Source organism: Aeromonas sp. EERV15 (assembly GCF_900079845.1).
Taxonomy (GTDB): domain Bacteria; phylum Pseudomonadota; class Gammaproteobacteria; order Enterobacterales; family Aeromonadaceae; genus Aeromonas; species Aeromonas sobria.
Genome location: NZ_FKKY02000004.1, coordinates 170368 through 226769, shown reverse-complemented (window position 1 = coordinate 226769; position 56402 = coordinate 170368). Strand labels below are relative to the sequence as shown.

Genomic DNA, 56402 nt, shown 5'->3' with positions numbered 1-56402 from the left:
CGATATTCTGGGCGAGTTACAGGATACCTTCGTCGGCTTCATCAACCAGTTTCTGAAACAAAGAATCGAAGAATTACAGGCCAAAGTGGCTCAGGAAGGACTAAGCTCCGATGAAACCCAAGAGTTGATGATGCTGATCAGAGAGGTACAAATTGAGAAAAGAAATGAGGGTGGGGCTTGATATTTGAGTGGTTAGCCCCAATATGGATAACGTTGCCCGAAACGACGGGATGAAAAGCAAAATTTTTATAACCGCCTGGCCCCGACAATACTGCGGGCAGGGGTTTCTCACGACCGACGCCGCAACCAGACATAGCATGTCTGGCGGTTTTCTATTAGAATTGGCTATTTGCGCAGCAGTACACCGTACGCGTAACCTAGCATCACCAACCGGATGAGTTCTATGGAGCAAACCCCGCAGTCTCAGCTTAAACTCCTCGTTGCCAAAGGTAAAGAACAGGGCTACCTGACCTATGCCGAGGTGAACGATCACCTCCCGCAAGACATTGTCGATTCAGACCAGATCGAAGACATCATCCAGATGATCAACGATATGGGCATTCAAGTGGTTGAAAACGCTCCGGATGCCGATGACCTTATCATGGCTGAAGGTGGTACCGCCGATGAGGACGCTGCCGAAGCAGCGGCCCAGGCACTGGCATCTGTTGAATCTGAGATTGGTCGTACGACCGATCCCGTCCGCATGTATATGCGGGAAATGGGTACCGTCGAACTGCTGACCCGTGAAGGCGAAATCGACATCGCCAAACGGATCGAAGACGGTATCAATCAGGTACAAAGCTCTGTGGCAGAGTACCCTGAAGCAATTACCTATCTGCTCGAACAGTACGACAAGTACGAAGCCGAGCAGCTGCGTCTCTCTGACATCATCTCAGGCTTTATCGATCCTAACGAAACCGAAGATGTGGCGCCTACTGCCACCCATATCGGCTCTGAACTCAGCGAAGATGATCTGGCTGATGAGGACGAGGAAGAGGACGAAGATGAAGACGAGGATGGCGACAACTCGGATGATGAAGGTGACAGTGGCCCTGATCCGGAAGTCGCTCGCGAGAAGTTTGGCGAGCTGCGCGCCCAGTATGAGGTAACCCGCCTCTCCATTCAGAAGAATGGCCGTGCGCACGAAGATACCCAGGCTGCCATCGCTCAGCTGGCCGATGTATTCCGTCAATTCCGCCTGATGCCCAAGCAGTTCGATCGCTTGGTCAACAACATGCGCGAAATGATGGAGCGCGTCCGCGTGCAGGAACGTATCATCCTGAAACTCTGCGTTGAGCAGGCCAAGATGCCGAAGAAAACCTTCGTCGCTGCCTTCACCAACAACGAGTGTGATAGTGCCTGGTTTGAGTATCAGAAGCAGGCAGGTAAAGCCTGGTCTCCCCGTCTGGTCGAGATGGCTGAAGACGTGCTGCGCGCCATCGGCAAACTGCAGCAGATCGAAGAAGAGACCGGTCTGTCTATTGCCCAGATCAAGGATATCAACCGTCGCATGAGCATCGGTGAGGCAAAAGCCCGCCGAGCGAAGAAAGAGATGGTTGAAGCCAACTTGCGTCTGGTTATCTCTATCGCCAAGAAGTACACCAACCGTGGTCTGCAGTTCCTGGATCTGATCCAGGAGGGCAACATCGGTCTGATGAAGGCGGTAGACAAGTTTGAATACCGTCGTGGCTACAAGTTCTCGACCTATGCCACCTGGTGGATCCGTCAGGCCATTACCCGCTCCATCGCGGATCAGGCTCGTACCATCCGTATCCCGGTACACATGATCGAGACCATCAACAAGCTCAACCGTATCTCCCGTCAGATGCTGCAGGAGATGGGTCGTGAACCGAACCCGGAAGAGCTGGCTATGCGCATGGGTATGCCGGAAGACAAGATCCGCAAGGTTCTGAAAATCGCCAAGGAGCCCATCTCCATGGAGACGCCGATCGGTGATGATGAAGATTCCCACTTGGGTGACTTCATCGAAGATACCACTCTTGCTCTGCCAGCGGATGCGGCGACCAGCGAAAGCCTGCGTAACGCCACTCGCGACGTGCTGGCAGGTCTTACTGCCCGTGAGGCCAAGGTACTGCGGATGCGCTTTGGTATCGACATGAACACTGACCACACCCTTGAGGAAGTGGGCAAGCAGTTCGATGTCACGCGTGAGCGTATTCGTCAGATTGAAGCCAAGGCACTGCGTAAATTGCGCCACCCGAGCCGCTCGGAAGTGCTGCGCAGCTTCCTGGACGAATAGTCCTGACCTGCCCTGTCAAAGCCCCGCCATGCGGGGCTTTATTTTATCTGCTATCGGCTCCTCTACCGGTGCAACACCTTGTATCCAACTGCTTATTTAGTCGCCAAGTGGTTGATCTGCCTATAGACTGCCCTTTCCTCTTACCCTATAATCCTCGCCGCTAAATGCACAATTTGGCCCCTTAGCTCAGTTGGTCAGAGCAGTCGACTCATAATCGATTGGTCGTCGGTTCAAGTCCGCCAGGGGCCACCAAATTAGAAAAGGCCGCTCATCATGAGCGGCCTTTTTGCATCTGCCATCCGGGCAACTTCCATTGATGACACCATAGAAAAGACCCGCCATTGGCGGGTCTGGGCAGGGTCCGGATCAGGCGCCTCAATCAGAGGGATCGCAAGGAGCCTAATGCTGAGCCTCAGGTTTGCTCGTTGCTGCTCTGGATGGATGAGCGACGCCCGATGGCAGGCAGCATCCGGGTGACCAGATTGCTGCGCTGACGCCAGGAGGTGAACACAATGGCCAGCAGGTGCAGGCCAATCAGCCCCTGCAACACCAATACACACCACTCATGCCACTCGTCAGCCCCCAGTTCAAAACCCATCTCGGTATTTTGAAACCAGCCGCTGCCAGCGGTGGCCAGCACCACCAGCCAGAGCGCCCACACAGCCAGCTTGCCGCTGCCGTGATGACCCGGTGCCGGAGGTTGCCGCTCACGCATCTCGCGCGCCTGCTGGCGAAAATCATCGCCACCGGGAATGAGGGCACCCAGACGGGCATGGCCCTTGGCAAACGAGATTCCCCACAGCAGCCGCAGGGTGATCAGGGCAATGGCACCGTAACCCAGCCACTCGTGCCACTGCTCCCCCGCTTCGTTAACCCAGAGGTTGCCGATGCAAACCGCAGCCACCCCCCAGTGGGTCAGGCGAACCAGCGCATCCCAGCGAAAAGGCTCACCCTTTCTGCTTGGCATATTTGTGGTACTCCTTCTTCAGGTCGTTGACCTTGGCCAGATGTTCGCGCGCCTTCGCCTCATCACCCGCCTTGAGTGCGGCCAGGCTGGCGTCCAGCTCGGTCTGCACCTCGTTCATCCCTTCAAGGAACTTCTCTTTCTTGGCGGCCGGCATGTTCTTCTGCTTGGCTACGTCCAGCTGGGCCTTCATCTCGTTGATGTGCTTCTCCATGGTAGCCGCATCATCAGCCTTGACGGCCTGCTTGTAGTTGAAGCCAATCTTCTTCATCGGCTGCTCCAGATCTCCCGCCACGGCAGGCAGGGTCATCAGGCCAAACATCAGGGGCAGCAGCAGGGGGCGAACGGTTTTCAACATGGGATTTCCTTATTTATAACGACATGCTCGAATTGTTAGGGGTACTTATGAATCCAGACAGCAATTCATCAACAGCATAATGCCATGACTCATAGTGAAGAGTTTGTGAAAGATGCTGTTTTTTGTGGCAAATAGTGACAGGTATGCCGCGCTTGTTTGCACTTGGTAACTGATTGAACGCCGGTGATGCACGGCAAGATGATGGTTGATGCCGACTGACGGAGACAAAAAACCCCGCCGTAGCGGGGTCTGGGTCAGCTGGCCAATGGCTTGCGTCAGTTACTCCTGTTCGCGAGCAATGGCGCGCCAGCCGATATCCTTGCGGTAGAAGACGCCATCCCACTTGATACGACCAGCGAGCTGATAGGCACGCTGCTGGGCTTCTGCAACCGTGTGGCCGAGGGCGGTAGCGCACAGCACGCGGCCACCCTGGGTCAGGCTGGTATCGCCCTCCAGCCGGGTACCGGCATGGAACACCTTCTCGCCAGCCACCTCATCCACCGGCAAGCCGCTGATGGGGTGATTGGTGCTGTAATCGCCGGGATAACCACCCGCCGCCAGCACCACGCCGATGGCGGCACGGGGATCATAGATGGCCTCTTTCTGATCCAGCTTGCCCTCGCAAGCGGCCAGGCAGAGCTCCACCAGATCGGACTGCATCCGCAGCATGATGGGCTGGGTCTCGGGATCGCCAAAGCGGCAGTTGAACTCGATCACCTTGGGATTGCCTGCGCCGTCGATCATCAGACCGGCGTAGAGGAAGCCGGTGTAGACGTTGCCTTCGGCCGCCATGCCGCGCACGGTCGGCATGATCACCTGCTCCATTACCTTTTTATGCACATCGGCAGTCACTACCGGTGCTGGCGAGTAAGCCCCCATGCCACCAGTGTTGAGGCCGGTATCGCCGTCGCCAACCCGCTTGTGATCCTGACTGGTGGCCATCGGCAGCACGTGCTCGCCGTCAACCATGACGATGAAGCTCGCCTCTTCGCCGTCCAGAAACTCTTCTATCACCACTCGGGAGCCCGCTTCACCAAACGCATTGCCGGAGAGCATGTCGCGCACCGCGTCTTCTGCTTCCCGCAAGGTCATGGCGACAATCACCCCCTTGCCCGCCGCCAGACCATCGGCCTTGATGACGATGGGGGCACCCTTCTCGCGCAGATAGGCGAGCGCAGGCTCCACCTCGGTGAAGTTCTGGTAGTCGGCAGTCGGGATAGCGTGACGGGCCAGGAAGTCCTTGGTGAAGGCCTTGGAGCCTTCCAGCTGGGCGGCGGCAGCGGTCGGGCCGAAGATGGGCTGACCGGCGGCGCGGAAGGCATCTACCACCCCTTTGACCAGCGGTGCTTCCGGCCCGACGATGGTGAGGCCAATGCGCTTCTCTTTGGCAAAGGCCAGCAGCCCTTCGATATCAGTCGCCTCGATGGCAACGTTCTCGACACCCGGTTCAAGCTGGGTACCCGCATTGCCCGGTGCCACGAAGACGTGGCGTACCAGTGGGGAGTGTTTGGCCTTCCAGGCCAGGGCGTGTTCGCGGCCACCGTTGCCAATGATCAGTACTTTCATCGTATCGCTCGCTTCTATTTGTGGTCACCAGGCGGCCTCTCGGGCCGTCAGCCAGTGGCAATAGTCAGTTGAAAAGAGACAACAAAAGGGCCGCCATCGGCAGCCCCTGACCCATCAATGACGGAAATGACGCATGTTGGTGAACACCATGCACATGCCGTGCTCGTCGGCAGCGTCGATCACCTCCTGATCGCGCATCGAGCCACCCGGCTGGATCACGCAGGAGATACCGGCCTGCGCGGCAGCATCGATACCGTCGCGGAACGGGAAGAAAGCATCGGACGCCATCACGGAGCCCGCCACGGTCAGTCCTTCATCCGCCGCCTTGATACCGGCGATTTTGGCGGAGTAGACGCGGCTCATCTGGCCGGCGCCAACGCCGATGGTCTGGCCATCTTTGGCGTAGACAATGGCGTTGGACTTGACGAACTTGGCCACTTTCCAGCAGAACAGCAGATCTTGCAGCTCGGCCTCGGTCGGCTGACGCTTGCTGACCACGGTCAGGTCGCCCAGAGTCACCATGCCGAGATCCCGCTCCTGCACCAGCAGGCCGCCATTGACGCGTTTGAGGTCAAAACCTTGCGCCGGAGCAGTCCACTGACCGCACTCCAGCAGACGCACGTTTTGCTTGGCAGCGACCGCGTCGCGGGCCTCCTGGCTGACGGTCGGGGCGATGATCACTTCGACAAACTGGCGAGCCACGATGGCTGCCGCAGTAGCGCCATCCAGCTCACGGTTGAAGGCGATGATGCCACCAAAGGCAGAGGTGGGGTCGGTCTGGTAGGCGCGATCGTAAGCACTCAACAGATCGTCACCGATGGCCACACCGCAGGGGTTGGCATGCTTGACGATGACGCAGGCCGGTTCGCTGAACTCCTTCACGCACTCCAGCGCCGCGTCAGTGTCGGCGATGTTGTTGTAGGAGAGTGCCTTGCCCTGCAGCTGGGTGGCGCTGGAGACGGAACCCGGCGCGGCATGCTCTTCGGCGTAGAAGGCGGCAGCCTGATGGCTGTTTTCGCCGTAACGCATGTCCTGCTTCTTGATGAACTGGCTGTTGAAGGTGCGCGGGAAGCGGGACTCCTCGTCACCCTCCTTGTTGTCGCCATAGCTAGGAACCATGGTGCCGAAGTAATTGGCGATCATGCCGTCATAGGCGGCGGTGTGCTCGAAAGCAGCGATGGCCAGATCGAAACGGGTCGCCAGTTTCAGGCTGTTGCCGTTGGCATCCATTTCGCAAATAACCCGATCGTAGTCGGCAGCGTTGACGACGATGGCGACATCTTTGTGGTTTTTAGCCGCAGAGCGCACCATGGTCGGGCCGCCGATGTCGATGTTCTCGACCGCATCAGCCAGGGTGCAGCCCGCTTTGGCCACCGTTGCGGCGAAGGGGTAGAGGTTGACGACAACCATGTCGATAGGGGAGATAGCGTGCTGAGCCATGATGGCGTCATCCTGATCCCGACGGCCGAGGATGCCGCCATGAACCTTGGGATGCAGGGTCTTGACCCGGCCATCCATCATTTCAGGGAAACCCGTGTAGTCGGAGACCTCGGTCACCGGCAGACCCGCCTCGCCAAGCAGCTTGGCGGTACCGCCCGTGGAGAGCAGGGCAACACCACGCTCGTTGAGTGCCTTGGCAAATTCCAGAATGCCCGTTTTGTCAGACACACTCAGCAGTGCACGGCGAATGGGTCGAGCTTGTTCCATCACACTATCGTCCTCAACATAACGGGGACCGTTCCATGGGAGGCAAGCGCACTTGGGTCGCACCAAACACAGAGAGTCCCCAAATAAATGGAAGTGGGGGATTTCGCAAACCACTCTCACCCGGATAGTCATTCAAAGGCAAAGGTGTTTTAAGAAATGCCCGCTTGACGCAGCGCTCTGTTATGGGCGCGTATTCTACACAAAAAATGTGACCTGTGGTGGATTTTTTAAAACTGCAAACCCTTATTTGGCGCGGCGTTAAACGTTTTCCACTTGATTTCCTCGAAACGTTTGTACTTTCAGTGTTTTATGGGAAAAAGGGCAGAAAGGAGACGTTTATCTGCCCCTTTTATGCCCTTGGCTGGCAATCCATTGGCAAAGGGGCGATAGTAGATTCCGGTTTTTGTTGCGGCTATATCCAAGGGGAGAGAGAGCATGTATCGGATCGGTGAACTGGCCAAGGCGTGCGGGGTCAAAGCAGATACCCTGCGTTTTTACGAGAAGAACGGGCTTATCTCACCAGGGATCCGCAACCAATCCGGCTACCGCCTCTACAGCGAACAGGACAGGCGGCGGCTGGAGTTCATCATTCGCGCCAAGTCGGTGGGTTTCTCGCTGGCCGACATCGGCGAACTGCTCGATCTTGATACCAACAAAGCCAGGGTGACCTGTCAGGAGGTGAAAGCGGTGGCCGACACCAAGCTGGCCCAGGTGGAGCAGAAGATCATCGAACTGACCCGCTTTCGCGACAACCTGCGCCAGCTCTCCAACATCTGCTGCGGCGGCCCTCGCTCGGCCGAACACTGCGCCATCCTCGAGACGCTGGAATCTGGCGCCCCGGCCCATCACGAGCATCACAGCCACGACCAGCATGACCCGGCTCACGGCTGACACGGTATGCCTGACTCATTGATCCCGCGGCGATTTGGTGACAAAATCGCCGCGTTTTTAACCGATGCCAGTACATCCGGTTGCCGGGCGCTCAGCTAAACAGGCGCCCGCAGCGAAAACCGCCATCCAGTGACAAGAGTCAACACACCAAGAGCAAAGAAGAGGAGCCATCATGGCCAAGATTCGGGTCGACCAACCCGCCCTCCCCCGTGAGGAGCATGCGCAAGGGGGCAACTACGCCCATCAGCGCGGCGAGATAAAGGATAACCATCTGCACGCCCTGCTCTCCGATCCCCTGTTTCGCAGCCGGGTCGAACGCAACAAGAAGGGCAAGGGGAGTTACCAGCGCAAGGCCAAATTTGGCAAGCGGTGGGAGCCCGGCCAACAGCAGATGATCAGCGTCTGCTGCTGAGCGGGTTTCTACCGACCACAAACAATCAGGGCGCCATTGGCGCCCTGATTGTTATCTCGAAACACGGTTCGCCAAAACTGGCTCACGACCTGTCGCGAGAAGCTGTCAGCAAGGTGAAGAGCAGCGCAGGAACCGGAGCGTATAGACATACGTGAGGATTCCGAGCAGTGCATGAACCTTGATCACGGCTTCGCAGCAAGATCGTGAACCCGTTTTCACTCATCCATAAACAGCTCAAGCAACACATTGAGGTAGCGATGGCCGAGGGAGGTAAGCTGCCAGCTATCCCCCAAATCCTCGATCAGTTCCTTGCTCTGGGCGATGGCGAGCACCGTCTCCACCCGCTCCAGCTCCAGACCAGTGTATGCCTCGAACTCCGCCTTGGGGGCCGGTTCGAACAGCCGGAAGCGGTTCATAAAGTATTCGAGCGGCAGATCATCTGCCGTCACCTGCCACTGCTCATCCAGATAGGGGCGACTCTTATCCAGATACCCTTTCGGATGCTTCACCTTGGCGGTGCGCAGGATCTGTTGGTTCGCGAGATCAGTCATCTTGCCGTGGGCGCCACAGCCAATCCCCAGATAGTCGCCAAAGCGCCAGTAGTTAAGGTTGTGATGGCACTGGTAGCCCTCTTTGGCATAAGCCGAAATCTCGTACTGGCGATAACCGCTGGCGGTGAGTATGGCGTGGCCCTGTTCGTAGATATCCCACAGGGTGTCATCTTCCGGCAGCCGCGGCGGCTTGGAGGCAAACGCCGTGTTCGGCTCTATGGTGAGCTGATACCAGGAGAGATGCGGCGGCGCGCAGTCGATGGCCTGCTGCAGGTCATAAAGAGCGTCATCCAGACTCTGATCCGGCAGACCGTGCATCAGATCGAGATTGAAGGTCGGCAGTTGGATGGCATGGGCCAGTGCAGCGGCTTTGCGCGCCTCTTCCGGGCCGTGGATGCGGCCGAGACGGGTCAGCTTTTCCTGCTGGAAGCTCTGCACCCCGATGGAGATGCGGTTGATGCCAGCGCGCTTGAAACCGGCGAACTTGTCCGCTTCCACCGTGCCCGGGTTGGCCTCCATGGTGATCTCGCAATCTGCAGTGAGCGGTATGCGAGCCCGCACCCCATCCAGCAGGGTTTGCATCGCCTCTACCGTCAACAGGCTGGGGGTGCCACCGCCGATAAAGATCGAGGAGAGCGGCCGCCCCTGTGCCCACTTCAGATCCTGATCCAAATCTTCGAGCAGGGCGGCGACATATTCGAGGTGAGGCAGCTCCCCCTTCTGGGCGTGGGAGTTGAAGTCACAATAGGGGCACTTCTGGACGCACCAGGGCACATGAATATAGAGAGAGAGGGGCGGCAGTTGCAGCATGGGACTTCCAATAAAACGGGGGCTCAAGGCCCCCATTGTAGATGACAATACGCGATGGGCGAGGCTGGCAAAAACTCAGTGAGCGGCCAACGCCGCTTTCAGTTTGGCCAGCGCCTGACCGCGGTGGCTGAGCTGGTTTTTCAGCTCGGCGGGCATCTGGGCAGCGGTGCAGTCGTGATCCGGCACGAAGAACACGGGGTCATAACCAAAGCCGTGTTGACCGTGCGGTTCGTCGATGATCACCCCTTCCCAGCTTGCCTGACAGATGATGGGTGTGGGATCGTCGGCGTGGCGCATATAGACCAGCACACACCAGAAGCGGGCACTTTTGAGGTAATCCGGAGCACCCGCAAGCTCGCCCAGCAGCTTTTCAATATTATCCTTGTCGCTGGCATCCGGGCCGGCAAAACGGGCCGAGTAGACACCGGGACGACCGTGCAGCAGATCCACTTCCAGACCCGAGTCATCGGCAACGGCGGGCAGACCGGTAATGCGGGCGGCGTGGCGGGCCTTGATGATGGCATTCTCGACGAAGGTGGTGCCGGTCTCTTCGGCATCGGAGACTGCAAACTCGCTCTGCGGGATCACCTGGATCTTCATATCGGCCAGCATGGCGGCCAATTCCTTCACCTTTTTCTGGTTCCCTGTTGCCAGGACAAGCTTGTTCATCACGCACCTCCGCAAAAATAATCTGCGCATTCTATGCGGCGCAAGGGTTTAGTAAAAGCGCCAATTCGCGGCGCTCGCCTGACATGTGATGAAGGCCAAGCTCCTGTTAGCCGGTGCTGTTGCATGCATGTTTCCATAGCGGAATAACATAAGTGATAAAATACCATTTCAATTCATTACTGTGAGTCAGTAGACTCGCGCCCCAATCAAATTTCCCCCCACGCCCCGAGGTGACTGATGCCATTGATTCTTTTACTTGTGCTACTGGTGCTGTTCAGTCCGCTGGCCATCGACATTTATCTGCCCGCCATTCCGCAAATGGCCGAGCAGTTGGGCGCCGAAGTGACCCTGATGCAGGGCACCATCACCTGGTTCCTGTTCAGCATGGGGCTGGGTCAGCTATTGGTCGGGCCGCTGGCCGACCGCTATGGTCGCAAGCCCATCGCCCTGGGTGGCGTGCTGCTCTATGGTCTGAGCGCACTGGCGGCCGGTTTTGCCGCCAGTCTCGGCGAGCTGATGCTGGCCCGGGTGCTGCAGGGCTTCGGCGCCTGCGCCACCTCGGTGGCTGCTTTCTCGGTGGTGCGTGACAGCTACGGCCCGAAAAAGAGCGGCCAGATGATCTCCTACCTCAATGGTGCCATCTGCTTTATTCCAGCACTGGCGCCCCTGCTTGGTGGCTGGCTCACCGCCAAGGCGGGCTGGTCAGCCAACTTCTGGTTTATGGCCGGTTATGCGGTCATCGTCGGCAGCTGGCTGATGTGGCGGATGCCGGAGACTCGCCCGAATGCAACGCACAGCGAAGGGGCACTGATCAGCTGGTCCCGCTACAGCCCGGTACTGCGCTCCCCCAGCTTTCTGTTCAACGCAGCGCTCTGCATGCTGGCGATGGCGGTGATCCTCGCCTATGTCACTGCTGCACCGGTGCAGCTGATGGTGAAACTGGGGCTGGATATGAGTGGCTTTAGCTACTGGTTTACCGCCAACGCCGCGCTCAACATTCTGGCTTGCTTCATGGCCCCCCGTTTTATCGCCAAGGTGGGGCCAAGACGCACCCTGCGCATCGGCCTGCTGGTATTGCTCCTCTCCGCCATCATATTGACCCTGGCGATGCACATTGAACATCCGCTGGCGATGATGGGGCCGGTATTCCTCTCCAGCATCGGCTTTGCCATGATTTTGGGCTCTGCCGCCGGGATGGCGCTGGCACCGTTCGGCCACTGCGCCGGTACCGCCGCCGCCCTGCTCGGCCTGTTCCAGATGAGCGGATCCGGCGCGCTGGTTGGCCTGACCGGCTTACTAACAGCAGACCCGCTCAGCCAGCTGGCACTGCACATGTGGCTGCTGCTGCCGCCCCTGGTGATGCTGATGACCCGCCGCGGACGCAGCTTGTGTTTGCAATAAATCCTGTGCTCTGATGGGCACACTCAGGGGGCCAACGGCCCCCTTCTCTTTTGTATCGCCTATACAGCGTATGGCCATCCGGCAGCCAGCCGGTGATGGCAACCACACTCACTCGATATCAGCGGAGCACACCCGATGAGTCACTCTCTTAACGCAGCCCTGGTGGGCTACGGCTTTGCAGGCAAGACCTTCCACGCCCCCTTCCTCTCCACCACGCCAGGCTTGTCCCTGAGCTGGGTGGTGAGCCGCGATGCCACCAAGGTGCAGGCCGATCTGCCCGGCTGTCGGGTCGGTGCGCTGGAACAGGTGCTGGCCGATGACAGCGTCGATCTGGTGGTGATAGCTACCCCCAACGATACCCATGCCCCCCTCGCCCGCCAGGCACTGCTGGCTGGCAAACATGTGGTGATCGACAAGCCGTTTGCACTGGACTTGGCCGAGGCGCAAGCGCTGGTCGAGCTCGCCGAAAAACAGCAGCGACTGCTCAGCATCTTCCACAACCGGCGCTGGGACGGGGATTTTCTCACCGTGCGCCGTCTGCTGGCAGAGGGCGCGCTGGGGCAGATCGCCCAGTTCGAGTCACACTTCGATCGCTATCGTCCCGAGGTGCGTCAGCGCTGGCGCGAGGCGGGTGGTCCCGGTTCCGGCCTCTGGTTCGATCTCGGCCCCCACGTGCTGGATCAGGCGCTGCAGCTGTTCGGTCATCCGGACTGGCTGCAGGCCGATCTGGCCGAGCAGCGTTCCGGCGCGTTGGCGGACGACTACTTCCACGTGGTGCTGGGCTATGGTGCGCTGCGGGTCGTTTTACACGGCAGCTGTCTGGTCTCGGCCACCATGCCGCGCTTCGTGATCCACGGTAGTGAAGGGTCGTTTATCAAGTTCGGTATGGATGTGCAGGAAGATCAGCTCAAGCAGGGCAAGCGGCCACCGGCAGCGGATTGGGGCGTGGATGGAGAGCCCGGTCAGCTCAGCCGCATCGTGGATGATCAGGTGCAGCAGCAGAGCGTGGTGGGCGAGGCGGGAGATTATGGCGCTTACTATCGCGGCGTCTGCGCCGCCATCAAGGGTGAAGGGAGCAACCCGGTGCCAGCATGCGAAGCGCTGGCGGTAATGGCGCTGCTGGATCTGGCCCGCCAGAGCCACCGTGAGGGAAAACGGCTGCCCTGTCAGAAGCTGTCTGACTAAAGCCTGTTTTCTCACAACTCAGCTGGGGACAAAATTCAGCCAAAGTGCTAACCGGCAGCCATGAAATGGTGGTTTATTGGGCGTTTTTGCCGTATTGACGGCATCTTATATTGATATTCGTCGTTGCAGTGGTGCTTTTCATCCACGGCACGAAAAAATGTCATTGTGATATCCGTTTTCATTGGTCACTAATGGGGCTATATTTCGCGCGCTCTCTGCCACCCGGCCTCTTTTTTCAATACCGGGTCACAGCGGGCGCTGTGATGGTTGCACAGACCATCTCTCCATCTTTTTTTGAGGGTATGCACATGAACAAAGTACTGGTAGCCGGTATCCTGGGTCTGATGTTGACCGCTTGTGGTCAGAAAGAAGAGAAAGCTGCCGCTCCTGCTGCTGCTCCGGCCGCCGAAGTTGCTGCAACTGTAGAAAAAGCCGCTAGCGAAGCCACCTCTACCGTAGAGAAGGCCACCTCCGAAGCGACTGCAACCGTAGAAAAAGCTGCCGCTGACGTAGCTACCAAGGTTGAAGCTGCAGTGAGCGATGCCAAGGCTAAATAAGCCTGCACCTCATTCGAAGATGGGTCCGAAGGCAACTTCGGGCCCGTTTTTTTATCTGTTGATCAGGACTCGGGATTAATGAGGGAGGTGAGGATGTGATCCTCCCAGCGGCCATTGATCATCAGATACGCTCGTGCGAACCCTTCCCGCTCGAAACCGAGCCGCTCCAGCAGCGCGCCGCTGCGCTGGTTCACCGGCATATAGCAGGCCATGATCCGGTGCAGGCCATGCTCCCGAAACAGATAGTCGATACCCGCAGATAGCACTTCCCGCATTATCCCCTGCCCCTGCTGTTGCTGGTCGATGGCGTAGCCCAGATGACACGCCTTGAAGACGCCCATCAGAATATTGCTGAAATTGCAGGTGGCGATCACCTGCTCCCCTGTCGGATCAAGCGCCACCAGACTGACGCCAGTGCCGTTGAAGAACTGGCTGTAACTGTCCTGCAGCCGGGCATGCCAGTAAGAGAGGGTATAAAAGTGCTCGTCCCGCAATGGCTCCCAAGGGGCGAGATGAGCGCGGTTACGCCGGTAGAAGTCGAGCATCATGGGGGCCTGATCCGGCGACAGTATGGTCAGATGGGTACGGGCCGTCTTGATATGTGGCAGCACCATCATATCTCCCTCTGACTTAGCCACTCATCGCGCAACAGGCTGTAGTGAGCATGGTCCACAATCCGGTTGCCCAGCCGCTCTGCCCGCCGGGTCACCCCCTCCAGCTGCATCCCGAGCCGTTCACAGACGGCTCTGCTTGGCTCGTTATCGGTGGCGGCGCTGATCTCCACCTTCTCCATCCCCATCTCCTCAAAGGCGTGATGGATCAGGGCCTGGCAGGCTCGGGTGATGATGCCGTTGCCCTGCCAGCGTTCCGCCAGCCAGTAACCGATAACCACCTTGCCAAGATCATGATCGATGCTGTTGTAACCGATGACACCCACCACTTCCCCCTGATACTCGATGGCAGTGGTGAGCCCCTCGCCCCGGGCGAACTTCTCGATGGCACTGCGAATGAAGAGGGCGCTGTCGACGGGGCGCTGGATCAGTGGCGGCCAGGGCAACCACTGGGAGAGGTACTCCCGGTTGTTATTGCAGAGTGCAAACAGTTCGCTCGCCATATCGGGCTGCAAGAAGAGCAGTGCAAGCTCATCGTCCAACTGCCATGAAAACATGAAATTCTCCTTTCAAATCAGTTATCCAATAGCGAACCAGCCACCCAATGTAGCCAATTGCTACTGGTCGCGCCAACCACTTTTAGCGCGATCTTCCGGCAGATCCCGCAGAGGGTGGCAGCGCAAGTTTGCGCCTCCCTCAAAAGAGAAAGGGGAGTGGCTGAAACCGGATAAAGCTCTTCATATGACACCGAATGATACCCCCAAAAGGCACTTTGGCAGATCCTGCTCCCCCTTTGTGCTGCGCTGTCACATTTGACAGGGGGCACTTTCCCTCAGCGGCACTAGCTTCAAAGCGCCCGACCATGGGTCGGTTCATCAACCTCATCGATTTAAGGAAAGAAGAGATGAATAAAATTTATCTGGCCGTTGTGCTGGCCTGCTGGGGAGGTGCCGCACTGGCAGCGCAAGAAGTAGAGATCAACGTAACGGCAAACGGCATCCGGGCCATGACAGACCTCAGTGCCGCGAGTGGCACCTTGCAGCTGGAAGATGGCGAGTTTCGTCAGGTACGGGTGGTCAAACTGCCCAATGGACAGCAGCGGATCCGCTACGAGCAGGTCTGGAACGGCATCCCGGTGATGGGTCAGGTGGTTGTGGCTGACAAGAGCCTGAACGGCCAGCTGCAGCAGGCCAGCGGGCGCATGCTGCGCCAGATCGATCAGGATGTGGCAAGCCCGGCCACAACCCTCTCGCCACAGGATGCCGCCAGCAAGGCCAAGGCGGGCAGCAAGGGGAGCAACGAGCAGGTCAAACTCTACGTGATGCAGGACGAGAACGGGCTGGCCCGGCTGGTCTATCAGGTCTCGTTTATCGCCGAAAGTGACAAGCCCAGCCGCCCCTTCGTCATTCTCGATGCCCAGAGCGGCGAAGAGCTCAAACGCTGGGAGGGGATCAACCACAAGAATGCCAGCGGCCCCGGGGGCAACATCAAGACCGGCAAATACATCTACGGCACCGACTTTGGCCCGCTGATCGTCGATGACAACTGCCGGATGACCAGCACCAACGTCGATACAATCAACCTCAACCACGCCACTTCTGGCGGCACCATCCACCAGTTCACCTGCCCGGAGAACCGGGTCAAGGAGATCAACGGCGCCTACTCCCCCCTCAACGACGCCCACTACTTCGGCAACCTGGTGTTCGACATGTACCGCAACTGGTACAACACGGCACCATTGACCTTCAAACTGAAGATGCGGGTTCACTACAGCAAGAATTACGAGAACGCCTTCTGGGATGGCAGCCAGATGACCTTTGGTGATGGCGCCACCACCTTCCACCCGCTGGTGAGCCTGGATGTGGCAGCCCACGAGGTGAGCCACGGCTTCACCGAGCAAAACTCCGGGCTGGTTTACTCGGGGCAATCCGGTGGCATCAACGAGGCCTTCTCCGACATGGCAGGGGAAGCGGCCGAATTCTACATGAAGGGGAGCAACGACTGGCTGGTCGGCGCCCAGATCTTCAAGGGAAACGGCTCCCTGCGCTACTTCGAGGATCCGACCCGGGATGGCAGATCCATCGGCCATGCGGCGGATTATCAGGAGGGGATGGATGTACACCACAGCTCAGGGGTCTATAACCGCGCCTTCTACCTGCTCGCCACCAGCAGTGGCTGGAACACCCGCAAGGCATTTGAAGTGTTCTTGCTGGCCAACCGCCTCTACTGGGGCGCCAACACCAACTACCAGCAAGGGGCCTGCGGCGTCAGCCGGGCGACCGCCGATCTGGGTTACAGTCAGGCGGATGTGGCACGGACCTTCCAGACCGTCGGGGTCGATGCCAGCTGCGGAACCACACCGCCACCGAGTGACAATGTGCTGCAAAACGGCGTGCCGGTGAGCAACCTCGCCGCCAGCAAGGGTGGCAAGCTCAACTACACCCTGAACGTACCGGCTGGCACCAGGTCGCTGCAGATCAGCAGCAGCGGCGGTACCGGTGATGCCGACCTCTACGTCCGCTTTGGCAGCGCCCCCACCAGCAGCAGTTATGACTGCCGTCCCTACCAGGGTGGCAATAACGAAAGCTGCTCGTTCACCAATCCCAAGGCGGGCACCTGGCATGTGCAGCTGTCAGGGTTTGCAGCGTTCAGCGGTGTGACCCTCAAGGCCAGCTACTGATCCACCCGATGCGGGCCTTGTCCCGCATCGCTTTACTCATTGCGCCACCGTTTCGCCAGCGTGCGGGCGGTGGCCAACACGGTTTCCCTGGCCGGATTGGGCCGCTTGCCACCACGCCACGCCATCATCACATCCCAATGCTCTTGCGGCAGATTGCGCACATCTAGCCTGACCAGCCGTCCCACCTCCAGATCCCGCTTGATGGCCAGCTCCGGCATCAGGGTGATAAACCCGTGTTCCAGCGCCAGATCCCGCGCCGCACTGGCGGGCTGCACCGCATGCAGGGGGCTGGCGGCCCGCCGCAACCGCCGCAACTGCTGGATAAAGACGTCACACCCCGGCCCCCATACCTGAGGCGCCAGCCGCTGGTCGGCAATATCCTCCAGGGTGAGGCCGTGACAACCGGCCAGCGGATGCAATGGCGAGGCGATAGCGATAATGGGGGAGCAGCAGAGCAGCTCCATCTGCAGGCCCGCAACCGGCGGGCGCTTGAGCACAAAGCCGATATCGGCCTCGCCAGTCAGCAGCGACTGCATGATCTCGCCGGAGTGATCCGTGGTGCAGCGGATCTCGAACGCCTCGTCCACCAGCTCCATCAATAACGAGCCAAACACCACCGAAGTGAGGGATGGCAGGCTGGAGAGACGGATACAAGGCAGCGCAGGCGCCCCCTGCAGTGCCAGCCGCCCTTCGCTCAGGATCGCCAGCGCCGAGCGGGCGGCAGGGAGAAACTCCTCGCAGGCACGGGTCGGCGTCACCCCGCGCCGATGACGCTGAAACAGCGGCGCTCCGAGGCTCTCCTCCAGCTGGGCAATCCGCTGGCTCACCAGCGGCTGTGACCAGCCACGAATGGCCGCCGCCTGACTGAAGCTGCCCAGCTCGGCCACATCCAGCAGCAGTTGCAGATCGTCCAGATCCATAGACATAAATAATCCTGATATGAAATATAGGTAGTTGTCGTCTACCACTATATCTAAACCCTCTCCAGAATGAAGGTATCTGTGAATGAGAGGGCGTTATGGTCGATAGGGCGAGGTTTTGGGGGCGCTGGTTTCTGGCGCTGGATACAACACTGGTGATCCTGGGGTTCTTTGTGGTGATGCCGATGATCAGCCTGCGCTTCGTCGACCAGCTCGGCTGGGCCGCCGGTCTGGTGGGGCTGGCCCTAGGCCTGCGCCAGCTGACCCAGCAGGGGCTGGGGATCTTCGGCGGCTCGCTGGCCGACCGTTTCGGCGCCCGCCCGCTCATCGTCACCGGCATGCTGTTGCGGGCGGTGGGCTTCGCCACCCTGGCTTGGGCCGACAGTGGCGCCATGCTGATCTTCTCCTGTTTTCTCTCGGGCCTTGGCGGCTGCCTGTTCGACCCGCCACGGGCAGCGCTGGTGATCAAATTCACCCGCCCCCGTGAACGGAGCCGCTTTATCTCCCTGCTGATGATGCTCGAAAGCGCAGGAGCCGTGACCGGCGCCCTGCTTGGCAGCTGGCTGCTGCGCTTCGACTTCACCTATGTCTGCCTGCTGGGGGCCGGGCTCTTCACTTTGGCAGCCCTGTGCAACTGGACCCTGCTGCCTGCCTACCGCATCTCCGTCAAACCGACTCCGATGCGGGAAGGGCTCGGCAAGGTACTGGCGGATCGCGCCTTCTGCCGGCTGGTGCTGATCCTGAGCGGCTACTACATGCTGTGGGTGCAGGTGATGCTGATCTTCCCGATCCTGGTCAAGCAACTGGCCGGCACCACCACGGCGGTAGGCTGGATGTACAGCCTCGAAACAGCGCTGTCGCTGGCACTGCTCTACCCTATCGCCCGTTTCAGTGAGCGGCGCTACCGGCTGGAGAGCCGACTGATGGCCGGTATCCTGCTGATGACAGTGGGGATCGGGCTGGTTGCGTTTGTCAGCACCCTCTCCGGCATCTTCGTACTGCTGGCCTGCTTCTATCTGGGGATCATCATCTGTGAACCGGCGCGGGAGACCCTGATGACCAAACTCGCCAACCCCAATGCCCGTGGCAGCTACATGGGCTTCAGCCGCCTCGGGTTGGCGCTGGGGGGCATGACCGGCTATGTAGGCGGTGGCTCCCTCTATGACTTCTCGCTGCAACAGGGGCAACCGGCCCTGCCCTGGCTGGTGCTGGGTACCATAGGCGTCGTCACCATGCTGCTGCTCGCCCGCTGCTTCTCCCGCCGCCCTGAACTGGGGATCAGAGCCGCCGCCTGACGAACCACCTTGCCTGCGGCAGCCCCTCTTGGCTGCCGTTCGCCATTTGGTGCAACCATAGCGTTAAAAAGGTTGCGCATTACAACCTTCATACTATATTAGTTGTCATGCACAACTAAAAAGGAACCCACGATATGGATCCCCGTCCCCTGCGCGCCCTGTCGCGCGATCTGGTTCGCGAACTCGGCATGCTCTCCCAGCAGTGCGGCAATCTGGCCCTCACCCCCATCGAGGCTCACCTGCTGATCGAGCTGGAAAACGCCCCTGCCACCAACCAGCAGCTGGCGGAAAAACTGCACATCGACAAATCCAATGCCAGCCGCCCGCTGGCCCGCCTCGCCGAGCGGGAGCTGATCAGCTGGCACCCGCACCCCTTTGACGGGCGTAGCAAGGAGGCTCGCCTCACCGTACACGGCCAGGCCATGCTGTTGACCTTGCACCTGGAGATGGACGCAGCGATGGAGGAGATGCTGGCGCAGTTGAGCCTGCCCGAGCGGGAACAGCTGTGGCAAGGGTTGCGGCTCTATCGCAGCGCCCTCTCCCGTGCCCGCCGCCAGCAGGGTTACCAGATCCGCCCCATCACGGCGGCGGACAATCCCCAGATCGCCATGGTGATCCGCGCCGTATCGGCCGAATATGGCCTCACCGCCGACAAGGGCTATGGAGTCTCGGATCCCAATCTCGACACCCTCTCCCAGAGCTATCAGGGGGAGAAGAGCCGCTACTGGGTGATCGAAGGGCCGGACGGTTCCATCCTCGGGGGTGGTGGTATCGCGCCGCTGGCGGGAGAAGAGGGGGTCTGCGAGCTGCAGAAGATGTACTTTATGCCCGCCCTGCGCGGATTGGGCCTTGGCAAGCGGCTGGTCTTGCAGGCGATCGATGAGGCGCGGGCACTCGGCTATCACCGCTGCTATCTGGAGACCACCGAAGTGCTGCGCGAAGCCACCAGCCTCTATGAATCACTGGGCTTTGCACATATTCCCGCCCCACTCGGCTGTACCGGACACGGGGATTGCGAGATTTGCATGGTGCTGACGCTGGAGTAACTCCCCTCATCCCCAACCCTTCTCCCGCAAGGGGATAAGGGGGCAAAAACACTTCCGCTATCTTTCGGACAGACCTCGGATAATTCCCTCTCCCTCTGGGAGAGGGCTAGGGTGAGGGCGGCTTGCTACTGGCAATATGCTGGACCATTGCCCACAGCGTCTCTCCTTAAACAGGCAAAACGGCACAAAAAAGAGACCCCGCCGAAGCGGGGTCTCTTATCATCTGCCAACAGGCAAACCAGCCGTTATCAGTGCTCGCGAGTCTGACGGAACTCCACGTCAGGGTGACGCTCCTGAGCCAGTCGCAGGTTAACCATGGTCGGCGCGATATAGGTGAGGTTATCACCGCCATCAAGGGCCAGGTTGACCTCGTTCTTGCGTTTGAACTCCTCGAACTTCTTGACGTCGGTCCCTTCCACCCAGCGGGCGGTGGAGACGTTGACCGCCTCGTAAAGCGCTTCGACGTTGTATTCGCTCTTCAGACGCGATACCACCACATCAAACTGCAGCACACCAACCGCGCCCACGATCAGATCGTTGCTGATCAACGGACGGAACACCTGCACGGCGCCCTCTTCGGAGAGCTGAACCAGCCCCTTGAGCAGCTGCTTTTGCTTGAGCGGATCGCGCAGGCGGATGCGGCGGAACAGTTCCGGGGCGAAGTTCGGGATACCGGTGAACTTGAGATCCTCACCCTGGGTGAAGGTGTCGCCGATCTGGATGGTGCCGTGGTTGTGCAGACCGATGATGTCACCGGCACAGGCTTCCACCGCCTGCTCGCGGTCACCGGCCATAAAGGTCACGGCGTCGGAGATGTTCACATCCTTGCCGATCCGCACGTGGCGCATCTTCATGCCCTTGCTGTAAGTGCCTGACACGATTCGCATAAAGGCGATACGGTCGCGGTGCTTCGGGTCCATGTTCGCCTGGATCTTGAATACGAAGCCGGAGAATTTCTCCTCGGTCGCGGCGACTTCACGGCTCTCGGCCTTGCGTGGCATCGGGGACGGTGCCCAGTCAGTCAGACCATCCAGCATGTGGTCAACACCGAAGTTGCCCAGTGCAGTACCGAAGAACACCGGGGTCATCTCGCCAGCGATAAAAGCCTCGTGATCGAACTCGGGCGAGGCGCCCTGCACCAGCTCCAGTTCGCCACGCAGCTGGGCGGCAAGGTCTTCGCCGATGGCGGCGTCCAGCTCGGGGTTATGCAGTCCCTTGACTACCCGCTTCTCCTGGATGGTATGGCCCTGACCAGTCTGATACAGATAGGTCTCGTCCTTGTAGAGGTGATAGACACCCTTGAAGGATTTACCACAGCTGATCGGCCAGGTAATGGGGGCGCACATGATCTTCAGCTCGCGTTCCACCTCGTCCATCACTTCCATGGGGTCGCGTACTTCGCGGTCCATCTTGTTCATGAAAGTCAGGATCGGGGTGTCACGCAGCCGGGTTACTTCCATCAGCTTGCGGGTCCGGTCTTCAACACCCTTGGCAGCGTCGATCACCATCAGGCAGCAATCCACGGCGGTGAGCGTACGGTAGGTATCTTCAGAGAAGTCCTCGTGACCCGGGGTGTCGAGCAGGTTGACCAGGCAATTGGAGTAGGGGAACTGCATCACCGAGGTGGTGATGGAGATACCACGCTGCTTCTCCATCTCCATCCAGTCGGATTTGGCGTGCTGGCCCGAACCACGGCCCTTGACGGTACCGGCGCGCTGAATGGCCTGTCCGAACAGCAGGACTTTTTCGGTGATGGTGGTTTTACCCGCATCCGGGTGCGAAATGATCGCAAAAGTGCGTCTCTTGGAGACTTCACTCAGAAATTCAGCTGACATAATTCAACATTCTTCTATTGAGCGGTGACCTCGGTCACCGTGGGAATACATCCGGGATGCCGCATTCGACTCACGGCATATTGGTGCGCAATGGTACCCGACATGCCCTGATGACAGCCATAGCGGCTGACACCTGGCAGTGTGATGGTAATGATGGGGTACCTTGCTTACATGGGTCTGCTCGCCTGAGTCAAAGCAAAATTGCGCGACATTATACCCGCGCGAGTGAAAAATACCCAGCCCGCGTTCTAACGGCATGATGCCATGACGGCCTGACCGGATCGCCGTGTCGCCAGACGACCCGCCCCATGCAAGCGGGCAGACTTGTCGGCGCATCGACAGCGCGGGAATGAGTCGTCGTAAACGACTAGCTTGCCAATTCGACCCGGTCCCGCCCCTTCTCCTTGGCACGGTACATCGCCATATCCGCCCGGTGTACCAACCTGGATAACTCGCTATCCCGCAGGTCATATTGCGCACACCCAATGCTGACCCGGATCTGCATAGTGTCGGGCACACCATCAACTCGCAAGTTAGCCACCTGCAGCCTGATCCGCTCGGCCACTTCACCCGCAGCAGCAAGAGGCGCCCCCGGCAAGAGCACCATAAACTCCTCTCCCCCGTTGCGCCCCACCCGATCCTGGCCTCGCAATGAAGCTGATATGGTGCGTGCAACGTCTGTGAGCACCTTGTCACCCATCAGATGACCCAGTCGGTCGTTTACCCGTTTGAAGTGATCTATATCGACGATAAGCACGGAGAGATGATTGAGATGACCGCTCTTGGCACGCAAAAACAGTGCTTCGGCTTGCAACTGAACCTGACGGCGATTCTGGATACCGGTCAACTCATCCGTCAGAGTCAACTGACGCAAGGTGCGGCCACGCTGCAACTGATAGAGCAATACCAGCATCAACATCCCGACCCCGAACACAACCGCCATCATCCGCCATCGGCGTGCAGCCTCAAGCGCTGCCAACTCTTGCTGCTGCATCTTGCGCCGCACCTGCAGTCGCTCGTTTTCCTGCTTCTGTTGATCCAGGTCTTGCTCAAGGAGCATCTGTAACCGCCGATGTCCCTGCAGCTCCAGCTCAACTTGCTGATAGGTTTCGATATAACGCTCCAGCTTTTGCAAGCTGGCCTGGTAACGGCCCAACGACTTCAGCGCCGACGATTCAATGCGATAGGCTTTTGCCAGCATCTCCTGATGGGCCTCGGACGTCAGGGTCGGAATAGCCAATTCAATATAATCAACGGCCTGCTGATAACGCCCTTTTCGCTCCATGACCGCCCCCCGCAACAAGTTGCGCATGGCAAGCAGGATCGGTTCAACTTCATGGTCTGGCTGTGGCAGGTCTAGCCAATCCCCCTTGGCAAAGGCTTCGTCCACCCGTCCCAAGGCGAGCAGCGCATTGGCCCACCATAATCGCACTTCGCTTACCTCCATCCACAGCTGTTGTGCCATGAAATAGGACTCGGCAAGGGTCAGTAGCGCAATGGCCTTTTCATCGCGACCCGTTTTGGAATAGAGAATCCCCTGATAGACCCGCAGATCATTGAGCACCCCCTCATCGCCGCTATCACGATAGCTCTGCAACAACTCATCGAAGAGCACTTCAGCCTGAACGTAGCTCCCCATCCGCCGATAGGTGTTGGCAATCAGGGTCTGCTGACGCAGGCTCATGCGGGTCAAGCCCAGACCATCATAAAGCGCCTTGGCCTGCTTGAGATTGTGCAGCGCTTCCAACATGTCTCCTTGTGAAGCGAGCATGGTACCGAGATAACTGCGGGCCTTGGCCTGTAACCGGAGATCACCCAGCTGGCTGGCCATCGACAACGTGGCATCATAATCATCTTTGGCCTTGGCGATGTCACCAAGGCGCTGCCTGAACCAGCCACGACACAGCCGGAGCCCTGCTTCACTGTAAAGATTCTTGCGGCCCTTGATTATCCCCAGCTCACGCTCGGCAAACTGGATCCCCTGCAGATAGTCGCTGACATGATTGGCAGGCCATGAGTCACACTGCAGTTGGGCGATCCGGCTCTGGATTGCGCTCGAATGCTGCTCTTTTTGGCTAACCAGCTGAGCCACCCGCTGCCGATAATTTTCGCTATAGGAGAAATCCTCCTCCAGCGCCTGCAGCTCTTGCAAGAGCGCCGAGGGGGCAAGGGTATCCGCTCGCCCAATGGATGGAACCGTGATCAGCAGTAAACAGATGAAAAAATGGAGCATACCCATCTTGGCGGTGTCTTTCTCAGTAAATCGCGGGGGCGCGATTATAGCCTCGTTAACTGGACTGTGACTGAATAACGGGACTCACATCACTGTGGGCAGTACCTGTTCGTTGGGTGCCTGGCGATGTTCCCTGAGCAGGGACTATTGATATAGCGGGGGAATGGCATGCCCCCGACAATGGGGATTCAGTGCTGCTGCCAGCGGCGCAGCAGCCGACCGCGCAGGCCGCAATCGAGCAGCCAACTGTTGTCAAAGACCCGCAGCAGCGCCTGCTTGGCGTGGCGGGACATGGCGACGGCGTGAAAACGGGTCTGGCGCTGACGATAGCGGTTCATCTGATCGAGCAGAGGATGGGGTAGGCTCTGGGCGATAAAGTCGGAGATGACCAGCACATCCGCCTTGGCAAAAGCGGGATCATCGAGCTTGGCCAGCGCCTTCTCAAGGCAGGGCACCAGGTCGGTACCGCCGTGAAAACTCATGGAGAGGAAGCGTTCCGCCTTGTCCAGACCGGTATCGGCGGTGATCTCGAGGGTCGCCACCTCGGTGGAGAAGAGCATCAGGTAGCAGCCGCGCTTCTCATCCATCGCCACCTTGAGCAGGGCCAGAAACAGCGCCTTGGCACACTCCTCGGGATACCCCCCCATGGAGCCGGAGGTATCGACACAGACGATAAAGGGGCCCCGCTGCTGCAACTGCTGTCCACCTTGTTCCGGGGTACGCAGCATGATGCGCTGGCGCGGCAACGTTCCGCGCGACTGGTAGCTGAGCAGGCGCCGCTCCAGATAGCGGCGATAGAACTCCAGCTCCAGCTCGGGCAGGGCCAGCATCACCGCCTCGCTCGGCAGCAGCCGCATCAGATCGCTCGCCTGATGGATCCCTACCAGATCGTCCGGTACATCGTCGCTGGGGGCCGGCTCCAGCTCCAGCACCTCGACCGGCGGCACCGGTTGCTCCTGCGCTCGCCGATCCCGCTCGCTGCGCCCGAGCAGAGCGGCAATCTCCGCCAGCAGCGGCTCACGCTGTAACATGCGAGCGTACTGCTTGACCAGCACCAGACTGCGCTTGTGCCAGCTCCCCTGCGCCAGATCCCACAAGCCACCGGCGGAGATCTTGTTGGGATCGAGGGCATCGGCCAAGGTACGGCTGGCCAGCAGTTGATCTTCAATCTCCTGACGCTGCTTCTCCCGCTCCGCTTCGGCGATCTGTTGTTGCAGTTGCAGCAGGCTCCCCACCAGACTGGCGCGCCACTTGTCGATAAAGAGTTGACGCATGCTCTCGGTGGGATGAGCCATCAGCTGGCGCACCAAGGATCGGGCCTCACCGGCGAAGGGGCTGTACTGCTCCAGCGACTCCAGCAGGCTGGGCAGGTGGCCAATCAGCTCGGTCATCGGCAGTTGCCGGTGCGCCTGATAGAGCAGGTACTCCTGCTCCAGCACCACCGGCACCGGCTTGTGGCGCATCTCCTCGCCAAGCTGCTCGCCCCAGCTCTGCAGGCGCTTTTTCAGCAGTTTGCCCTGTAGCGGAGAGCGCCGGATAAATTCGGAAATCTTGGGCGACGCCGCCAGCAATAGCGCAATCTCACCCGCCAGCTCCCCTTCGCCAATGAGGAGCCCCAAATCCAGCATGCCGATCTCAAGCATGAGTGCTCCTTACTCGTCCAACCTTGGCAACCGCTCGCGCCACTGCGCCAGCTCGCTGTGCAGCAGTTCGAGATCCCGGTTTAGCACGAAGAAGCTGTCTTCCACCTGCTGCAACCAGCGCTGCGCAATAAAAAGGTGCTGTTGATGGCGCTCGAACAGACTGCGCTGCTGCTTGAGCTCCTGCATCAACTTGCCGACCCGGAGCAGTTGCTCATCAAGCGCCTGCAACCAGGGCTCCAGCACCACCTCGGGGATGGCGCTGCGCTCCATCAACACCAGCGGGATCTGCTGGCGCTGGATATCGAGCACCTGGAGCCGCAGCTCATCGTCCAGCACCAGCTCGTAGTGCCCTGCCTTTGGATTGCCAAACTGATAGCCAACCAGTGCCTCGCCGGTAGGGTGCCAGTGGGAGAGCAGGGTGCGATCGAACACCAATGTGTTGGTGAGCCGCTCGGGATCGCTGCCATCCAGCGGTGCCGGAGTAAGCAAGTGAAAGTGCACCTGTTTGCCAAAGGGTCTGGCATTGGCGAGCGGGATCTCGATGCCCCGGGCCCGGCGGCCAAACCACTGTTTGCGTTGCCGCGCCTTTGTGCAGAGCCGTTGAGCCACGCTCTGTTTCAGCTGTTTGAATTGATCCCGCAGGGCCAGCAACTGGCGGGTCATCGCCAGTTGCTGATAGCCATAGAGACGGGAGAACTCGGTCATCATCTCCAGCAGGGCGGTGCGGGACTCCTCGTCATGCCAGAGACAATCCTTGAACAACAGCAGGTCGAGGGGCGCCACTTCGTCGCGGCCATTGAAGAAGGCGCTCGCCTTGATGAGCCGTACCGCCTTCTTCCAGCGGCGATCCGACACATAGCAGCGGTGGGCCAGCTGGCTGTCGAGCTGCTGGCGCAATTGGTAGATGAGCTCGAAGCAGGCATCCGGCAGGCGAACCTGCTCGATCTGGCTCTGCCACTGCTCGTACTCATCCCCCCGGATCTGCAAGGATTCCGGCAGGTTCTGGTGGGCATGGCCATCGCTGGCCAGCATGGCCTGAAAGTTGGCTTTCTCCTGTACCCGATCCATCCAGATCCGCACCAGCATCCGGTCGTAGAGCGCTTCCAGCCCGCTGTCCGGTGCTGGCAGTTCGTTGGAAGCAGTCACCAGCAAGCGCATCGGGATGGGGTGCTGGCTGTCACCGTTGCGGAACTGCCGTTCGTTGATGGCGGTGAGCAGGGTGTTGAGGATGGCGGGACCTGCCTTCCAGATCTCGTCGAGAAACACCACCTCGGCCTCCGGCAGATAGCCTTTGGTCAATCGCAGGTATTTACCATCCTCTTTCAGCGCCTGAATGGAGAGGGGGCCAAACACCTCCTCCGGCGTACTGAAACGGGTCATCAGATATTCGAAGTGACGGGCATCGTGAAATGCCAGCTTGAGGCGGCGGGCAATCAGGCTCTTGGCGATGCCGGGCGGGCCCAGCAAGAAGACGCTCTCACCGCTGAGGGCTGCCAGCAAACCGAGTCGCAACGCATCCTGCCGTTCATAGAGCCCCTCGCCAAGGGCTGCCAGCAGTCGAGGCAGCCGCTCCTGGATGGGAATGACACGCGCAGGGTTCTGTGCTTGAGCTAAAGACGACATAGAGACTGTTCCGAAGCTGGGCTGATGATGGCCCCAAGGCGCGATATCCATTTGCTCGGCCTTGGGTTTTGTCTTGTTATGATGTTTATTCTGGTATCTCTTGCCGCAAAATACCCGACTCTGGCAGGAAAAAACGCAAGATCCCCAGGATCCGCTGCCTGCGCTGTTTTGCTGACAACGCTTTGCAAATGGGTGCAGCAAAAGCGGTTCGAGTGTACCCTTCGCAGCACTATTTTCTCCAACGCAGATCAAGAGTGAGTCGCCCCCGATGCAAGATCCCGTACGTCAGAGCATGTTGACCCGCATGGGTATTCAAAGCTGGCAGCTGCGTCGTCCGGCATTGCTGGGCGCAGCCACCGCTCCCGAGCTTGCGCAACATGCCGCTCAGCCCGGCCAGACGGCCCCGGCCATCAGCGCCCCGCTGCCCACCGGTAAACTCTGGCTGCTGGCGCCCCGGCTGCCTGTCACCACGCTGTTGGCGGATATCTGCCAGCTGCTGGGCATCGCTCCAGACGAGGTCTCCCTGCTCAGCGAATTGCCGTCCGTCGAACTGCAAACAGCGGACACGTCTCCCCTGCTTTGGCTGACGGAGGCCAACCCCGAGCGGCCGGATGCGCTGATCTGCCCGCTCGTCCCCAGCGCCGCGCAAAAGCGCGCCCTGTGGCAACAGCTGCGCCAGCACCTTGCGGCCAGCGCAGCGTGATCTCGCATCATGCCGCCAAGTTCCACTGTGATGCCGCTCTTTTTACCTGATTTTACAAACGCCGCCCCTGCCAACCCTTGTGCCCACAATCCTGCCATCCGGAGCCCCCATGCCTGAGTTTCGTCCCCTGCTCGAGAGCGATTTCGACCTTGTCTATCCCATCGAGCAAGCCGCTCACAAGGAGCCGTGGAGCCAGGCTAACCTGCTCTCCTGCTTCGGGCCACGCTATCTCAACGGCTTGATGCTGGTCGACGGTCGTCCGGCGGGCTTCTATATCTCGGATCTGGTGGCCGGTGACAGCTCGCTGATGAACATCTGTGTGCATCCGGCGTTTCAGGGCAAGGGATTGGGACGGGCGCTGTTGCAGGCCTATCTGACTCGCAGCAAGCAAGCAGGGGCTGAGGCCTGGTTTCTCGAGGTGCGGGCGGGCAATAAAACCGCGATCTCCCTCTACGAGAACGCCGGTTTTGCCGAATATTGCCGCCGCGCTGACTACTACGGCACCGGCAATGATCGGGAAGATGCGGTACTGATGTCGCGACTGTTCGATTTCGGCTGATCCAGCACATCTCACCACACTAAACCGCCTTGCCCCGTTTCACTCCAGGGGAGCGTTATCCAGTGCGGGATCCTGCAAGGCCAGGGTGGAGTGGAGTACCGCCTCGAACCCTGCGGCAGAGAGCGGCATATAGAAGCCCCGCTGCCAGGTTTTTCCCGGCATCCAAATCTGGTCGATATCCACCACTATCTTGATGGGCTTGAGGGGCTCGCCCGGCGGCTGGACATAAATGCCGGGCGGCGTGGCCACCTTGGGGAAGCGGCGCAAAATCTGCTCGCTGCCATCCCCCTTACCCGGATTGAGGCGCACCTTCACCAGCTTGGCCAGCGGGTCAGCCATCTCCTCGCTCTGCCAGAATTTCTTCTCCAGATCGCCACAACGGCGGCACTTGGGAGCCTCCAGCACATAGAGCAGCGGATAACCCAACGCCAACGCTTGTTGCTGTGCCAGATGATACCCCTCAGCCCCCTGATACCAGGGATTGGCAGGGGCCTTCGGCGCTTGGCCCACAAAAAACCAGGCCGCACCGCCACCCACCACCATGAGCCCAACCGCAGCCAACGCCCCTTTCACCCACAGATTCATATCGTTACCCCTCCAGCACTCATCTGCAGTATCGGCCAACCTGCGCAAAGGCATAGCTATTTGCATGCTTTGTGATCCAAGACAAACGGCGAACACTTGTAAGCTGTAATGTTGGAGTTTAAACTCTACCCCGATTTTTAGTGCCCTAACCGGCGTACAACTGTAATTAAAGGATGCTTGACTGATGCCGAAGCTTCATCTGGTTCGACTGATGCGTGAACGTATTACCCAGCTTGGTAACAAGGCGGCCCTGCGGGTTCAGCAAGATGGTCAATGGCGTGCCATCGGCTGGCGCACTCTGGGTCAGGCCATGGATTACTGCGCCCAGGCGCTGATCCGCTGTGGTCACCAGCCCACCGAAATGGTCGGTATCTACGCACGCAACATGCCAGAGTGGACCCAGGCTGATCTCGGCATCCTTGCCGCCCGTGGCGTCAGCGTCCCCATCTATCCCACCAGTACCCTGGATCAGGTGCGCTATATCGTGCGTGACGCCAAGATTGGCATCCTGTTCGTCGGTGAACAGCCCCAGTTCGATCAGGCACTGACCCTGCTGCAGAACGGCGAAATCCGCCAGATCGTCGCCCTCGATGGCAACGTCAATCTGCGTGGCTGCCCGCAAGCGAGCTACTTTCAGGAGTTTCTGGTCTCCGGCAACCACCAGCCCAGTGAACAGCAACTGCGCGAGCGCGAGCAGCAGTACCGGATGGACGATCTGCTGACCCTGATCTACACCTCCGGCACCACCGGCGAGCCCAAAGGGGTCATGCTCGATTTCGCCAACATCGCCGCCTGTTTCGAGATGCACAACAGCCGCCTCGATTTGAACGAGCAGGATGTGTCGCTCTGCATGCTGCCACTGAGCCATGTATTTGAGCGGGTCTGGAGCTTCTACGTGCTCTACTGCGGCGGCGAGAACGTCTATATCCGCGATCCGCAGAAGGTGATGGAGGTGATTGACGAGGTGCAGCCGACCGTGATGTGCGCCGTTCCGCGCCTCTACGAGAAGGCCTACGCCATGATCCAGGCCAAGGTTGCCCAAGCGCCCGCACCCCGTCGCGCCCTGTTTGGCTGGGCTACCCGGGTCGGCAAACAGATGGTCGCCACCCGTCAGGCTGGCAAGTCAGCCTCTCCCCAGCTCTACGCCCAACTCTGGCTCGCCGAGCGGCTGGTGTTTCGCAAGCTGCGCGCCCGTTTTGGCGGCCGCACCCGCTTCCTGCCGGTGGCAGGCGCTCGTCTGGCCGATGATGTGAACCTCTTCTTCCAGGCGATGGGGCTCAACCTCAAGTACGGCTACGGCATGACCGAGACTACAGCCACCGTCTGCTGCTACGAAGATCAGCAGTTCAAGCTCGGCTCCATCGGCACGGCACTGAACGGCATCGAAGTGAAGCTGGGTGAGAACAACGAACTGTTGGTGCGCTCACCGACCGTGATGCGCGGCTACTACAACAAGCCGGACGCCACCGCCGAAGTGATGACCGAGGATGGCTTCCTGCGTACCGGCGATGCCGGTGAGCTCGACCGCCAGGGCAATATCTACTTCACCGAGCGCCTGAAAGAGCTGATGAAGACCTCCAACGGCAAGTACGTGGCGCCACAAGTGGTCGAGGGCGCCATCGGCAAGGATCGCTTTATCGAGCAGATCGCCATCATCGCCGATGCCCGCCACTTCGTCTCGGCACTGATCGTCCCCTGCTTCGAGTCGCTGGAAGAGTATGCCCGCTCCATCAACCTGCAGTACCAGTGCAAAAGTGACCTGCTGCGCAACTCCCGGGTGATGGAGTTCTTCGAAGCCCGTATCGCGGACCTGCAAAAAGAGCTGGCCAAGTTCGAGCAAGTGAAGAAGTTCACCCTGCTACCTAGCGCCTTCTCCATGGAGTTAGGGGAAATAACCCCCACCATGAAGCTGCGCCGCAAGATCATCGAGGCCAAATACCAGCGCGAAATCGAGGCGATGTATAACCACGCCTGATCACGCTCAGATTCCAAGCAATAAAAAAGCCGCTCATTCGAGCGGCTTTTTGCTTTTACAAGCCTGTGATCAGGCAGTTGTCTTGCTGGTCCCGAAGTAGTCAGCCAGGAAGTCGTCAAACGACAGGCTGTCGCTGCGCTCGCGCTCCCGTTGCTTGGCCAGCGAATCCTTCGCCTCACCGGCAAAGTAGGCTTCATCCCAGTACTGCAGCTCGGACGCCAGCAGCTCCTCGCGATAGCGGGTCGCCAGCTTGTCGCCATAGCAGCCGTTATCTTTACCACTCTCCAGCAGCTCCTTGAGCATGCGGGCGGAGTAGGTGAGCTCGGGGTTAAGCAGCTTCTCGCGGTGCATCGCCAGCGTCTCGCGATAGCGGTTGCGGCCGCAGCAGCGATCCAGCAGCTCGGCGACCTCAGCCAGCTCCTCGAACAGCTTGAGCCCGTACTCTTTGAGACCAATGGCATTGCCCTGCTCATCTTCAAGCGTTAGGCCGGGGCGACGCCCTTCCAGCACCACCTTGTTCTGGTTGCGGCGGTTGCGAGCGATCTCTTCATCGCTCTGCAGCGCGGACGGGCGCAGCAGGCACCAGACCAGGAACAGATCGAAGAAGCGGATTTGATCCGCATCGATGCCGAGCGGGGTGAAGGGGTTGACGTCCACGGTGCGCAGTTCGATGTATTCGATGCCGCGCTGATCGAGCGCATCGGACGGCTTCTCGCCACTGCGCGGGGTACGCTTGGGGCGGATTGGGGCGTACAGCTCGTTCTCCAGCTGCAGCACGTTGTCGTTGAGCTGACGATACTCGCCATCCACTTTGACCCCGATCTTGGCAAAGTCGGGATTGTGGGTGTTGATGGCGCGGCGCAGGCTGCTGACATAGGCCGGCAGATTGTCGTGGCTGATCTTGAGCCCCGCCTGGGCGCTATTGGTGTAACCGAGATCGGAGAGACGCAGCGCGGTGGCATAAGGCAGATAGAGGGTGCCCTTGCCGGTCTTCTCGAACGGCAGGTTGCTCTTGCGCCCTTTGAGGAAAGATTCGCAGATGGCTGGCGATGCGCCAAACAGATAGGGCACCAGCCAGCCGAAGCGATAGACGTTGCGAATAAGCCCCATGTACTTGTCGGAGATAAAACGCTGGCTGCAGCAGCCGACACACTCCAGCTCCTGCCACTCGCTCCAGAAGCTGTCCGGCATCGAGAAGTTGAAGTGCACCCCGGCGATCACCTGCATCAGGCTGCCGTAGCGGTTCTTCAACCCCTGCCGGTAGAGAGTCTTCATTTTGCCGATGTTGGAGCTGCCGTATTGGGCCAGCCGGATGCTCTCCTCGCCACCGACGAAGCAGGGCATGGAGAGCGGCCAAATCCGCTCGTCCCCCAAGTGCTGCATCACATGGTGATGGATATCACCGAGCTGCTCCATCAGGCTGTCGATGGAGTCGGTGGCCGGGGTGATGAACTCCAGCAGGCTCTCGGAGTAGTCGGTGGTGATATTGGGATGGGTCAGGGCCGAGCCCAGCGCCCGGGGATGGTTATTCTGGGCGAGTTTGCCATCCGGGGTGATGCGCAGACATTCACGCTCGATCCCGCGCCGGATCCCCTTGAGTGCAGTCAAGCGCTCCGGTGACCCCAGAACGTTCAGCAACTCGGTGAGTGACAAGCTTGTAGTAGTCATATTCACGGCTCATGTGAGGCCGCCCCATCCGGGGCGGCTCTTGATTTTTATAAGGTGCCCGTTACGGCAACTGCAGCGGATAGATGGGAAGATGAAGCTCCTTCAGGGGTTTTTCAAGCTTTTGCTTGTCTCCCACCACCACGATCACCATGTCGGCCGGATTGAGCCAACGGGCGGCACTGGCCTTCAGCACCTCGGGCGACACCGTTTTGATCAGGTTGTTCTGGGCCTGTACATAGTCCGGTTTCAGGTCATACATCACCATCTGCAGCAGGAAGCCCGCCTTCTGGCCGAGGGTCTCGTAAGAGAGGGCATCCTGTTGGGAGACAGCGCTGCGCATATAGGCCAGCTCCACTGGGGTCGGGCCGGTCGCACGATAGTTATCCATCTCTTTGAGGAACTGGCGAATGGCATCGACGGTCGCATCGGATCGCACATTGGCGCCGGTGGCGAAGGTGCCCACCTCGCGGTTGGCGGAGAAGCCGGAGCTGGCACCGTAGGTGTAACCCTTGTCTTCCCGCAGGTTGAGGTTGATGCGGCTATTGAAGTTGCCACCCAGGTTGAAGTTCATCAGCCCGGCGGTGAAATACTCCCCTGTGGTATCAAACGGCATGGCGCGACGACCGATGCGGATCACAGACTGGGGCGCCCCCGGCTTGTCTACCAGATAGATGCCCGGCTTGGCCTGCTCGCCCTTGAGCTTGAGATCACCCAGCGCTGGCGTGGCACCTTTCCACTCGGTCAGGAAGCCAAGTTGCTCCTCAATCTGCTTCTGGCTCACATCACCGGTCACCACCACTTTGGCGTTGGTCGGGTTGTAGTAGGCCTGATAGAAGTGCTTCACATCCGCCAGGGTCAGCTTGGCCACATCAGCCAGTACCCCGTCAGCGGGTTGACCGAGGCGGTTCTGCTTGCCGTAGACCAGCTCGCGGAACGCCTGTCCGGCCAGCCACTCGGGCTGCTGTTGGGCCTGCTGCATTCCTTGCAGCAGTTGCGCCTTGACCCGCTCGAAGTCCGCCTCCCGCATACCGGGGCGCTCGAACACTTCGCGTGCCAGCGCCAGGGTCTGGGGCAACTTGTCCACCAGCGAGCTGATGGTGACGAGGTTGTTGTACTGGGCGCTGGAAACATCGATGGAAGATCCCAGCTTTTGCAGCTCGTCGCTCAGCTGGGCTTCGGTCAGACGTATCGACCCCTGCCCCAGCATGGCGGCGGTCAGATTGGCCAGCCCCAGTTGCCCTTTATCTTCGGCACGAATGCCGCCCGGCAGGGCGATCATGATGGAGACCGCGGGGATCTCGTCACTTCGGGTGCCGATAATCTCGATGTTCTTGTCGAGCTTGCCATGCCAGATGGCGGGCACCTTGACGCTCACCGCCTCGCTCGCCTTGGGCTGCACGCTGCGATCGAAACTGTCTTTTACCGGTCGTTCGGCCAGCGCTTCGTCATGCTTGCTGTAATCCGGCAGCTCGCGCTTGGCGGGGGTAAAGTTCGGGGTGGCGACCTGCCACTCTGCCTTGCCCTTGGGCACCACGCTCAGCACCACCGCAGGCTTGCCGGCGATGAACTTGTCGTAGGCGGCCTTCACCTGCTCCGGTGTCACCTTGCCGATGGCATCCAGGGTCTTGAACACATAGTTGGGATCCTGGGTAAACACCTGCCCCATGGCGAGCTGGCTCACCTTGCCGGAGACGCTGTCCAGCCCCCAGATGGCGGAGGCGCGGTACTTGGCGATCGCCTTCTCCAGATCTTCCGGCTTGAGGCCGCGCTGGGCGAACTCGCCGATCACCTTGTCCACCTCCCCCTTGAGGGTCTTGAGGCTGCCATCCTGCGACGGATTGGGGTAGGCGTAAACGGTCAGGGTACAGGCCAGCTCTTCGCAGTAGTGGGACGCCCCCACATCGATCGCCTTGCCGGTTTTCACCAGCGACTGATAGAGCATGGAGCTGGCGGAACCGCCGAGCACGTCGGCAAACATGTCCAGCGCTGGCTCCTGCGGGTCACCGAGGGAGACGGTGGGGTAGCTGATATAGAGCAGCGGCAGGTGCACCTTGTCCTGCAGCGTCACATAGCGGGTCTCGGGCAGGATGACCGGCTTGGGAGCAGGCTCAGCCACATCCGGGCCGCGCGGGATGGCGCCAAAATACTGCTCAATCCAGCCGAGGGCCTGCTTGCTGTCAAAGTCGCCGCCCAGGGTCAGGGTGGCGTTGTTCGGGCCATACCAGCGCAGGAAGAACTGCTTGAGGTCGTTAACATCGACCCGGTCGAGATCTTCCACGTAGCCGATAGGCTGCCAGGAGTAGGGATGGGTGCGCGGATAGAGCGCCTCCCCAACCTTCTCGCTCACCAGTCCGTACGGCTGGTTATCGACTCGCTGGGCCCGCTCGTTCTTGACGGTGGCGCGCTGGATCTCGAACTTCTTCTGGCTCACCGCATCAAGCAGGAAGCCCATCCGATCCGCCTCCAGCCAGAGCACCTTCTCCAGCTGGTTGGCAGGCACGGTTTCGTAGTAGTTGGTGCGATCCTTGTTGGTGGTGCCATTCATGTCGCCACCGGCCTCGTTGATGATCCGCATATGCTCCTGATCACCGACGTGTTTCGAGCCCTGGAACATCATGTGCTCGAAGAAGTGGGCAAAGCCGGACTTGCCGACCGTCTCGCGGGATGAGCCGACGTGATAGGTGACATCGAGGTGCACCAGCGGATCGGAGCGATCGGGGGCCAGGATCACGGTCAGGCCGTTGTCCAGCTTGTACATCTGGTAGGGGATGGCGAGCTTGCCCTCCTCCTTGTCCTGTTCGGCGATCAGGGTCGGTGCCGCCAGCACCGGCAGGGTGAAACCCAGCAGAATCGTTAAAGGTATGACTTTGTTCACGGTAACCTCGTGAGTGACAAAAACAGGCTAGAAAATGTGACTGGCCAGCAGAAAAACCAGGGCATAACGGAACAATTTGCCGAGCCCGATCAGGATGAGAGAGCGCCAGAAGGAGAGGCGCAGCCAACCGGCCAGCAGACAGAGACCATCACCGACCAGCGGCGTCCAGGCAAGCAGCAGACACCAGTGACCATGTTGTTTGAGCCAGCCTAAGGCTTTTTGTTCCCCACGGCCTTGAAAATCTTCCGGTTTTTTCTTGAAAGTAGCGAGCCAGCCGAGCCACCAGGTGGTCATGGAGCCGAGGGTATTACCGAGAGTGGCCCACAGCAACAGGCTCGCCATGCTCCACTCCCCTTTGGCCGCCATGGCCCCCAGCAGCACTTCGGAGCTGCCGGGCAGCAGGGTGGCGGAGGTGAAGGCGCTCAGAAACAGCCAGCTAAGCCCCATCTCCATCATCCCGCTCATCCGGGATAGCCATCAGCCGCAGGCATCCGCAGTAACAGCTTGCCGCGCACATGGCCCCCTTCGATGGCTTGGTGGGCCAGCGCCCCCTCAGCCAGGGGGAATTCACCGGCGAGGGTGACCTTCACATCCCCCTGCCGCAACAGCAGCAACATCTGGCCCAACTGCTGCTGATCAGGGTGAACCAGCATGCCGACCACCTCGATACCCGCAGCTACGCCAGCATCCTTGATCAGTTGGGCAGTGATGGTGGGCACCGTCACCAGACGGCCACCCGACTTGACGCAGGCCAGCGCCGCCTTGCCGCTCTCGCCCCCCACCAGATCCAGCACCAGATCGAACTGGCCATCGGCGATGACCTCGGCGCACCACTCGGCCTGATGGTAATCAACTATCCGGCTCGCCCCCAGACTATGGAGGAAGCTGTGATTGTCGCCGCTCGCCGTGGCCACGACGTGGGCACCATATGCGGCAGCAAACTGCACCGCCAGATGGCCAACGCCACCGGCACCGGCGAGGATCAATACCCGCTGACCGCGCTGGAGGGCGCCGTGCTCCAGCAACCCCTGCCAGGCGGTGAGACCAGCCAGCGGCAGCGCCGCCCCCTGCTGAAGGCTCACCCCGTCGAGTTTGACCAGCTCGCTTTCGCTTGCCACCACAGACTCCCCGTAGCCACCGGCACTCAGGGGAAAACCGACCATGCCGCACACCCGATCCCCTTCGACTAGCGAGGTCACGCCGGGGCCCAGCTTCTCCACCACGCCGGAGAGGTCATAACCCGGCGTCCAGGGCAGATTGTCCTTGTTCTGGGCCGCCGCCCAGCCGAGGCCGGCACGGGTCTTGGCATCGATGGGGTTAACCCCCGCAAAGCAGATGCGCACCCGCACTTCGCCATCGGCAGGCACCTTATCGAGGGAAGGGTTGAGCTTGAGTACCGAGGGGTCACCGAATGCGGTAATCTGTAGCTGCGTCATTGCACAATCCATCCTGTTGATTGATCAAGGGTCAACAGAATAACAGTGAGGACACCATGGCTCGAATGTTTCTTATTCCTCTGTTGCTGGTGCTGGGGTGGTTGGCATTTTTGCTCTACTTCCGCATTCCCCTCAAAAAGGGGGCCAAGGGGTTTTACTGGATCATCGGCATCGGTGGCGGACTGGCCGCCTTCCTCAGCCTGATGATGGTGCTGACTCACTGAGTGCCACAGCCACTCGATAACGACAAAGGCCACCGCATTCCGGTGGCCTTCTCATCATCCGGGTTGCTGCTCCAGCGCCGGATTGAGGTAATAGTGGCGATTGCCCCCCTGCCCCAACACCCCTTGTGACAACAGATGGTGGAACACCCGATCCACCTCCTCCAGCGAGAGTGACAGCGCCTGCGCCACCGAGCGCTTGCTGCACTTGAGCTCACCACTCTCCAGCGCACCGCGCACCTGCGCCAGCATCTCGGGTGCTGGCTCGGGGGGCATCATCAGCTCGGGTTGAGCCGCCAGCGCCAGCGCTTCCTGCGCCTCAAGGCGGGCTTGATCCTGCTGCCAGCGCCACATCCGGCGAAAGCGATTCTCCTCGCCGATCAGGCTGACGAAGAAGGCACCGAACACGTCGAGCAGCACCGAGAGGAAGCAGACCAGCAGGAACTGCACCTGACTGATGCTCATCCCCACCCCGTCCGCCAAGCTGCTCATCAGCCCCAGCATGGAGGATTGTTCGTTGACCGGCTTGGCATCGCGCTGCTGACGCAGCTCATCCTGCTGCAAGCGCAGCTTGGTGTTGGCGTGCTGCAGGGAGGAAACGCCGCTGGAGATGCGCTCCAGCTCGATGTATTTGCGAGCCGCCTCTTCGTTGAGCTGGATCTGCCGCTCGATGCTGGCGATCTGCTCGTCGAAGCGGGCAAGCTCCCGCTCGTGGCGCGCCTGTTGGCTCAGTACTGTGTTGGTGGCGCTGTTGATGCCACCGATACTGCCGCCGATGGAGATGGCCGCCAGCACGCTGTAGAACAGCAGCGACCAGAAAGCACCGCTCAAATCCCGCCGCGCCTTGCGCTCACCGTACTCGTACCAGACGTAAAACTTGCCCAGTTCAAAGATGATGGCCAGCCCGCCAAACAGCCACTTCATCAGCGGGCTGTCATCGATGGAGAGGAACAGCAGCAGGGAGAAGATGATGGAGGCCAGAATGGCCAGCCCGGTGAAACTGTATACCGTCGTCAGAGCAAACCACCCCTTGGGGTAGCGCAGTGCGGAGGAGTCCTGTGTGGTCATGATGAAGGGGTGTGCTGTGCAGGAAAAGTTGGCTGCCGATTATAGTCGCCAGACTCGCACAGAGAAGGGCAAATGACTGAATTCCTTCAGATTGACAACCAGCTGCCCAGAGTGCGACCAAAACGGACAAATCGGCAGCAGAAAACCGGTACAATCACCGACAGACCTAATCATATGGTGAGGTTATGTACGGTTCCGCTCGGGTTCAGCCCGACCGGCGTACACTGACCCGCAGTTGCAATTATTCGAGGCCATCATGAACAGAACAACCACTATGATACTGTCCCTGCTGCTCGCAAGCAGCGCGACCGTCGCGGCGCCACAATCCCAGGAACCCCAAGGTTCAGAACTCTCGATCGACCAGATCAAATTTAATCTGGACTGGGATGACAAGCAGTTCGGCTGGTCACAGAGTGACTGCCTCGATTTGGGTGTTGGCGACAGCGTCCCCTCTGATTGCAAAACAACACGATTCAATCTGGAAGATGAAGAGAACCGCAACCAGCCACCCAGTACCAATCAGGCCCCAGCCAGCCAGCAGGGTGGCCAGTAATTAACAGGAGTACTCTTTCATGAAACTACTCACACCCCGCCCCACCATCAACCGCAGCTTGCTGCTGATCTCGCTGTTTATCGTGCACGGAGCCGCCGTTGCTGCCCCCCCAGCCAAAAACGGTGATGGTATCCGCATCTCCGGCGATGACATCAAGGTCAACCTCAACTGGGATGACAAAGAGTACGACTGGTGGCAAAACAACTGCCTGGATCTCGGCATTGGTGACAGTCGGCTCAAACTCAACTGCGACAAGATGGATGGCAAGTACCGGGATCACTACAACCGCAGTATCCACAGCGGCAATAACCCGGGACAAGGTCACGACAAACACAAGGATAAGAACAAGAACAACGGCAAGAAGAACTGATGACCTCCTTGTCCTCATCCTCATGATGCAGGGGCCAGCAGCCCCTGTGCTCCTGTTGTTACCAGCTGTTGTTACCAGTAATTCTCCGCACTGATATTGCCCGGCGCACGACGCAGGTTTTTGGCTAACCCCAGCGCCAGCAAGGTCTGCTGGGTCTCTTTCACCATCTCCGGGTTGCCGCAGATCAGCACCTGACTCAGCTCGGGCGAAAAATCCAGCCCCACCCGCTCCTGCAGCTGACCGTTGGCGATGGCCGCCGGGATCCGCCCTGCCATCGCGTCCTGCCACGGCTCGCGACTGACGAAAGGCACGTAGCGAAAGCGCTCGCCATATTGCTCGGCAAAGCTGGCGATAAGTGGCTGATAACTAAGTTCTTCGCCTTTGCGCACCCCGTGTACCAGCACCACATTCTCGAAACGCTCAAACGCCTCACCATCGGCCAGCATAGAGAGAAAAGGGCCAATGGCAGTGCCAGTGGCAAGCAACCAGAGATCGCGCCCGGCTGGCACCTCATCCAACGTCAGAAAGCCGGTCGCCAGCGACTGCACCAGCAGGGTGTCGCCCGCTTGCAGCGAACCGAGAGAAGGGGTCAGCTCGCCGCTCGGGATCTCGACCAGATAGAACTCGTGGTATGGCGCAGAGGGGGGATTGACGAAGGAGTAGGCGCGCTGAATGCGCCGCTCGCCCTGCTCGAGGGCCAGCTTGGTAAATTGACCTGCTTGGTAGGGGGCAAGCTCTGCCGCTACGCGCAGGGAAAACAGGGTAGGCGTCCACTCGATACGCTCGATGACCCGACCTTCGACCCAGGCAGCCATAAGGATCTCCTCCAACGGAACAGACCTTTACTCTACCCCCGGGCCCCAAAATAAAAAACCCGCGCAAGTGCGCGGGTTTTATCTGCAGCAGCGAATCGCTATTACAGAGCAACAACCTGGATCTGTACGGTTGCTTTAACGTCAGCGTGCAGCTGAACAACAACTTCGTACTCGCCGGTGTTACGCAGAACGTTGCCCATGCGGACCTCGCTCTTGGCAACAGCAACGCCGGCAGCAGTGATGGCATCAGCCACGTCACGGGTACCGATGGAACCGAACAGCTTGCCTTCGTCGCCAGATTTGGAGGCGATAACAACAGCAGCCAGTTCACCCAGCTTGGCAGCGCGCTCTTCAGCGGCAGCTTTACCGGCAGCCAGCTTGGCTTCCAGTTCAGCACGGCGAGCATCGAAAGTCTCGATGTTTGCCTTGGTAGCCATAACGGCTTTGCCTTGCGGGATCAGATAGTTACGGGCGTAGCCAGCTTTAACAGCGACTTGATCACCCAGACCGCCCAGTTTGGCGATTTTGTCGAGCAGGATAACTTGCATTACCTTTCCTCTAGAGAAGTTGAGTTAGGCTTAAGTGCCGGACCGATTCTTACTTGTTGTGCAGATCGGTGTACGGCAGCAGAGCCAGGTAACGAGCACGCTTGATGGCGCGTGCCAGCTGACGCTGATACTTGGCGCGAGTACCGGTGATACGGCTCGGTACGATCTTGCCAGATTCAGTGACGTAGTTTTTCAGAGTAACGATATCTTTGTAGTCGATCTCGGTAACGTTCTCGGCAGTGAAGCGGCAGAACTTACGACGACGGAAATAACGTGCCATGGCCTTTATCCTCTATTCAGTGATCCAGAATTACTCTTCGGAAGCAGCTTCAGTAGCTTCTTCACGGCGCTCGTCGTCACGACGGACGAAACGCTCTTCCTTGGCCTTGGCCATCGGAGAGACTTCAGTCACAGCGTGCTTGGTGCGCATGATCATGTTGCGGATAACGGCATCGTTGAAGCGGAAGTTGGTTTCCAGCTCATCGATAACGGCTTGCTCTGCTTCTACGTTCATCAGAACGTAGTGGGCTTTGTGCAGTTTGTCGATCGGGTAAGCCAACTGACGACGGCCCCAATCTTCCATGCGATGAATGGTGCCACCGGAGGTGGTGATAGCGCCGGTGTAACGCTCGATCATGCCTGGTACTTGCTCGCTCTGGTCCGGATGAACCATGAAGACGATTTCGTAATGACGCATTTTAGCTCCTTACGGATTAATTCAGCCTCCGCCCAGGTGCAGCCAGACCTCGGAGGCAAGGAACATAGTGGTGTTTAGTCGCTGCTTTTCTAGGGCGGCATATTGTACGAAATCACATCCCTCACTGCAACTGGCCGCAACAGATGTTTTTCCCTATGGGTGCAATACAAAACATCAATTGATAATCGTTATCACTTAGATCTATTCTGACTCCATATCCTTATGGAGGGTGATGCCATGCAACCCGCGCTGACCACGGCCATTCCGGCTCGAAAATTCAAACTGACTCTACTTGGGCCTGCCTTTATCGCCGCCATCGGTTATATCGACCCGGGCAACTTTGCCACCAATATTCAGGCGGGATCCACCTTCGGTTATCAGCTGCTATGGGTGGTGGTGTGGGCCAACCTGATGGCCATGGTGGTGCAGACCCTGTCAGCCAAGCTCGGCATAGTCACCGGCAAAAATCTGGCGGAGCATATCCGTGACCGACTGCCGAAACCCGCAGTCTGGGCCTACTGGGTACAAGCAGAGATCATCGCCATGGCCACCGATCTCGCCGAATTTATCGGTGCTGCGGTCGGCTTCAAGCTGCTGCTTGGTGTGACCCTGCTTGAAGGCGCCGCTATCACCGCTGTGGTGACCTGGGGCATTCTGATGCTACAGAGTCGCGGCCAGAAACCGCTGGAATGGGTGGTTGGCAGCCTGCTGTTGTTTGTGGCCGCAGCCTATATCGTCGAGCTGGTGTTCTCCCGCCCCCATCTGCCCAGCCTGCTGGAGGGGGCACTCTTCCCCGGCCTGCCCAACAGCGAGGCGGTCTATCTGGCAGCCGGGGTGCTCGGTGCCACCGTGATGCCCCACGTCATCTACCTGCATTCGGCGCTGACCCAGCACACTCAGGATCAGGGATCCGTCACCCAACGGCTGCACTCCACCCGGGTCGATGTGGCGATTGCAATGACCATCGCCGGTTTCGTCAATCTGGCGATGATGGCGATGGCGGCTGCCGCGTTTCACGGCACAGGCAACCAGCAGGTAGCAGAGCTAGAGTCCGCCTACCAGACCCTCACCCCGCTGCTGGGCCAGGCAGCAGCCACTCTGTTTGGCCTCTCGCTGGTCGCCTCCGGTATCAGTTCCACCGTGGTGGGCACCCTCGCTGGCCAGGTCATCATGCAAGGGTTCGTGCGTTTTACCATACCGCTCTGGCTGCGCCGCGCCATTACCATGGCCCCCGCATTTGTGGTGATCGCCATGGGTTTTAATACCACCGAGATCCTGGTACTGAGTCAGGTGATCCTGAGCTTTGGCATCGCACTAGCCCTGATCCCGCTGTTGATGCTGACCGGCGATCGGGTACTGATGGGAGCACACCGCAACCACCCGGTCACCCAGGCCATAGGTCGCCTGATCGTGGCGCTGGTGATCGGCCTCAACACCTACCTGCTGGTCGGCATGCTCTAGCACCCGGCTATGACAAAGCCAGCTATGACAAAGAGAGGGGCTTATTAACTCTGGTTAATGAGCCCCTTGCCACTTTGGCGTATGCTGCCACCTTTCCCTTCTCTTCATATCGTTGCGGGAGCCTCGCCATGGAACATACCCGAGCCAGCTTCGTGCTGGGCCATCATCAGGAGCAAACCAGCGTGGTCTGCTGCCAGCCCGGTGAGACCACGCTGCTGGTCACCGACCTCACCCCCTTTCATCCCCAGAGCCACCTCTGGCCCGATCAGCCGGGAGATGTCGGCCATGCTCGCTGGGAGGGTGGCGAAGCAGCCGTTGGCCCCTGCCGAATGGGTGCCATCAGCCCGGATGGCGAACTGTTCGTGGACACCTCCATTCCGGTCAAACGGGGCGCTGAGGGTTGGCATTTCGTGGTGGTGCATCCGCTGACCGGTGACCACCCGCTGGCCGTCGGTAGCCTTGTCACGTTGCAGGTGGATAGCGATACCCGCCACGCCCTGAGCCTGGGTCACACTGGCTGCCATCTGGCGGCGATGGCGCTCAATCGGGTACTCATCCCCTACTGGCGCAAGGAAGTGAGCGAGCAGGATGCGTTGGGTCAGCCCGACTTCGACCGCCTCGCCATCCAGAGTTCACAGGTCGAGCCCATGGGCTCCCAAGAGCAGTACCGCATCGGCAAAAGCCTGCGCAAGAAGGGGGTCAACAGCGAGGCGCTGCTGGCAGAGCTGACGCTGATTGAAGAGAAGATCAATCAGCAACTGGCCGACTGGATCGCAGCCGGGGGCGAGATCCGCCGCAGCCGCACTGGCGAGGCGATCATCGACTCGCGCTACTGGCACTGCATGCTGGAAGGGAAAGAGGTGACCATCCCCTGTGGTGGCACCCATGTAGCCACCCTGGCCGAGCTCGGCCAAGTCAGGGTTCAGCTCAATCTGGTGGAAGAGGGCTTTGCCATGCTGACTCGGGTCACGCCAACCGGCGCCTGATCGCAGAGTTAACAGCTCAGAGCTGGCAACCAAGAGAAGTGCCGCAGAGAGGGAGTACCACCATGATGGCTCCTCCACTCATGCTCTGACGAGTCAGGGTGCTTCTCTTTTAACCACTCCCTGATTAGAATGCGCCTCCCACAAGAGGCACATCACATGAGTAGTACCCAACTGCGCACCACCCCGGATCGACTTCGCTATCTGGTTCTCTACGAAGGCATTGGGCTGGCCATGGTTGCCCCACTTATCAGCCAGCTGTTTGGTCAGGGCGTCGCCGAGGTAGGTTCACTGGCCATCTTCTTCTCCATCGTCGCCACCGCCTGGACCTACGGCTGGAACCTGTTGTTCGACAAGGGGTTGCTCAAACTGTGCGGGCGCACCAACAAGCGACCACTCGATCGTTTTCTCCATGCCTTGGGTTATGAAGCGAGCTTTATGATGCTCTCTCTCCCCTGCGTCATGTTCTGGCTCGAACTGGGACTGTGGGATGCTCTGATGCTGGATCTCGGCTTCGTCGCTTTCTACCTGGTCTACATCATCGCCTTTACCTGGGCCTATGAGCGGATCTGGCCACTGCCAGCCACCCCGCAGACGGCATGAGGTCACAGCCACAGCAAGGCTGACAGAAGGAACCGGAACAGCGGGAAATATCAGGAAGCACTAACCGAAAAGATGGGAAAAACCCATAAAAACAATGCCAGTCAGCAAGCTGACTGGCATTGGACAAAACAGACTTTCGGGCTTACTTGACGGCGTCTTTCAGCGCCTTGCCAGCCACGAATGAAGGCACGTTGGCCGCAGCAATCTGGATCTCTTGACCAGTTTGCGGGTTACGACCGGTGCGGCCTGCGCGGTGGGAGACCTTGAAGGTGCCAAAACCGACCAGTTGCACAGCATCACCTTCTTTCAAGCTCTGGGTAATACCATTGATAATCTCTTCCAGAGCCACTTTAGCCTGAGCTTTGCTCAGGTCTGCTTTGGCGGCAATCGCATCTACAAGTTGAGCTTTGTTCATAACATTTCCTTTATGATCGGGCATTTAGCGCTGGCTCACTCTATGCAAAAAAAAACACTCAGGCAAAGGCTTTATCGAGTGGTGCACGCCAAACGCTGGGGTTTTCATCAAGATCTGCGAAAATAGTCACATTCCACACGCGAAAAACCCTCATCAGGCCTGAAACCTGCAAGCACGATTAAACAATCTGCCGCCTATTTCTTCGTCACTTAACAATATCCCGGCCAGCCTATTGACGCTTGCCCAGATTTTCCCTAGTTATAGACAGTGTCACCGTTCGAACGGCTCGGAAGCCACATCAGTCGCCCGGCCTTTGTCCCATGGAGGGATTATGTTGACAAAACTGGAACAGACCAAGCAAGCGCTGGCAGGTAAACACAAAGCAATCGATGATTGGCTGGATGCAAGGCAAGCCTTGCTGGTCGATTACATGCGCCTGGCAGGGCTCACCCCGGCCCGCACCAAACAGCGCAGCCTGCCCAAGACCGAACAGCTGCAGCAATTTTGCGACAGACTGGTCGACTATGTCAGCGCGGGTCATTTCGAAATCTACCACCATGTTGTCACTGCGTTCGAGCAAGCCAATGGCGAAACCCTTGAACTGGCAAAACGTATTTACCCCCATATCCGTACCAGCACCGAATTCGCCCTCGAGTTTAATGACAAGTACAGTGATGCCGATGAGGCCCAGTTGCTGCTGCTTGACGATGATCTCAACGAGTTGGGCCCAGTACTGGAAGATCGCTTTAAACAGGAAGATCGGCTGGTAAAGACGCTACATGTGGTGGAATCCTTGAGTGCCCAGCAAGCCTGAATCCCATTTTCGGATCAAGTTCAAGATACGGGCAACCAAGGTGGATTACACTCAGAGTAATGACCTCCGCGTCTTTACTTATATTGCATACAGGAGATGAGCATGTCTGAGCGCCGCCGTTTTGCACGGATCCTCTACTTGACCATGTCAGAACTCACCCAAGGGGAAAAAAAGTGGCAAACTCAACTTGTCGATGTCTCTTTGCAGGGAGCCTTGTTGGTCCGCCCCGATGACTGGGAGAGCCGTGACAACAAGGAGTACCAGCTGAGTTTTGTCCTGAGCGGTAGCGATATCGAGATCAAGATGCAGGTTCAGCTTAACCATGAAGCCAGCAAGAAGCTGGGCTTCTACTGCCACCATATCGATATCGACAGCGCCACCCACCTCAAACGGATGATCGAACTCAACGTCGGCGATGAAACGCTGCTGCACCGCGAGTTGGAGCAACTGTTGAGCGAGCACCTGGAACAGAGCCAACCCTGATGGCTGCTACGTTTTGGTAAAAAGAGCGCCGCGGCGCTCTTTTTGTTGCAATGCTATTTGACCAACTTGATCAACGCTCAATACTCGCACCTGCCGTTACAGCGCTTCAAGCGCATCAGACAACTTCTTGACCGGCACCACTTCCATCCCCTCGATAGGATGCTTGGGGGCATTGGCGTGTGGCACTATGGCGCGACGGAAACCGTGCTTGGCCGCCTCCTGCAACCGCTCCTGGCCAGATGGCACTGGGCGAATTTCACCGGAAAGCCCCACCTCACCAAACACCACCAGATCCTTGGGTAACGCCTGATCCCGGAAGCTGGAAACCATCGCCAGCAGCAGCGCCAGATCCGCACTGGTCTCCTCGACCTTGACCCCGCCGACCACGTTGATAAAGACATCCTGATCCGCCATCTGCAGACCGCCGTGGCGATGCAGCACCGCCAACAGCATGGCCAGCCGGTTGTGATCCATCCCCACTGCCACCCGGCGCGGATTGGAGAGCTGGGAGTAGTCCACCAGCGCCTGCAACTCCACCAGCAGTGGCCGGGTTCCCTCCCAGATCACCATGACGATGGAACCGGGCGCCTGCTCCTGACCCCGGCTGAGGAAGATGGCGGAGGGGTTACTCACCTCGCGCATTCCCTGCTCGGTCATGGCAAACACCCCCAGCTCGTTGACCGCGCCGAATCGGTTCTTGTGGGAACGCAGGGTCCGAAAACGGGAGTCATGGCCACCATCGAGCAGCACCGAGCAGTCGATACAATGTTCGAGCACCTTGGGGCCCGCCAGACTGCCATCCTTGGTCACATGGCCCACCATGAAGATGGCCACATGGTTCTGCTTGGCGTAGCGGGTCAGCAGCGCCGCCGCTTCACGCACCTGGGAGACAGAACCCGGCGAGGACTGCACATCCGCCACATGCATCACCTGAATGGAGTCGATCACCATGATCTGCGGTTGCTCCTGTTGGGCAATCAGGCAGATCTGCTCGACGCTGGTCTCGGAGAGCATCCGCAGCTTGTCGGTCGGCAGACCGAGGCGACTGGCTCGCATCGCAACCTGCTGGAGGGATTCCTCACCGGTGACATAGAGGGTTTTCATCCGCTCCGCCAGACCGCACATGGTCTGCAACAACAAGGTCGACTTGCCCGCACCCGGGTTGCCGCCGATCAGAATGGCCGAGCCGGGCACCACACCGCCACCGAGCACCCGGTCCAGCTCCTTGAAACCGGAGGAAAAGCGGGGGATCTCGGTGGTGGCGATCTCTGCCAATGTTTGAACCTTACTCCCAATCGCCCCGGCATAGCCGGTGTAGCGGGCACTCTTGCCTGCCGGGGTCACCGAGCCAAGCCGCACCTCGGTAATGGTGTTCCACTCCTTGCACTCGCTACACTGACCCTGCCAGCGTGTGAAGTCGGCACCACATTCAGAACAAACATAAGCAGTTTTATTTTTGGCCATTGATAACTCGGGGACAGGATGAATTCCTGCTTGATATACTTGTTTGCGACCGACATATCAAACCCAGAATCGGAAAAATGACTTTCCGTGGCAGGAACACATGGATTCAGAACACCAGCAACATCTGATTGAACAGCTCGTCCCCTTGTTGCGGGAGAAGGACTTCGAGGAGCTCTTCCACCGCATCACCCATGAAGAGAACAGCAATAGCCGTTTTCTGATCAAGATGGAGCTCAAACGCAAGTGCTCGCCCTGCCGCAGGGTCATTGATATGCGTGACGAACTGGAAGATGAGAGCCAGGTGCATGAGTTCGATGGCATCACCCACTTCATGCCCGCCGACGCGATCGGCCTGTTCCAGTCCCAATGCTATCTCTACCGCGATATCTATACCCTCGGTGTCTATGAGGCGCTGCAACAGTGGCAAAAACAGCGCCATCATACCCGCGCAGACGGTCAACTCTCGCCACCAGCCAGCCCCTTCCGGCAATATGATGTCAATACCATCGCCTTTGCCAGCTACTACGGCCGCCGTCAGGAGCGGATGCACTTTAGCTCGCCACTGCTGATCAAGATGCAGGATGGCGAGAAGCTGTTTGCCAAAAGTTCCGATCTCTCGCTGGGGGGGATGAGAGTCTCTGTCCCCTACCTGCCCAATTACCATACCGGTGCTCAAGTGGAGGTCTTCTTCACCGGGCTGGAGCGAGACACCCCCAATCCGGTGCTGCACCAGTCGGTCGGCTACCAGATCCTGGGCGAAGAGAGTAAAGACGGAAAATTCTGGTTACGGTTGGTACGCGCAGGCGAGCACGCAACCTTTGATGCCTTTCTCGGCGAATTCATAGAAGCCAACAAGGCCCGTTATCGGGTCAGTGTCGATTACCTGCTCTCTGCCGCCATCATCAAGGGATACGAGCAGTTCTACCTGCCACGAATGACCGGCATGCCGCTGTTCTTCGGCACTGGTGACAGCCCTCACCTGGAGATCGCCCTGCGTACCGAGAACAACCAGCACCTGCTGGAGTACTGGCGGGACGAGAAGAACCGTGACGCTCTGGCCGGTTTGTTCAATGCTGATCGGATGAAGCGACTGTGCCCGGCGCCGGGCACCACCACCGAGACAATCATCTACTGCTTTACCCACACGGTGCGCAGCCATATCTACTTTTTCTCCGCCACCGCCGAGGAGCTGCGCCAGAGTGGCCTCACTGCGCTCTTTTTCCAGGTGGGCTCCCGTCGCCCCAGCTGGCGCGTCTACAAATTCTCGCTAGAGGCGTGCGATCTGGTCGAGGCGGATGTCAGCCAGTTACAGGGGCAAGATAACCCCCAGCTGCAAGATATTCTGCTGCTCGAGCGACTCAAGCAGATCGGCTATTGCGGCTTGATACAAGATATCAGCCAGGAGTCCCAACGTGAGGAGTTCCATCAGGAGGCAGTCAATAACAATGCCAACGAGCTGCAGCGTTTTGGTCACGAACAGGGGGCTGTACCGTTTGAAATCGAGACCCTGCACTATGTCCAGCTGCGCAAGGAGTCCCGCTACATCCACAAGACCGCGGTCGCTATCCACCATAATGGGAAATCCTGGCTCGGCTGGACTCGTGACATCTCGACCCACGGCCTGCAGATCGAGCTGGAAGAGGCCTTCGTCGGTGAAAAAAACGATGTGGTGACCATAGCTCTGCCCCGCTTGCAGGAACTCTCCAAGAGCATGGATCTGCAGCACCTCTCCTACCGGCTGGTCAGCATCAACATGACCCGCACCGTATTGCACCTCTGTATTGAGGGGGATTCAGACCGCCACACCGGCCGCCAGTTCTTCAGCCTGCTGATCGAGAGCAACCAGAACAAGCTCAAAGCAGCGCAGGAGCAGCGGCGCTATCGCGGGCTGGCGCGGGCCCTGCGTAACATCTATACCCACCACCTGTTCAACTCGCCGGTCTACGTCAACAAGCTGAAAGGCGCGCCCAAACCGGCCTCTATCGGCAAATCGCTGCAACCACGCAGTCTGCAGCGGTTACTACAGGCCTGTTCCGAGCTGCCGGAGCAAGAGAACCTCTACCCGCTGTTTCAGGGGGAGCTGCTCAAAGAGTTGCTGATGAACCCGCTGCGCGCCATCGAGCGGGAGGACAAGCCGAGAGAGGATGAGGTCTATATTGCCAGTATCCAGACCAAGGCAGGGCTCCCCGTCTTCAACAGTCGGCTGGCCAGCAGCCTGATCAGCGCGAAAGAGAAGCGTCAGTTTATCGAACTGGCACGGCGACAGGGGGAGTTCTACTCGGTACTGGTTGGCATCTCCCGTACCGGGCGGCCCGATACCAACTTCATCGCCAACGAGCTGGACTACATCGCCAAGTTTGCCATCCACAAAGCTAAAAAGCTGGAGGAGGAGCTATGGAGTGTAGTGGGCGTGGGGGAGCTGACCGACACCACTCAGGCCACCCTGTTCCGGCTCGGGATCACTGAGCCGTAAAACTGACCTTGTTCTGCACGAAACAGGGCGCATGATGCGCCCTGTTTTTTGTCATGCGGCCTGTGGATCCAGCAGCCACTCGAGGATTTGGGGGAAGTGATCCTCCTGAGCCTGCGGGGCGGTCAGCATATTGATGTGGTCATAATCGAGCCGGTTGCCGTTATCTCGCCCCAAACGGGTGTGGCGCGTAGCCGAGCCCATCTCGTCGCTGAAACGGCGCACATCGGTCGGGTGACCCAGCACCTTGTCCGCTCTGGCCGAGATCATCCAGAGCGGCGGCCAGTTGACCCGCGCCGCCGCCTCATCATAAGCAAAGCCGTCGTGAGGATCCTGCCAAGGGCCGCACTTGACCCAGGGGATGGTCTCCTGCAGATAGCGCAGCGACTCGTCATCGGCACCTATCTTCAGATTGCGAGCCGCCAGAAAGCCGCGGCGGCGAGCCAGCCAGGGTGCCAGCCGGTTCCAGATCAGATCGACTTTCAGCCAACGCTCGGGATTGTGCACCGACACCCCGCGCTTGGTGCCAAAAAACAGCAGGCTGGCCACCTGTTCCGCCAGCTCGGGGAAGCGCACCAGGGTCGACGCCATGATAACGCCGCCCCAGGAGTGGGCCACCCAGTGCACCTTGAAGCCGCCATGACGCTCGGCAATCCAGCGCTGCAGAGCGGGCAGATCCTCAGTGATCAGCTCGTGCTGACCATGCTCCGCCTGCTCGGCGATGGCCGGAGTGCTGAGCCCTCGCCCCCGCAAATCAGCCACATAGACCTGATAGCCGTGGCGGGCCAAAAAGCAGGCCAGCCCCTTGCCCGACTCTGTGTAGAAGATCCGGCCATTTTCGATGGCACCGTGCACCATCAGGATCGGCTCGCCATGGACGGCGACCCGGGGTTTGATGTGGCGCACATGCAGTTGATGGCCGCCACAAGGGATAAACAGAGACTGCTGCAACAATTCCATTGTTATTGGTTTCCTCCTTGAAACACTGTCAGCGCTGGTCCCAACGCAGCTCGCTGCAGGCCCGCGCCGCCAGCAGGCAGATCACCCCTTCCAGATCGTGATGATTGAGGGTGGCCGCCGCCTGTGCCCGCACCAGCGGTTTGGCGTGAATGGCGATGCCAAGGCCCGCCACCCCCATCATTTTGAGATCGTTGGCGCCATCGCCGATGGCCACGGTCTGGGCGGCAGCAATGCCATACTCCTGCGCCAGCTGCTGCAACACCTCGGCCTTGACGCTAGCATCGACGATGCGCCCACTCACCTTGCCGGTCAGCTGCCCCCCTTCCACCGCCAGCTCGTTGGCGAAGATGGCATCAAGCCCCAACGCCTGCTGTAGCTCACCAGCAAAACGGGTAAAACCGCCGGAGGCGATGGCCACCTTCCAGCCCGCCCTTTTGAGGATATCGACCATCAACTGCAAACCGGGCATCCACGGCATGTTGGCGGCCACCTCGTCGAGAATGGTGACCGGCGCCCCTGCCAGCAGGGCCACCCGGTTACGCAGGCTGTCGGAGAACTCCAGTTTGCCCTGCATGGCGGCCGCGGTTACCGCAGCCACCTGCTCGCCCACCCCGGCCAAGCGGGCAATTTCGTCGATGCACTCGATGCGGATCGCGGTGGAGTCCATGTCCATCACCAGCAGGCCGGGTTCGCTCAGAGTGGGCAGCGCGGGCAGATGACAGAGATCGATCTCCCACTCACCGCCCTTGAGCACGGCAACCAACTCGGGGGAGAAACGATCGCAGCCAAGTAGCAGTAGCTGCACACCCGCCACCTCGGTGGGAGGATAAAGGCTAGCGGCCAGCCCCTGCTCTGCCAACAGTGGCGCCAGACGTGCCAGATGGGAGGCGCCCAGCCCCTTGCCAAACAATACCAGCCAGCCGTCTGCCAGCGGGGTCTCTGTCGATTGCAACGCATCTGCGTTGAGCTGCCAACAGGGTGAGCCGGACAACAACGCGGGCCAATCGGATAACAGCGGGGGGAGCCGGGACAACAACATAAGGGATACGCCTTCCTTGGTGATCAGGGGGTTAACAGTGCTGGCCCAGAGTAGCGTATTGCTTTTTGTACAGGCAAGCGCCAAGATCCCGCCACTCCTTGTTACCATGAGGTCTCACGCTTGCAGCGTCATCTTCCCATCAAACGCGCTCTCAGCCTGGGTGCCGGTATCCTGCTCGGATGCTGGGTGCTCGGTGTGCTTATCCATATGCAGGGTGAAAGCCAGGCGTCGCTGCACAACGAAGCCCGCAGCCGGGCGCAGGCACTGGTCGCTTACGCCGCCCGCGACATGAAGCGCTGGATCAAAGAAGATAAGAGCAGCGAGCTGGAGCGGCTGGCGCGGGATCTGGCGGCGGAGCCGGAGATCCTCGATGCCACCCTCTATGACGGACGCGGCATTCCCCTCGCCCAGTCGGAGCAGGCGGTGCCACTGGAGAGCCTGCTGCCCATTGGCAGCGATAACAAATCGCTACCGGAACAAGGCAAGGGGAGGATCCAGTTCGTGCAGGAAATTCGAGATGGTGAGCTGACCATCGGCTTCCTGCGCATCACCCTGGAAGAGCAGCAGATGCTGGCAGACAAGGACACCCGGCTCAAGGTGGTGCAGGAGAAACAGCGCCTGATGCTGCTGGTCGCCCTGCTGGCTGGCCTGCTTATCTCCTACGGCATTCGCCGTAACTACATGCGGGTACGCAAGCACAAAAAAAAGCACAAACCGGCCGATCAGCCATAGACCGGGGGCAATCCCCCAGCCACCTTGTATATACCCATGAGGGTAGAACCAGCAGGAGCTCAGTATGATTGCCCCACCAATGCCTGTTGACGAAGAGAGTCGGCTGGCGCGGCTGCGGATCCTCGGGCTGCTCGATCGCGAGCCGATCGATCATCTGGATCGCCTGACCCGCCTCATCAGCCGCCATTTTGATCTGCCCGTGGTGCTGGTCTCCCTCACCGATGTGGATCGCCAGTGGTTTCTGGCCCGCACCGGCATCGCCCGGTGCGAGATTGGCCGGGATATCTCCTTCTGCGGCCACGCCATTTTACAGCCCGGCATCATGCAGGTGCCGGATGCCCGTCTCGACCCCCGCTTTGCCGACAACCCGCTGGTGATCGGGCCGCCCCACGTGGTCTTCTACGCTGGCCGCCCCCTGCGAGCGCTGGATGGGGTGGTGCTCGGCATCCTCTGTCTGGTTGATAGCAAGCCACGCCAGCTGGACGAGACCCAGTGTCAGGATCTCGATGATTTCGGCTTGTTGGTGGAGAACACCCTGCACGACCTGGAGCGGCGCCATCAGGTACGCAGCCTCAGCAACGTACTGGAAGATCAGGAGCATCTCTTTACCCAGACTTTCAACCAGTCGGCGGTCGGCATGGCGCTCTCCTCGCTGGAGGGGGCATGGCTCAAAGCCAATCCGGGTCTGCAGCAGCTGCTCGGTTATCGCGAATCCGAGATGCTGAGCCTCACCTGGCAGACCATGACCCATCCCGAGGATCTGCCACGGGAACTGCCGCTGTTTCAGGCACTGCTCGATGGCCAGCGCCAGCACTACCGACTGGAGAAGCGGATGCTGCGCGCCGATGGCACCCTCTGCTGGGTACAGCTGAGCGTGACACTCTGTAAAAGCCGCACTGCCGCACCGCACCTGATCGCGGTGTTTGCCGATCTCACCGAGCGCAAGCTGGCCGAAGATAAGTTGATGCAACTGCAGCTGGGGCTAGCGATGCAGGTGCGGGATCGCACCCGCGAGCTATCGGCCACCGTCGAGCAGTTGCATATGGCGATGGCCGAGATAGAGCGCAACCGCGCCCGGCTGCGCTCTATCAGCGATGGCTTGCCGGTCACCATCAGTATGCTCTCGCCAGAGGGGCGCTATCTGTTTGCCAACCAGGCTTACTGCCGCTATTTCGGGCTCAATCCAGAACGCATGCAGGAGATGAGCGCGCGGGAGGTGATCGGTGAAGCCGCCTACCTCAATGCCATGAACTATCTGGCTCGCGCACAGGCGGGGGAACAGGTGAGCTTCGAATACCGCTTCGAGCTGCCCATCGGCCCGCGTGACCTCAAGATCACCATGATCCCGAGTGTGGGCGACGAGCCCGGGGTCTATATCCTGGGTGCCGATATCACTCAGTTCAAGGCGCTGCAGAGCCAGCTTGAACATGACGCCAGCCACGACCCCCTCACCACCCTGCCCAATCGGCGCGCCTTCACCCTGCGCCTGAGCCGTGAGCTGGAGCGGGCACATCATGACGGGGAGGCGCTCGGCCTGCTGTTTCTCGATCTGGATGGCTTCAAGGAGATCAACGACCAGCTGGGGCACCATGTAGGGGATGCCCTGCTGCACCGCTTCGCCAGCGTGCTCTGTGCCGAAGTGCGCCCCGGCGACATGGTGGCCCGCCTCGCGGGCGACGAGTTCACCATCATACTGCCCGCCTTGCGCCACCCCGAGCAGGAGCTGCCAGCCCTCTGCCAACGGATGCTGGACGCCATGGCTAAACCGTGGGATGTGGCTGGCCACCAGCTGCCGCTCGCTGGCAGCATCGGCGGGGCGCTCTGCCACTCAGGTCAGCACTGCCACATCGACGAGCTGCTGCACCGGGCAGATGCCGCCATGTATCGGGCCAAGATGGCGGGCAAGGGGCGCTTTGCCCTCGACCTCTGACCCCTGCTTCCTGGCTCAGAAATGCAAAACGGCGGCCCGAAGGCCGCCGTTTTCATTCAACTACCGGGGATTACTTGTCACCCAGCAGCACTGAGTCCAGTGCGATTTCGATCATGTCGTTGAAGGTCAGCTGACGCTCTTCGGAGGTGGTCTGCTCACCGGTACGGATATGGTCGGAAACGGTACAGATGGTCAGTGCCTTGGCACCGTACTCTGCAGCCACACCGTAGATACCGGCAGCTTCCATCTCGACACCCAGAATGCCGTATTTTTCCATCACGTCGAACATGGAAGGATCCGGGGTGTAGAACAGGTCTGCGGAGAAGAGGTTACCCACGCGCACCGGGGTACCCTTGTTCTTGGCAGCCTGTACCGCATTGGCGACCAGATCAAAGTCAGCGATAGCGGCGAAGTCATGGTCCTTGAAACGCAGACGGTTTACTTTGGAATCGGTGCAGGCACCCATACCGATCACTACGTCACGCAGTTTCACGTCTTCACGCACAGCACCACAGGAGCCTACACGGATCAGAGTCTTCACACCGTAATCGGTGATCAGCTCTTTGGTGTAGATGGAGCAGGAAGGGATACCCATGCCGTGGCCCATCACGGAGATACGACGACCTTTGTAGGTGCCGGTAAAGCCGAGCATGCTGCGCACATCGCACACCTGCTCAACGTTCTCCAGGAAAGTTTCCGCGATGTACTTGGCGCGCAGGGGGTCGCCCGGCATCAGTACGGTATCAGCAAAGGCGCCATCTTTCGCATTGATATGAGGAGTTGCCATTCTCTTGATTCCTTCACACAGGTTGAGTTTTATTGTTTTATAAATTGCCCGCCGCCGAAGTGGCGGGCGGGTAAATTACAGGAAGCTGGTACCGTACTGCAACTTGGGCAGACCGTGGTACGCCGCGATGCTCTGACCGATATCGGCAAAGGTTTCGCGACGACCGACAGAGCCGGCCTTGACCGGCTTGCCAAAGAACAGCACCGGAATGTATTCACGGGTGTGGTCAGTACCACCCCAGGTCGGGTCACAGCCGTGGTCGGCAGTCAACACCACCACGTCACCATCTTGCAGCAGATCGAACAGCTCCGGCAGGCGGGCATCGAAATACTCCAGCGCATCGGCGTAACCCTTCACGTCACGACGGTGACCGTAGGAGGAGTCAAAGTCGACGAAGTTGGTGAAGACGATGGTGTTGTCACCGGCCGCTTTCACCTCTTCCAGAGTACGATCCCACAGCTCAACCAGACCTGTACCCTTCACCTGCTTGGTAATGCCCTGATTGGCGTAGATGTCGGCGATCTTGCCGATGGAGACCACCTGACCACCCGCCTCTTTCATATAGTCGAGCACAGTCGGTGCTGGCGGCAGCACGGAGTAGTCGTGACGATTGCCGGTACGCTTGAAGTTGCCCTTGCCGCTGCCGACGAACGGACGCGCGATGACGCGGCCAATGTTGTAGGGCTCCAGCAGCTCGCGCACTATGTGGCACAGCTCATAGAGCTTCTCGAGACCGTAGGTCTCTTCGTGACAGGCAATCTGGAACACAGAGTCGGCAGAGGTGTAGAGAATCGGCTTGCCGGTGCGCATATGCTCTTCGCCCAGATCGTCCAGCACCTGGGTACCGGAGGCGTGGCAGTTGCCCAGATAACCGGACAGACCCGCCTTCTCGACGATGGCGTCCAGCAGCTCCTGCGGGAAGCTGTTGGTGTGATCCTTGAAGTAGCCCCACTCGAACAGCACGGGCACTC

The 56402-nt window shown here is 59.4% G+C and carries 53 protein-coding genes and 1 tRNA gene (2 of these 54 only partly in view); 25 read left to right on the top strand and 29 right to left on the bottom strand.

What is annotated here, in order from left to right; genetic code table 11:
- From dnaG to BN4575_RS05425, 3 genes are all read left to right on the top strand, one after another.
- A protein-coding gene (gene dnaG / locus BN4575_RS05435) for a DNA primase (RefSeq protein WP_068977449.1) crosses the window boundary here: on the top strand, nucleotides 1-181 show its end. The gene continues 1607 nt to the left of window position 1, outside the view; the window shows 181 of its 1788 coding nt (coding positions 1608-1788); its start codon lies beyond the left edge, outside the window; the stop codon is at nucleotides 179-181.
- A gap of 222 nt (nucleotides 182-403) precedes the next feature.
- Nucleotides 404-2260: an RNA polymerase sigma factor RpoD gene (gene rpoD, locus BN4575_RS05430; RefSeq protein WP_042024428.1), complete on the top strand. Its 1857-nt coding sequence runs from the start codon at nucleotides 404-406 to the stop codon at nucleotides 2258-2260.
- Between the two features lie 175 nt (nucleotides 2261-2435).
- Nucleotides 2436-2512 (top strand) — tRNA-Ile (locus BN4575_RS05425).
- Nucleotides 2513-2672: 160 nt separating this feature from the next.
- On the opposite strand, the gene BN4575_RS05420 is transcribed toward BN4575_RS05425, so the two are convergent.
- The 4 genes from BN4575_RS05420 to purH form a co-directional block, all read right to left on the bottom strand.
- Entirely contained in the window at nucleotides 2673-3227 is a 555-nt protein-coding gene (locus BN4575_RS05420) for a cytochrome b/b6 domain-containing protein (protein ID WP_068977439.1), read from the bottom strand.
- Nucleotides 3208-3582, bottom strand: a complete 375-nt coding sequence (locus BN4575_RS05415; RefSeq protein ID WP_005349056.1) for a cytochrome b562 — start codon at nucleotides 3580-3582, stop codon at nucleotides 3208-3210. Before BN4575_RS05415 ends, BN4575_RS05420 begins: the two co-directional genes overlap by 20 nt.
- 279 nt (nucleotides 3583-3861) lie before the next feature.
- Entirely contained in the window at nucleotides 3862-5148 is a 1287-nt protein-coding gene (purD, locus tag BN4575_RS05410; protein WP_068977438.1) for a phosphoribosylamine--glycine ligase, read from the bottom strand.
- 114 nt (nucleotides 5149-5262) lie between these two features.
- Nucleotides 5263-6855, bottom strand: coding sequence for a bifunctional phosphoribosylaminoimidazolecarboxamide formyltransferase/IMP cyclohydrolase (purH, locus tag BN4575_RS05405; protein ID WP_068977437.1), 1593 nt, complete (start codon nucleotides 6853-6855; stop codon nucleotides 5263-5265).
- Between the two features lie 435 nt (nucleotides 6856-7290).
- Between purH and zntR the strand changes: the two genes are divergently transcribed.
- Both zntR and BN4575_RS05395 read left to right on the top strand, forming a co-directional pair.
- Nucleotides 7291-7746, top strand: a complete 456-nt coding sequence (zntR, locus tag BN4575_RS05400; protein WP_068977436.1) for a Zn(2+)-responsive transcriptional regulator — start codon at nucleotides 7291-7293, stop codon at nucleotides 7744-7746.
- 172 nt (nucleotides 7747-7918) lie between these two features.
- Nucleotides 7919-8158, top strand: coding sequence for an alternative ribosome-rescue factor A (locus BN4575_RS05395; RefSeq protein WP_068977435.1), 240 nt, complete (start codon nucleotides 7919-7921; stop codon nucleotides 8156-8158).
- Between the two features lie 215 nt (nucleotides 8159-8373).
- On the opposite strand, the gene hemW is transcribed toward BN4575_RS05395, so the two are convergent.
- Together hemW and rdgB are read right to left on the bottom strand one after the other, a co-directional pair.
- Nucleotides 8374-9519: a radical SAM family heme chaperone HemW gene (hemW, locus tag BN4575_RS05390; RefSeq protein ID WP_042024422.1), complete on the bottom strand. Its 1146-nt coding sequence runs from the start codon at nucleotides 9517-9519 to the stop codon at nucleotides 8374-8376.
- 75 nt (nucleotides 9520-9594) lie between these two features.
- Nucleotides 9595-10188: an RdgB/HAM1 family non-canonical purine NTP pyrophosphatase gene (gene rdgB, locus BN4575_RS05385; RefSeq protein WP_042024421.1), complete on the bottom strand. Its 594-nt coding sequence runs from the start codon at nucleotides 10186-10188 to the stop codon at nucleotides 9595-9597.
- Nucleotides 10189-10425: 237 nt separating this feature from the next.
- Here rdgB and BN4575_RS05380 point away from each other — a divergent pair, with 237 nt between their 5' ends.
- The 3 genes from BN4575_RS05380 to BN4575_RS05370 all read left to right on the top strand — a co-directional run bounded on the left by BN4575_RS05380 (nucleotide 10426) and on the right by BN4575_RS05370 (nucleotide 13331).
- A complete protein-coding gene (locus BN4575_RS05380) occupies nucleotides 10426-11589 on the top strand; it encodes a multidrug effflux MFS transporter (RefSeq protein ID WP_068977434.1) in 1164 nt (387 codons plus the stop codon).
- A 135-nt stretch (nucleotides 11590-11724) separates the two neighbouring features.
- Entirely contained in the window at nucleotides 11725-12774 is a 1050-nt protein-coding gene (locus BN4575_RS05375) for an oxidoreductase (protein ID WP_068977433.1), read from the top strand.
- Between the two features lie 308 nt (nucleotides 12775-13082).
- On the top strand, nucleotides 13083-13331 hold the full coding sequence (locus BN4575_RS05370) for a hypothetical protein (RefSeq protein WP_042024461.1): 249 nt from the start codon (nucleotides 13083-13085) through the stop codon (nucleotides 13329-13331).
- 62 nt (nucleotides 13332-13393) lie between these two features.
- Here the strand turns inward: BN4575_RS05370 and rimJ are convergent, their stop codons facing one another.
- Both rimJ and BN4575_RS05360 read right to left on the bottom strand, forming a co-directional pair.
- Nucleotides 13394-13945 (bottom strand): ribosomal protein S5-alanine N-acetyltransferase, encoded by a 552-nt coding sequence (gene rimJ, locus BN4575_RS05365; protein WP_068977432.1) that lies wholly within the window; start codon nucleotides 13943-13945, stop codon nucleotides 13394-13396.
- The gene (locus tag BN4575_RS05360; protein WP_068977431.1) at nucleotides 13945-14499 is read right to left on the bottom strand and encodes a GNAT family N-acetyltransferase; all 555 of its coding nucleotides are present in this window, start codon (nucleotides 14497-14499) and stop codon (nucleotides 13945-13947) included. Before BN4575_RS05360 ends, rimJ begins: the two co-directional genes overlap by 1 nt.
- A gap of 347 nt (nucleotides 14500-14846) precedes the next feature.
- Between BN4575_RS05360 and BN4575_RS05355 the strand changes: the two genes are divergently transcribed.
- Nucleotides 14847-16622, top strand: coding sequence for a M4 family metallopeptidase (locus BN4575_RS05355; RefSeq protein WP_068977430.1), 1776 nt, complete (start codon nucleotides 14847-14849; stop codon nucleotides 16620-16622).
- A gap of 32 nt (nucleotides 16623-16654) precedes the next feature.
- Here BN4575_RS05355 and BN4575_RS05350 read toward each other — a convergent pair whose 3' ends face one another.
- Entirely contained in the window at nucleotides 16655-17548 is an 894-nt protein-coding gene (locus tag BN4575_RS05350) for a LysR family transcriptional regulator (protein ID WP_068977429.1), read from the bottom strand.
- 92 nt (nucleotides 17549-17640) lie between these two features.
- Here BN4575_RS05350 and mdtH point away from each other — a divergent pair, with 92 nt between their 5' ends.
- Together mdtH and BN4575_RS05340 are read left to right on the top strand one after the other, a co-directional pair.
- Nucleotides 17641-18837, top strand: coding sequence for a multidrug efflux MFS transporter MdtH (gene mdtH / locus BN4575_RS05345; protein WP_068977428.1), 1197 nt, complete (start codon nucleotides 17641-17643; stop codon nucleotides 18835-18837).
- A gap of 134 nt (nucleotides 18838-18971) precedes the next feature.
- Nucleotides 18972-19883: a bifunctional helix-turn-helix transcriptional regulator/GNAT family N-acetyltransferase gene (locus tag BN4575_RS05340; protein ID WP_068977427.1), complete on the top strand. Its 912-nt coding sequence runs from the start codon at nucleotides 18972-18974 to the stop codon at nucleotides 19881-19883.
- Between the two features lie 248 nt (nucleotides 19884-20131).
- Here BN4575_RS05340 and prfC read toward each other — a convergent pair whose 3' ends face one another.
- The 4 genes from prfC to BN4575_RS05320 form a co-directional block, all read right to left on the bottom strand.
- Entirely contained in the window at nucleotides 20132-21721 is a 1590-nt protein-coding gene (gene prfC, locus BN4575_RS05335; RefSeq protein ID WP_101317961.1) for a peptide chain release factor 3, read from the bottom strand.
- A gap of 364 nt (nucleotides 21722-22085) precedes the next feature.
- Nucleotides 22086-23951, bottom strand: a complete 1866-nt coding sequence (locus BN4575_RS05330; RefSeq protein WP_068977426.1) for a tetratricopeptide repeat-containing diguanylate cyclase — start codon at nucleotides 23949-23951, stop codon at nucleotides 22086-22088.
- A 188-nt stretch (nucleotides 23952-24139) separates the two neighbouring features.
- The gene (gene viaA, locus BN4575_RS05325; RefSeq protein WP_068977425.1) at nucleotides 24140-25594 is read right to left on the bottom strand and encodes an ATPase RavA stimulator ViaA; all 1455 of its coding nucleotides are present in this window, start codon (nucleotides 25592-25594) and stop codon (nucleotides 24140-24142) included.
- Between the two features lie 9 nt (nucleotides 25595-25603).
- On the bottom strand, nucleotides 25604-27217 hold the full coding sequence (locus tag BN4575_RS05320; protein WP_068977424.1) for an ATPase RavA domain-containing protein: 1614 nt from the start codon (nucleotides 27215-27217) through the stop codon (nucleotides 25604-25606).
- 268 nt (nucleotides 27218-27485) lie between these two features.
- Between BN4575_RS05320 and BN4575_RS05315 the strand changes: the two genes are divergently transcribed.
- Nucleotides 27486-27920: a DNA polymerase III subunit psi gene (locus BN4575_RS05315; RefSeq protein ID WP_068977423.1), complete on the top strand. Its 435-nt coding sequence runs from the start codon at nucleotides 27486-27488 to the stop codon at nucleotides 27918-27920.
- Between the two features lie 109 nt (nucleotides 27921-28029).
- A complete protein-coding gene (rimI, locus tag BN4575_RS05310; protein WP_068977422.1) occupies nucleotides 28030-28479 on the top strand; it encodes a ribosomal protein S18-alanine N-acetyltransferase in 450 nt (149 codons plus the stop codon).
- Between the two features lie 39 nt (nucleotides 28480-28518).
- Here the strand turns inward: rimI and BN4575_RS05305 are convergent, their stop codons facing one another.
- Complete coding sequence (locus BN4575_RS05305) at nucleotides 28519-29064, bottom strand: hypothetical protein (protein ID WP_068977421.1); 546 nt, start codon at nucleotides 29062-29064, stop codon at nucleotides 28519-28521.
- Between the two features lie 184 nt (nucleotides 29065-29248).
- Here BN4575_RS05305 and BN4575_RS05300 point away from each other — a divergent pair, with 184 nt between their 5' ends.
- Nucleotides 29249-31039: an AMP-dependent synthetase/ligase gene (locus BN4575_RS05300; RefSeq protein WP_068977420.1), complete on the top strand. Its 1791-nt coding sequence runs from the start codon at nucleotides 29249-29251 to the stop codon at nucleotides 31037-31039.
- Nucleotides 31040-31108: 69 nt separating this feature from the next.
- On the opposite strand, the gene gshA is transcribed toward BN4575_RS05300, so the two are convergent.
- From gshA to BN4575_RS05280, 4 genes are all read right to left on the bottom strand, one after another.
- Complete coding sequence (gene gshA, locus BN4575_RS05295) at nucleotides 31109-32707, bottom strand: glutamate--cysteine ligase (protein ID WP_068977419.1); 1599 nt, start codon at nucleotides 32705-32707, stop codon at nucleotides 31109-31111.
- Between the two features lie 61 nt (nucleotides 32708-32768).
- Nucleotides 32769-35582 carry a M16 family metallopeptidase gene (locus BN4575_RS05290; protein WP_068977418.1) on the bottom strand — a complete coding sequence of 938 codons (2814 nt, stop codon included), beginning with the start codon at nucleotides 35580-35582 and terminating at the stop codon, nucleotides 32769-32771.
- 27 nt (nucleotides 35583-35609) lie between these two features.
- The gene (locus tag BN4575_RS05285; RefSeq protein ID WP_068977417.1) at nucleotides 35610-36047 is read right to left on the bottom strand and encodes a YqaA family protein; all 438 of its coding nucleotides are present in this window, start codon (nucleotides 36045-36047) and stop codon (nucleotides 35610-35612) included.
- Nucleotides 36044-37018 carry an NADP-dependent oxidoreductase gene (locus BN4575_RS05280; RefSeq protein ID WP_068977416.1) on the bottom strand — a complete coding sequence of 325 codons (975 nt, stop codon included), beginning with the start codon at nucleotides 37016-37018 and terminating at the stop codon, nucleotides 36044-36046. Before BN4575_RS05280 ends, BN4575_RS05285 begins: the two co-directional genes overlap by 4 nt.
- 56 nt (nucleotides 37019-37074) lie before the next feature.
- Here BN4575_RS05280 and BN4575_RS21640 point away from each other — a divergent pair, with 56 nt between their 5' ends.
- Complete coding sequence (locus tag BN4575_RS21640; RefSeq protein WP_176716415.1) at nucleotides 37075-37242, top strand: hypothetical protein; 168 nt, start codon at nucleotides 37075-37077, stop codon at nucleotides 37240-37242.
- Nucleotides 37243-37296: 54 nt separating this feature from the next.
- Here the strand turns inward: BN4575_RS21640 and BN4575_RS05275 are convergent, their stop codons facing one another.
- A complete protein-coding gene (locus tag BN4575_RS05275) occupies nucleotides 37297-38307 on the bottom strand; it encodes a Preprotein translocase subunit SecY (RefSeq protein WP_068977415.1) in 1011 nt (336 codons plus the stop codon).
- A gap of 274 nt (nucleotides 38308-38581) precedes the next feature.
- On the opposite strand from BN4575_RS05275, the gene BN4575_RS05270 reads away from it, so the two are divergent.
- Together BN4575_RS05270 and BN4575_RS05265 are read left to right on the top strand one after the other, a co-directional pair.
- Nucleotides 38582-38860, top strand: coding sequence for a hypothetical protein (locus BN4575_RS05270; protein ID WP_068977414.1), 279 nt, complete (start codon nucleotides 38582-38584; stop codon nucleotides 38858-38860).
- Between the two features lie 19 nt (nucleotides 38861-38879).
- Nucleotides 38880-39230 carry a hypothetical protein gene (locus tag BN4575_RS05265; protein WP_042024361.1) on the top strand — a complete coding sequence of 117 codons (351 nt, stop codon included), beginning with the start codon at nucleotides 38880-38882 and terminating at the stop codon, nucleotides 39228-39230.
- A 71-nt stretch (nucleotides 39231-39301) separates the two neighbouring features.
- Here BN4575_RS05265 and BN4575_RS05260 read toward each other — a convergent pair whose 3' ends face one another.
- From BN4575_RS05260 to rpsF, 4 genes are all read right to left on the bottom strand, one after another.
- Nucleotides 39302-40045: a ferredoxin--NADP reductase gene (locus BN4575_RS05260; protein ID WP_068977413.1), complete on the bottom strand. Its 744-nt coding sequence runs from the start codon at nucleotides 40043-40045 to the stop codon at nucleotides 39302-39304.
- 101 nt (nucleotides 40046-40146) lie between these two features.
- A complete protein-coding gene (gene rplI, locus BN4575_RS05255) occupies nucleotides 40147-40593 on the bottom strand; it encodes a 50S ribosomal protein L9 (RefSeq protein WP_042011812.1) in 447 nt (148 codons plus the stop codon).
- A 49-nt stretch (nucleotides 40594-40642) separates the two neighbouring features.
- Nucleotides 40643-40873 (bottom strand): 30S ribosomal protein S18, encoded by a 231-nt coding sequence (gene rpsR, locus BN4575_RS05250; protein WP_005313392.1) that lies wholly within the window; start codon nucleotides 40871-40873, stop codon nucleotides 40643-40645.
- A 30-nt stretch (nucleotides 40874-40903) separates the two neighbouring features.
- Nucleotides 40904-41290 carry a 30S ribosomal protein S6 gene (rpsF, locus tag BN4575_RS05245; protein ID WP_042024358.1) on the bottom strand — a complete coding sequence of 129 codons (387 nt, stop codon included), beginning with the start codon at nucleotides 41288-41290 and terminating at the stop codon, nucleotides 40904-40906.
- A gap of 237 nt (nucleotides 41291-41527) precedes the next feature.
- Here rpsF and BN4575_RS05240 point away from each other — a divergent pair, with 237 nt between their 5' ends.
- The 3 genes from BN4575_RS05240 to BN4575_RS05230 all read left to right on the top strand — a co-directional run bounded on the left by BN4575_RS05240 (nucleotide 41528) and on the right by BN4575_RS05230 (nucleotide 44337).
- Nucleotides 41528-42751: an Nramp family divalent metal transporter gene (locus BN4575_RS05240; protein ID WP_068977412.1), complete on the top strand. Its 1224-nt coding sequence runs from the start codon at nucleotides 41528-41530 to the stop codon at nucleotides 42749-42751.
- Between the two features lie 128 nt (nucleotides 42752-42879).
- The gene (locus BN4575_RS05235; RefSeq protein ID WP_068977411.1) at nucleotides 42880-43737 is read left to right on the top strand and encodes a hypothetical protein; all 858 of its coding nucleotides are present in this window, start codon (nucleotides 42880-42882) and stop codon (nucleotides 43735-43737) included.
- A gap of 156 nt (nucleotides 43738-43893) precedes the next feature.
- Nucleotides 43894-44337: a PACE efflux transporter gene (locus BN4575_RS05230; RefSeq protein WP_083220996.1), complete on the top strand. Its 444-nt coding sequence runs from the start codon at nucleotides 43894-43896 to the stop codon at nucleotides 44335-44337.
- A 142-nt stretch (nucleotides 44338-44479) separates the two neighbouring features.
- On the opposite strand, the gene hupA is transcribed toward BN4575_RS05230, so the two are convergent.
- Nucleotides 44480-44752, bottom strand: a complete 273-nt coding sequence (hupA, locus tag BN4575_RS05225) for a nucleoid-associated protein HU-alpha (RefSeq protein ID WP_042024350.1) — start codon at nucleotides 44750-44752, stop codon at nucleotides 44480-44482.
- A gap of 331 nt (nucleotides 44753-45083) precedes the next feature.
- Between hupA and BN4575_RS05220 the strand changes: the two genes are divergently transcribed.
- Nucleotides 45084-45566, top strand: coding sequence for an Rsd/AlgQ family anti-sigma factor (locus BN4575_RS05220; protein WP_042024348.1), 483 nt, complete (start codon nucleotides 45084-45086; stop codon nucleotides 45564-45566).
- A 102-nt stretch (nucleotides 45567-45668) separates the two neighbouring features.
- Nucleotides 45669-46049, top strand: coding sequence for a PilZ domain-containing protein (locus tag BN4575_RS05215; protein ID WP_042024345.1), 381 nt, complete (start codon nucleotides 45669-45671; stop codon nucleotides 46047-46049).
- Between the two features lie 96 nt (nucleotides 46050-46145).
- Here BN4575_RS05215 and radA read toward each other — a convergent pair whose 3' ends face one another.
- Nucleotides 46146-47513, bottom strand: coding sequence for a DNA repair protein RadA (gene radA, locus BN4575_RS05210; RefSeq protein ID WP_068977410.1), 1368 nt, complete (start codon nucleotides 47511-47513; stop codon nucleotides 46146-46148).
- A 100-nt stretch (nucleotides 47514-47613) separates the two neighbouring features.
- Between radA and BN4575_RS05205 the strand changes: the two genes are divergently transcribed.
- Nucleotides 47614-49986, top strand: a complete 2373-nt coding sequence (locus BN4575_RS05205; RefSeq protein ID WP_068977409.1) for a PilZ domain-containing protein — start codon at nucleotides 47614-47616, stop codon at nucleotides 49984-49986.
- A 51-nt stretch (nucleotides 49987-50037) separates the two neighbouring features.
- On the opposite strand, the gene BN4575_RS05200 is transcribed toward BN4575_RS05205, so the two are convergent.
- Together BN4575_RS05200 and serB are read right to left on the bottom strand one after the other, a co-directional pair.
- Nucleotides 50038-50943: an alpha/beta hydrolase family protein gene (locus tag BN4575_RS05200; RefSeq protein WP_068977408.1), complete on the bottom strand. Its 906-nt coding sequence runs from the start codon at nucleotides 50941-50943 to the stop codon at nucleotides 50038-50040.
- A 28-nt stretch (nucleotides 50944-50971) separates the two neighbouring features.
- On the bottom strand, nucleotides 50972-51982 hold the full coding sequence (serB, locus tag BN4575_RS05195; protein ID WP_068977407.1) for a phosphoserine phosphatase SerB: 1011 nt from the start codon (nucleotides 51980-51982) through the stop codon (nucleotides 50972-50974).
- Between the two features lie 120 nt (nucleotides 51983-52102).
- On the opposite strand from serB, the gene BN4575_RS05190 reads away from it, so the two are divergent.
- A complete protein-coding gene (locus tag BN4575_RS05190; protein ID WP_042024334.1) occupies nucleotides 52103-52714 on the top strand; it encodes an AhpA/YtjB family protein in 612 nt (203 codons plus the stop codon).
- A gap of 64 nt (nucleotides 52715-52778) precedes the next feature.
- The gene (locus tag BN4575_RS05185) at nucleotides 52779-54644 is read left to right on the top strand and encodes a sensor domain-containing diguanylate cyclase (RefSeq protein WP_068977406.1); all 1866 of its coding nucleotides are present in this window, start codon (nucleotides 52779-52781) and stop codon (nucleotides 54642-54644) included.
- 70 nt (nucleotides 54645-54714) lie between these two features.
- Here BN4575_RS05185 and deoD read toward each other — a convergent pair whose 3' ends face one another.
- Both deoD and BN4575_RS05175 read right to left on the bottom strand, forming a co-directional pair.
- On the bottom strand, nucleotides 54715-55431 hold the full coding sequence (gene deoD, locus BN4575_RS05180) for a purine-nucleoside phosphorylase (RefSeq protein ID WP_042024331.1): 717 nt from the start codon (nucleotides 55429-55431) through the stop codon (nucleotides 54715-54717).
- 75 nt (nucleotides 55432-55506) lie between these two features.
- A protein-coding gene (locus BN4575_RS05175; protein WP_068977405.1) for a phosphopentomutase crosses the window boundary here: on the bottom strand, nucleotides 55507-56402 show its 3' portion. Its footprint extends 313 nt past the window's final position; 896 of the gene's 1209 nt are visible here — the last part of the coding sequence; its start codon lies beyond the right edge, outside the window — the gene reads right to left on this strand; the stop codon is at nucleotides 55507-55509.

Coding starts and splice junctions, on each gene's coding strand:
- BN4575_RS05205 (WP_068977409.1), top strand. CDS start 47,614: ATGGATTCAGAACACCAGCAACATCTGATTGAACAGCTCGTCCCCTTG.
- BN4575_RS05395 (WP_068977435.1), top strand. CDS start 7,919: ATGGCCAAGATTCGGGTCGACCAACCCGCCCTCCCCCGTGAGGAGCAT.
- BN4575_RS05380 (WP_068977434.1), top strand. CDS start 10,426: ATGCCATTGATTCTTTTACTTGTGCTACTGGTGCTGTTCAGTCCGCTG.
- rdgB (WP_042024421.1), bottom strand. CDS start 10,188: ATGAACAAGCTTGTCCTGGCAACAGGGAACCAGAAAAAGGTGAAGGAA.
- BN4575_RS05315 (WP_068977423.1), top strand. CDS start 27,486: ATGCAAGATCCCGTACGTCAGAGCATGTTGACCCGCATGGGTATTCAA.
- rplI (WP_042011812.1), bottom strand. CDS start 40,593: ATGCAAGTTATCCTGCTCGACAAAATCGCCAAACTGGGCGGTCTGGGT.
- gshA (WP_068977419.1), bottom strand. CDS start 32,707: ATGACTACTACAAGCTTGTCACTCACCGAGTTGCTGAACGTTCTGGGG.
- BN4575_RS05355 (WP_068977430.1), top strand. CDS start 14,847: ATGAATAAAATTTATCTGGCCGTTGTGCTGGCCTGCTGGGGAGGTGCC.
- BN4575_RS05350 (WP_068977429.1), bottom strand. CDS start 17,548: ATGTCTATGGATCTGGACGATCTGCAACTGCTGCTGGATGTGGCCGAG.
- purD (WP_068977438.1), bottom strand. CDS start 5,148: ATGAAAGTACTGATCATTGGCAACGGTGGCCGCGAACACGCCCTGGCC.
- BN4575_RS05330 (WP_068977426.1), bottom strand. CDS start 23,951: ATGCTCCATTTTTTCATCTGTTTACTGCTGATCACGGTTCCATCCATT.
- BN4575_RS05375 (WP_068977433.1), top strand. CDS start 11,725: ATGAGTCACTCTCTTAACGCAGCCCTGGTGGGCTACGGCTTTGCAGGC.
- BN4575_RS05230 (WP_083220996.1), top strand. CDS start 43,894: ATGAGTAGTACCCAACTGCGCACCACCCCGGATCGACTTCGCTATCTG.
- BN4575_RS05360 (WP_068977431.1), bottom strand. CDS start 14,499: ATGTTTTCATGGCAGTTGGACGATGAGCTTGCACTGCTCTTCTTGCAG.
- hemW (WP_042024422.1), bottom strand. CDS start 9,519: ATGCTGCAACTGCCGCCCCTCTCTCTCTATATTCATGTGCCCTGGTGC.
- BN4575_RS05240 (WP_068977412.1), top strand. CDS start 41,528: ATGCAACCCGCGCTGACCACGGCCATTCCGGCTCGAAAATTCAAACTG.
- BN4575_RS05235 (WP_068977411.1), top strand. CDS start 42,880: ATGGAACATACCCGAGCCAGCTTCGTGCTGGGCCATCATCAGGAGCAA.
- purH (WP_068977437.1), bottom strand. CDS start 6,855: ATGGAACAAGCTCGACCCATTCGCCGTGCACTGCTGAGTGTGTCTGAC.
- BN4575_RS05215 (WP_042024345.1), top strand. CDS start 45,669: ATGTCTGAGCGCCGCCGTTTTGCACGGATCCTCTACTTGACCATGTCA.
- rpsF (WP_042024358.1), bottom strand. CDS start 41,290: ATGCGTCATTACGAAATCGTCTTCATGGTTCATCCGGACCAGAGCGAG.
- radA (WP_068977410.1), bottom strand. CDS start 47,513: ATGGCCAAAAATAAAACTGCTTATGTTTGTTCTGAATGTGGTGCCGAC.
- deoD (WP_042024331.1), bottom strand. CDS start 55,431: ATGGCAACTCCTCATATCAATGCGAAAGATGGCGCCTTTGCTGATACC.
- rpoD (WP_042024428.1), top strand. CDS start 404: ATGGAGCAAACCCCGCAGTCTCAGCTTAAACTCCTCGTTGCCAAAGGT.
- BN4575_RS05300 (WP_068977420.1), top strand. CDS start 29,249: ATGCCGAAGCTTCATCTGGTTCGACTGATGCGTGAACGTATTACCCAG.
- rpsR (WP_005313392.1), bottom strand. CDS start 40,873: ATGGCACGTTATTTCCGTCGTCGTAAGTTCTGCCGCTTCACTGCCGAG.
- viaA (WP_068977425.1), bottom strand. CDS start 25,594: ATGCTTGAGATCGGCATGCTGGATTTGGGGCTCCTCATTGGCGAAGGG.
- rimI (WP_068977422.1), top strand. CDS start 28,030: ATGCCTGAGTTTCGTCCCCTGCTCGAGAGCGATTTCGACCTTGTCTAT.
- rimJ (WP_068977432.1), bottom strand. CDS start 13,945: ATGGTGCTGCCACATATCAAGACGGCCCGTACCCATCTGACCATACTG.
- BN4575_RS05415 (WP_005349056.1), bottom strand. CDS start 3,582: ATGTTGAAAACCGTTCGCCCCCTGCTGCTGCCCCTGATGTTTGGCCTG.
- zntR (WP_068977436.1), top strand. CDS start 7,291: ATGTATCGGATCGGTGAACTGGCCAAGGCGTGCGGGGTCAAAGCAGAT.
- hupA (WP_042024350.1), bottom strand. CDS start 44,752: ATGAACAAAGCTCAACTTGTAGATGCGATTGCCGCCAAAGCAGACCTG.
- BN4575_RS05275 (WP_068977415.1), bottom strand. CDS start 38,307: ATGACCACACAGGACTCCTCCGCACTGCGCTACCCCAAGGGGTGGTTT.
- BN4575_RS05220 (WP_042024348.1), top strand. CDS start 45,084: ATGTTGACAAAACTGGAACAGACCAAGCAAGCGCTGGCAGGTAAACAC.
- BN4575_RS05420 (WP_068977439.1), bottom strand. CDS start 3,227: ATGCCAAGCAGAAAGGGTGAGCCTTTTCGCTGGGATGCGCTGGTTCGC.
- BN4575_RS05185 (WP_068977406.1), top strand. CDS start 52,779: ATGATTGCCCCACCAATGCCTGTTGACGAAGAGAGTCGGCTGGCGCGG.
- BN4575_RS05370 (WP_042024461.1), top strand. CDS start 13,083: ATGAACAAAGTACTGGTAGCCGGTATCCTGGGTCTGATGTTGACCGCT.
- BN4575_RS05280 (WP_068977416.1), bottom strand. CDS start 37,018: ATGACGCAGCTACAGATTACCGCATTCGGTGACCCCTCGGTACTCAAG.
- BN4575_RS05260 (WP_068977413.1), bottom strand. CDS start 40,045: ATGGCTGCCTGGGTCGAAGGTCGGGTCATCGAGCGTATCGAGTGGACG.
- BN4575_RS05270 (WP_068977414.1), top strand. CDS start 38,582: ATGATACTGTCCCTGCTGCTCGCAAGCAGCGCGACCGTCGCGGCGCCA.
- BN4575_RS05340 (WP_068977427.1), top strand. CDS start 18,972: ATGGATCCCCGTCCCCTGCGCGCCCTGTCGCGCGATCTGGTTCGCGAA.
- BN4575_RS05305 (WP_068977421.1), bottom strand. CDS start 29,064: ATGAATCTGTGGGTGAAAGGGGCGTTGGCTGCGGTTGGGCTCATGGTG.
- serB (WP_068977407.1), bottom strand. CDS start 51,982: ATGTTGTTGTCCCGGCTCCCCCCGCTGTTATCCGATTGGCCCGCGTTG.
- BN4575_RS05200 (WP_068977408.1), bottom strand. CDS start 50,943: ATGGAATTGTTGCAGCAGTCTCTGTTTATCCCTTGTGGCGGCCATCAA.
- BN4575_RS21640 (WP_176716415.1), top strand. CDS start 37,075: ATGGCTCGAATGTTTCTTATTCCTCTGTTGCTGGTGCTGGGGTGGTTG.
- BN4575_RS05320 (WP_068977424.1), bottom strand. CDS start 27,217: ATGTCGTCTTTAGCTCAAGCACAGAACCCTGCGCGTGTCATTCCCATC.
- mdtH (WP_068977428.1), top strand. CDS start 17,641: ATGGTCGATAGGGCGAGGTTTTGGGGGCGCTGGTTTCTGGCGCTGGAT.
- BN4575_RS05265 (WP_042024361.1), top strand. CDS start 38,880: ATGAAACTACTCACACCCCGCCCCACCATCAACCGCAGCTTGCTGCTG.
- BN4575_RS05285 (WP_068977417.1), bottom strand. CDS start 36,047: ATGAGCGGGATGATGGAGATGGGGCTTAGCTGGCTGTTTCTGAGCGCC.